Source organism: Actinomycetospora endophytica (assembly GCF_021026375.1).
Lineage (GTDB): Bacteria > Actinomycetota > Actinomycetes > Mycobacteriales > Pseudonocardiaceae > Actinomycetospora > Actinomycetospora endophytica.
In genome coordinates this window covers 114,362-170,608 of sequence record NZ_JAJNDB010000005.1, presented here as the reverse complement: position 1 = coordinate 170,608, position 56,247 = coordinate 114,362, and the positions used below count along the sequence as shown (strand labels likewise).

At 73.6% G+C, this 56,247-nt stretch carries 53 protein-coding genes (1 of these 53 running past the window's edge); 31 read left to right on the top strand and 22 right to left on the bottom strand.

The features are described 5' to 3' along the window. Nucleotide 1: 1 nt before the first annotated feature. Both LQ327_RS21795 and LQ327_RS21790 read right to left on the bottom strand, forming a co-directional pair. Nucleotides 2-1,642, bottom strand: a complete 1,641-nt coding sequence (locus LQ327_RS21795) for an acyl-CoA dehydrogenase family protein (protein WP_230737867.1) — start codon at nt 1,640-1,642, stop codon at nt 2-4. A 106-nt stretch (nt 1,643-1,748) separates the two neighbouring features. Beyond that, entirely contained in the window at nt 1,749-2,588 is an 840-nt protein-coding gene (locus LQ327_RS21790) for an aldo/keto reductase (protein ID WP_230737866.1), read from the bottom strand. A 117-nt stretch (nt 2,589-2,705) separates the two neighbouring features. Here LQ327_RS21790 and LQ327_RS21785 point away from each other — a divergent pair, with 117 nt between their 5' ends. Next, nucleotides 2,706-3,455 (top strand): 5-formyltetrahydrofolate cyclo-ligase, encoded by a 750-nt coding sequence (locus LQ327_RS21785; protein WP_230737865.1) that lies wholly within the window; start codon nt 2,706-2,708, stop codon nt 3,453-3,455. Here LQ327_RS21785 and LQ327_RS21780 read toward each other — a convergent pair whose 3' ends face one another. Both LQ327_RS21780 and LQ327_RS21775 read right to left on the bottom strand, forming a co-directional pair. Beyond that, entirely contained in the window at nt 3,456-4,130 is a 675-nt protein-coding gene (locus LQ327_RS21780; protein ID WP_230737864.1) for an antibiotic biosynthesis monooxygenase, read from the bottom strand. A 5-nt stretch (nt 4,131-4,135) separates the two neighbouring features. Next, nucleotides 4,136-4,702: a nucleoside deaminase gene (locus LQ327_RS21775; RefSeq protein WP_230737863.1), complete on the bottom strand. Its 567-nt coding sequence runs from the start codon at nt 4,700-4,702 to the stop codon at nt 4,136-4,138. Nucleotides 4,703-4,989: 287 nt separating this feature from the next. Here LQ327_RS21775 and LQ327_RS21770 point away from each other — a divergent pair, with 287 nt between their 5' ends. Together LQ327_RS21770 and LQ327_RS21765 are read left to right on the top strand one after the other, a co-directional pair. Further along, the gene (locus LQ327_RS21770; protein ID WP_230737862.1) at nt 4,990-5,955 is read left to right on the top strand and encodes a cyclase family protein; all 966 of its coding nucleotides are present in this window, start codon (nt 4,990-4,992) and stop codon (nt 5,953-5,955) included. Then, a complete protein-coding gene (locus LQ327_RS21765; protein ID WP_230737861.1) occupies nt 5,955-7,622 on the top strand; it encodes a class I adenylate-forming enzyme family protein in 1,668 nt (555 codons plus the stop codon). Before LQ327_RS21770 ends, LQ327_RS21765 begins: the two co-directional genes overlap by 1 nt. A gap of 118 nt (nt 7,623-7,740) precedes the next feature. Here LQ327_RS21765 and LQ327_RS21760 read toward each other — a convergent pair whose 3' ends face one another. Continuing rightward, nucleotides 7,741-7,974, bottom strand: a complete 234-nt coding sequence (locus LQ327_RS21760; RefSeq protein WP_230737860.1) for a hypothetical protein — start codon at nt 7,972-7,974, stop codon at nt 7,741-7,743. Between the two features lie 76 nt (nt 7,975-8,050). Then, on the bottom strand, nt 8,051-8,593 hold the full coding sequence (locus LQ327_RS21755; RefSeq protein ID WP_230737859.1) for an HdeD family acid-resistance protein: 543 nt from the start codon (nt 8,591-8,593) through the stop codon (nt 8,051-8,053). 86 nt (nt 8,594-8,679) lie between these two features. Here LQ327_RS21755 and LQ327_RS21750 point away from each other — a divergent pair, with 86 nt between their 5' ends. The 4 genes from LQ327_RS21750 to LQ327_RS21735 all read left to right on the top strand — a co-directional run bounded on the left by LQ327_RS21750 (nt 8,680) and on the right by LQ327_RS21735 (nt 15,715). After that, nucleotides 8,680-9,315 (top strand): DUF305 domain-containing protein, encoded by a 636-nt coding sequence (locus tag LQ327_RS21750; protein WP_230737858.1) that lies wholly within the window; start codon nt 8,680-8,682, stop codon nt 9,313-9,315. Nucleotides 9,316-9,365: 50 nt separating this feature from the next. Continuing rightward, the gene (locus tag LQ327_RS21745) at nt 9,366-11,282 is read left to right on the top strand and encodes a copper resistance CopC/CopD family protein (RefSeq protein ID WP_230737857.1); all 1,917 of its coding nucleotides are present in this window, start codon (nt 9,366-9,368) and stop codon (nt 11,280-11,282) included. 40 nt (nt 11,283-11,322) lie between these two features. Further along, nucleotides 11,323-12,024 (top strand): YcnI family copper-binding membrane protein, encoded by a 702-nt coding sequence (locus tag LQ327_RS21740; protein WP_230737856.1) that lies wholly within the window; start codon nt 11,323-11,325, stop codon nt 12,022-12,024. Nucleotides 12,025-12,307: 283 nt separating this feature from the next. Next, the gene (locus LQ327_RS21735) at nt 12,308-15,715 is read left to right on the top strand and encodes an arabinosyltransferase domain-containing protein (RefSeq protein WP_230737855.1); all 3,408 of its coding nucleotides are present in this window, start codon (nt 12,308-12,310) and stop codon (nt 15,713-15,715) included. Between the two features lie 4 nt (nt 15,716-15,719). On the opposite strand, the gene LQ327_RS21730 is transcribed toward LQ327_RS21735, so the two are convergent. Continuing rightward, the gene (locus tag LQ327_RS21730) at nt 15,720-16,628 is read right to left on the bottom strand and encodes an isocitrate lyase/PEP mutase family protein (protein ID WP_230737854.1); all 909 of its coding nucleotides are present in this window, start codon (nt 16,626-16,628) and stop codon (nt 15,720-15,722) included. A gap of 94 nt (nt 16,629-16,722) precedes the next feature. Here LQ327_RS21730 and LQ327_RS21725 point away from each other — a divergent pair, with 94 nt between their 5' ends. The 6 genes from LQ327_RS21725 to LQ327_RS21700 all read left to right on the top strand — a co-directional run bounded on the left by LQ327_RS21725 (nt 16,723) and on the right by LQ327_RS21700 (nt 22,942). Further along, nucleotides 16,723-17,382 carry a GntR family transcriptional regulator gene (locus LQ327_RS21725; RefSeq protein ID WP_230737853.1) on the top strand — a complete coding sequence of 220 codons (660 nt, stop codon included), beginning with the start codon at nt 16,723-16,725 and terminating at the stop codon, nt 17,380-17,382. Then, entirely contained in the window at nt 17,379-18,008 is a 630-nt protein-coding gene (locus tag LQ327_RS21720; protein ID WP_230737852.1) for an isochorismatase family protein, read from the top strand. The genes LQ327_RS21725 and LQ327_RS21720 overlap by 4 nt, the downstream gene beginning before the upstream one ends. Nucleotides 18,009-18,202: 194 nt before the next feature. Next, nucleotides 18,203-18,547: a hypothetical protein gene (locus LQ327_RS21715; protein WP_230737851.1), complete on the top strand. Its 345-nt coding sequence runs from the start codon at nt 18,203-18,205 to the stop codon at nt 18,545-18,547. A gap of 86 nt (nt 18,548-18,633) precedes the next feature. Continuing rightward, nucleotides 18,634-20,418: an acyclic terpene utilization AtuA family protein gene (locus LQ327_RS21710; protein WP_230737850.1), complete on the top strand. Its 1,785-nt coding sequence runs from the start codon at nt 18,634-18,636 to the stop codon at nt 20,416-20,418. Further along, a complete protein-coding gene (locus LQ327_RS21705) occupies nt 20,411-21,898 on the top strand; it encodes a CoA transferase (RefSeq protein ID WP_230737849.1) in 1,488 nt (495 codons plus the stop codon). The genes LQ327_RS21710 and LQ327_RS21705 overlap by 8 nt, the downstream gene beginning before the upstream one ends. Before the next feature lie 54 nt (nt 21,899-21,952). Continuing rightward, nucleotides 21,953-22,942 carry a type IV toxin-antitoxin system AbiEi family antitoxin domain-containing protein gene (locus LQ327_RS21700; protein WP_230737848.1) on the top strand — a complete coding sequence of 330 codons (990 nt, stop codon included), beginning with the start codon at nt 21,953-21,955 and terminating at the stop codon, nt 22,940-22,942. 13 nt (nt 22,943-22,955) lie between these two features. Here the strand turns inward: LQ327_RS21700 and LQ327_RS34940 are convergent, their stop codons facing one another. From LQ327_RS34940 to LQ327_RS21680, 4 genes are all read right to left on the bottom strand, one after another. Further along, nucleotides 22,956-23,402 (bottom strand): protein-tyrosine phosphatase family protein, encoded by a 447-nt coding sequence (locus LQ327_RS34940; protein ID WP_230737847.1) that lies wholly within the window; start codon nt 23,400-23,402, stop codon nt 22,956-22,958. Between the two features lie 6 nt (nt 23,403-23,408). Further along, a complete protein-coding gene (locus tag LQ327_RS21690; RefSeq protein ID WP_230737846.1) occupies nt 23,409-23,807 on the bottom strand; it encodes a VOC family protein in 399 nt (132 codons plus the stop codon). A 4-nt stretch (nt 23,808-23,811) separates the two neighbouring features. Further along, nucleotides 23,812-24,588, bottom strand: coding sequence for a phosphosulfolactate synthase (locus LQ327_RS21685; protein WP_230737845.1), 777 nt, complete (start codon nt 24,586-24,588; stop codon nt 23,812-23,814). A gap of 62 nt (nt 24,589-24,650) precedes the next feature. Beyond that, nucleotides 24,651-26,159, bottom strand: coding sequence for a class I adenylate-forming enzyme family protein (locus tag LQ327_RS21680; protein ID WP_230737844.1), 1,509 nt, complete (start codon nt 26,157-26,159; stop codon nt 24,651-24,653). A gap of 368 nt (nt 26,160-26,527) precedes the next feature. Between LQ327_RS21680 and LQ327_RS21675 the strand changes: the two genes are divergently transcribed. The 5 genes from LQ327_RS21675 to LQ327_RS21655 all read left to right on the top strand — a co-directional run bounded on the left by LQ327_RS21675 (nt 26,528) and on the right by LQ327_RS21655 (nt 31,029). Then, nucleotides 26,528-27,526 carry an IclR family transcriptional regulator gene (locus LQ327_RS21675; RefSeq protein ID WP_230737843.1) on the top strand — a complete coding sequence of 333 codons (999 nt, stop codon included), beginning with the start codon at nt 26,528-26,530 and terminating at the stop codon, nt 27,524-27,526. Continuing rightward, nucleotides 27,519-28,502: an ABC transporter ATP-binding protein gene (locus tag LQ327_RS21670; RefSeq protein ID WP_230737842.1), complete on the top strand. Its 984-nt coding sequence runs from the start codon at nt 27,519-27,521 to the stop codon at nt 28,500-28,502. Before LQ327_RS21675 ends, LQ327_RS21670 begins: the two co-directional genes overlap by 8 nt. Further along, nucleotides 28,502-29,203, top strand: a complete 702-nt coding sequence (locus LQ327_RS21665) for an ABC transporter permease (protein ID WP_230737841.1) — start codon at nt 28,502-28,504, stop codon at nt 29,201-29,203. Before LQ327_RS21670 ends, LQ327_RS21665 begins: the two co-directional genes overlap by 1 nt. 10 nt (nt 29,204-29,213) lie before the next feature. Beyond that, nucleotides 29,214-29,876, top strand: coding sequence for an ABC transporter permease (locus tag LQ327_RS21660; protein WP_230737840.1), 663 nt, complete (start codon nt 29,214-29,216; stop codon nt 29,874-29,876). An 88-nt stretch (nt 29,877-29,964) separates the two neighbouring features. Next, a complete protein-coding gene (locus LQ327_RS21655; RefSeq protein WP_230737839.1) occupies nt 29,965-31,029 on the top strand; it encodes an ABC transporter substrate-binding protein in 1,065 nt (354 codons plus the stop codon). Nucleotides 31,030-31,286: 257 nt separating this feature from the next. Here LQ327_RS21655 and LQ327_RS21650 read toward each other — a convergent pair whose 3' ends face one another. From LQ327_RS21650 to LQ327_RS21640, 3 genes are all read right to left on the bottom strand, one after another. Further along, nucleotides 31,287-34,376 carry an ABC transporter ATP-binding protein gene (locus LQ327_RS21650; RefSeq protein ID WP_230737838.1) on the bottom strand — a complete coding sequence of 1,030 codons (3,090 nt, stop codon included), beginning with the start codon at nt 34,374-34,376 and terminating at the stop codon, nt 31,287-31,289. Between the two features lie 95 nt (nt 34,377-34,471). Further along, nucleotides 34,472-34,609, bottom strand: a complete 138-nt coding sequence (locus LQ327_RS21645; RefSeq protein ID WP_230737837.1) for a hypothetical protein — start codon at nt 34,607-34,609, stop codon at nt 34,472-34,474. A 206-nt stretch (nt 34,610-34,815) separates the two neighbouring features. Beyond that, complete coding sequence (locus LQ327_RS21640) at nt 34,816-36,153, bottom strand: MFS transporter (protein ID WP_230737836.1); 1,338 nt, start codon at nt 36,151-36,153, stop codon at nt 34,816-34,818. 116 nt (nt 36,154-36,269) lie between these two features. Between LQ327_RS21640 and LQ327_RS21635 the strand changes: the two genes are divergently transcribed. Beyond that, nucleotides 36,270-36,872, top strand: coding sequence for a TetR-like C-terminal domain-containing protein (locus LQ327_RS21635; RefSeq protein WP_230737835.1), 603 nt, complete (start codon nt 36,270-36,272; stop codon nt 36,870-36,872). Here LQ327_RS21635 and LQ327_RS21630 read toward each other — a convergent pair. The 5 genes from LQ327_RS21630 to LQ327_RS21610 form a co-directional block, all read right to left on the bottom strand. Further along, nucleotides 36,848-38,032, bottom strand: coding sequence for an alkane 1-monooxygenase (locus LQ327_RS21630; RefSeq protein ID WP_230737834.1), 1,185 nt, complete (start codon nt 38,030-38,032; stop codon nt 36,848-36,850). The two genes, LQ327_RS21635 and LQ327_RS21630, sit on opposite strands and share 25 nt — an antisense overlap. Nucleotides 38,033-38,151: 119 nt before the next feature. After that, on the bottom strand, nt 38,152-38,751 hold the full coding sequence (locus tag LQ327_RS21625) for a TetR/AcrR family transcriptional regulator (RefSeq protein ID WP_230737833.1): 600 nt from the start codon (nt 38,749-38,751) through the stop codon (nt 38,152-38,154). Nucleotides 38,752-39,320: 569 nt separating this feature from the next. Then, nucleotides 39,321-40,580: a cytochrome P450 gene (locus LQ327_RS21620; protein WP_230737832.1), complete on the bottom strand. Its 1,260-nt coding sequence runs from the start codon at nt 40,578-40,580 to the stop codon at nt 39,321-39,323. Beyond that, the gene (locus LQ327_RS21615) at nt 40,577-41,197 is read right to left on the bottom strand and encodes a TetR/AcrR family transcriptional regulator (protein ID WP_230737831.1); all 621 of its coding nucleotides are present in this window, start codon (nt 41,195-41,197) and stop codon (nt 40,577-40,579) included. The genes LQ327_RS21620 and LQ327_RS21615 overlap by 4 nt, the downstream gene beginning before the upstream one ends. Continuing rightward, nucleotides 41,194-42,936: an FAD-dependent oxidoreductase gene (locus LQ327_RS21610; protein WP_230737830.1), complete on the bottom strand. Its 1,743-nt coding sequence runs from the start codon at nt 42,934-42,936 to the stop codon at nt 41,194-41,196. Before LQ327_RS21610 ends, LQ327_RS21615 begins: the two co-directional genes overlap by 4 nt. A 144-nt stretch (nt 42,937-43,080) precedes the next feature. Here LQ327_RS21610 and LQ327_RS21605 point away from each other — a divergent pair, with 144 nt between their 5' ends. Then, nucleotides 43,081-43,533, top strand: coding sequence for an MOSC domain-containing protein (locus LQ327_RS21605; protein WP_230737829.1), 453 nt, complete (start codon nt 43,081-43,083; stop codon nt 43,531-43,533). Between the two features lie 76 nt (nt 43,534-43,609). On the opposite strand, the gene LQ327_RS21600 is transcribed toward LQ327_RS21605, so the two are convergent. Then, nucleotides 43,610-43,993: a hypothetical protein gene (locus LQ327_RS21600; protein WP_230737828.1), complete on the bottom strand. Its 384-nt coding sequence runs from the start codon at nt 43,991-43,993 to the stop codon at nt 43,610-43,612. An 86-nt stretch (nt 43,994-44,079) separates the two neighbouring features. On the opposite strand from LQ327_RS21600, the gene LQ327_RS21595 reads away from it, so the two are divergent. From LQ327_RS21595 to metX, 6 genes are all read left to right on the top strand, one after another. Continuing rightward, complete coding sequence (locus LQ327_RS21595; protein WP_230737827.1) at nt 44,080-44,574, top strand: MarR family winged helix-turn-helix transcriptional regulator; 495 nt, start codon at nt 44,080-44,082, stop codon at nt 44,572-44,574. Between the two features lie 67 nt (nt 44,575-44,641). After that, complete coding sequence (locus LQ327_RS21590; protein WP_230737826.1) at nt 44,642-45,403, top strand: ArsR/SmtB family transcription factor; 762 nt, start codon at nt 44,642-44,644, stop codon at nt 45,401-45,403. 18 nt (nt 45,404-45,421) lie between these two features. After that, nucleotides 45,422-46,261, top strand: coding sequence for an isocitrate lyase/PEP mutase family protein (locus LQ327_RS21585; RefSeq protein WP_230737825.1), 840 nt, complete (start codon nt 45,422-45,424; stop codon nt 46,259-46,261). Nucleotides 46,262-46,374: 113 nt separating this feature from the next. After that, complete coding sequence (locus LQ327_RS21580; protein ID WP_230737824.1) at nt 46,375-47,772, top strand: MFS transporter; 1,398 nt, start codon at nt 46,375-46,377, stop codon at nt 47,770-47,772. Between the two features lie 163 nt (nt 47,773-47,935). After that, nucleotides 47,936-49,243, top strand: coding sequence for a bifunctional o-acetylhomoserine/o-acetylserine sulfhydrylase (locus LQ327_RS21575; RefSeq protein ID WP_230737823.1), 1,308 nt, complete (start codon nt 47,936-47,938; stop codon nt 49,241-49,243). 110 nt (nt 49,244-49,353) lie between these two features. After that, nucleotides 49,354-50,436: a homoserine O-acetyltransferase MetX gene (gene metX / locus LQ327_RS21570; RefSeq protein WP_230738238.1), complete on the top strand. Its 1,083-nt coding sequence runs from the start codon at nt 49,354-49,356 to the stop codon at nt 50,434-50,436. Here the strand turns inward: metX and LQ327_RS21565 are convergent. Beyond that, nucleotides 50,396-50,812: an ArsR/SmtB family transcription factor gene (locus LQ327_RS21565; protein ID WP_308286358.1), complete on the bottom strand. Its 417-nt coding sequence runs from the start codon at nt 50,810-50,812 to the stop codon at nt 50,396-50,398. The genes metX and LQ327_RS21565 overlap by 41 nt on opposite strands. Nucleotides 50,813-50,916: 104 nt before the next feature. Between LQ327_RS21565 and LQ327_RS21560 the strand changes: the two genes are divergently transcribed. Further along, nucleotides 50,917-51,822: an oxidoreductase gene (locus LQ327_RS21560; RefSeq protein WP_230737822.1), complete on the top strand. Its 906-nt coding sequence runs from the start codon at nt 50,917-50,919 to the stop codon at nt 51,820-51,822. A 125-nt stretch (nt 51,823-51,947) separates the two neighbouring features. Next, on the top strand, nt 51,948-52,751 hold the full coding sequence (locus tag LQ327_RS21555) for a PaaI family thioesterase (RefSeq protein WP_230737821.1): 804 nt from the start codon (nt 51,948-51,950) through the stop codon (nt 52,749-52,751). Nucleotides 52,752-52,813: 62 nt separating this feature from the next. On the opposite strand, the gene LQ327_RS21550 is transcribed toward LQ327_RS21555, so the two are convergent. Beyond that, entirely contained in the window at nt 52,814-53,473 is a 660-nt protein-coding gene (locus tag LQ327_RS21550) for a VC0807 family protein (protein WP_230737820.1), read from the bottom strand. A gap of 37 nt (nt 53,474-53,510) precedes the next feature. Here LQ327_RS21550 and LQ327_RS21545 point away from each other — a divergent pair, with 37 nt between their 5' ends. From LQ327_RS21545 to cbiE, 3 genes are all read left to right on the top strand, one after another. Continuing rightward, nucleotides 53,511-54,491 carry a PaaX family transcriptional regulator C-terminal domain-containing protein gene (locus LQ327_RS21545; protein WP_230737819.1) on the top strand — a complete coding sequence of 327 codons (981 nt, stop codon included), beginning with the start codon at nt 53,511-53,513 and terminating at the stop codon, nt 54,489-54,491. Nucleotides 54,492-54,576: 85 nt separating this feature from the next. Further along, nucleotides 54,577-55,767, top strand: a complete 1,191-nt coding sequence (locus LQ327_RS21540; protein ID WP_230737818.1) for an LLM class flavin-dependent oxidoreductase — start codon at nt 54,577-54,579, stop codon at nt 55,765-55,767. Nucleotides 55,768-55,908: 141 nt separating this feature from the next. Continuing rightward, nucleotides 55,909-56,247, top strand: the 5' portion of a protein-coding gene (cbiE, locus tag LQ327_RS21535; protein ID WP_230737817.1) for a precorrin-6y C5,15-methyltransferase (decarboxylating) subunit CbiE. The gene runs 948 nt beyond the window's last position; only the first 339 of its 1,287 coding nucleotides appear in the window; it begins with the start codon at nt 55,909-55,911; its stop codon lies off the right edge, out of view.

The following is a 56,247-nucleotide window of genomic DNA, read 5'->3' as shown; positions in this document are numbered from 1 at the left end:
GTCAGCCCAACGGCGCCCGGGCCAGGATCCCGTCGACGTCGACCCCGCGCGGCAGGGTGCCGAACGCCGCGCCGTGCTCCCCGGCCACGCGGGACCCGACGAACGCGTCCGCCACGGCTGTCGGGGCGTGGCGCACCAGCAGCGAGCCCTGCAGCACGACGGCCATCCGCTCGGCCAGCCACCGGGCGCGCTCCTCGGCGGGGTCGCGCAGCTCGTCGAGGATCGACTTCCAGGCGGCGTCGAGCCGGTGGTCGGCGCCGGACGCGGCCTCGACCTCGGCCCGGTACGCCTCGACGGCCGCCGACTCCCGGCTCAGCACCCGCAGCAGGTCCAGCGCGTTGACGTTGCCCGAGCCCTCCCAGATCGAGTTCAGCGGCGACTCCCGGAAGAGTCGCGGCATGCCGGACTCCTCGACGAACCCGTTGCCGCCGAGGCACTCCAGCGCCTCGCCGACCACCGCCGTCTGCCGCTTGCAGATCCAGTACTTCCCGAGAGTGACCCCGATGCGGCGGAAGGCGGCCTCGTGGGGATCGTGCGGCGCACGGTCCTGAGCCCCCGCCAGCCGCACCGCGAGCGTCACCGCGGCCTCGGACTCGACGGTGAGGTCGGCGAGCACCCCGCGCATGAGCGGCTTGTCGATCAGCGCCGAGCCGAACGCGCGCCGGTGGGTCGCGTGCCAGGTCGCCCGCCGCACCGCGTCGCGCATGCCCGCCGCCGAGCCGAGCGCGTTGTCCAGGCGCGTGCACGCGACCATCTCGATGATCGTCCGCACCCCGCGGCCCTCGTCGCCGACGCGGAAGCCGATCGTGCCGTCGAACTCGGGCTCGGACGAGGCGTTGGAGCGGTTGCCGAGCTTGTCCTTCAGCCGCTGGATCGCGAACGGGTTGCGGGAACCGTCGGGCAGGATCCGCGGGACCAGGAAGCAGGTGACGCCCTGGGCGGTCTGCGCGAGCACCAGGAACACGTCGCACATCGGCGCCGAGGTGAACCACTTGTGCCCGGTGAGCGTGTAGCTGCCGTCGGCGTTGGCGACGGCGCTCGTGGTGTTCGTCCGGACGTCCGAGCCGCCCTGCTTCTCGGTCATCCCCATCCCGGCCAGCAGGCCGGGTTTCGACGCCGGGTCGGCGAGGCCGGGCTGATAGACGGTCGACACCAGCCCGGGTCCGTACTGCGCGAGCAGCTCGGGGGAGGCCCGGAGCGCCGGCACGACGGCGTGGCTCATCGACACCGGGCAGCCGTGACCCGCCTCGGCCTGCGACCAGACGAGGAACCCCGCGGCCCGGGCGACGTGCTGCCCCGGCCGCGGCGGGGAACCGAGCCCGTCCGCGCCGGCCCACACCGCGCCGGCGAACCCGCGCGAGACGGCCTCGCCGAGCAGGGCGTGGTAGCCGGGGTCGTAGTCCACCTCGTCGACCCGGTGGCCGACGCGGTCGAACGCGCGCAGCCGCGGCTCGTTGCGGTGGGCCGCGTCGGCCCACTCGCGGACCTGCGCCGATCCGGCGCGACGGCCGGTGTCGTGCAGCGCGTCCAGCGACCACCCCGCGCCCTCGCGCGCCACGGCCTCGAGCAGCGGCGGGTCGGCCGCGAGGTCGGTGTCGACGAGGTCGGGCACCTGGTTGGTGACGGCGTGGGTGGAGGGCATGACCCGATCCCACCACGTCGGGCTACTCACCGGTAGGTGGGCTCCGCGCTCGTGAGCACAAATCGTCGCTACAGCGTCAATTACTGCTCACGAGGCCGAAGGCCACCTACAGGATCTCCAGTGCCCGCTTGCGGTCCGGTGGCGGGAACGTGGCGTCGAGCGTGGCGTGGTCGTCCTCGGTCAGGTGCAGGTCGAGCGCGCCGCGGTTCTCGGCGACCCGGGCGGGCGTCGCCGTCTTCGGGATCGCCGCGACCCCCGGGTGCCCGAGCACCCACGCGATCGCGACCTGCGCCGGCGTGGCCCCGTGCCGGTCGGCGACGTCGCGCAGCGCGGGTTCGTCGAGCAGCCGCCCCTGCTCGACGGGGGAGTAGGCCATGAGCGGCAGCCGGTGGTCCCGGGCCCAGGGGAGGAGGTCCCACTCCGGCCCCCGACGGGTGAGGTTGTAGAGGACCTGGTCGGTCGCGACCCCGGTCCCCGCGGGGACGTCGACCAGCTCGTCGAGCTCGTCGGCGTCCAGATTGCTGACGCCCCAGGCGCGGATCTTCCCGTCGGCGCGCAGCTCCTCGAACGCCGCGACGGTCTCGGCCAGCGGATGGCGGCCGCGCCAGTGCAGCAGGTAGAGATCGATCCGGTCGGTGCGCAGCCGCCGCAGGGCCCGCTCGCACGCGGCGTGGGTGCCGCGTCGGTCGGCGTCGCCGGGGAGCACCTTGTCGACGACGAAGGCCTCGTCACGGCGGCCGTCCAGCGCCTCCCCGACGAGGTCCTCGGCGCCTCCGTCGGCGTACATCTCGGCGGTGTCGACCAGCGTCAGCCCCTCGTCGAGGGCCGCGCGCAGCGACGCGATCTCGTCGTCGCGTCGGGCCGGCTGTTCGGCGTAGCCCCAGGTCCCGACGCCGAGCGCGGGGATCGGGGTGCCGTCGGGGAGGGAGATCGTCGGGACGTCCACGACGCCCGGGTGCCCTGGCAGGCTGCGGTCGACCCACCCAGGTGCGCTCCGCGCCTGTGAGCACAAACTGACGTCATAGCGTCAATTACTGCTCACGAGCCCGGAGGGCACCTATCGATGCACGACGACGACGCCGGCGGTTCCCCCGAGATCCTCAGCGCCAAGCAGGAGCTGCGCGAACGGATCTGGGCGACGCTCTCCGAGCGCAAGCACGCCCGCTTCCCCGGCGCGCGCAACCGCATCCCGAACGTCACCGGCGCGGAGGCGGCGGCCGACCGGCTCCGCGAGACCGAGGTCTGGCAGCGCGCCCGCACCCTGAAGTGCAACCCCGACTCCGCGCAGTGGCCGGTCCGCCAGCGGGCGCTACAGGACGGCAAGACCGTCTACATGGCCGTGCCGCGCCTGGCCGAGGAGAACCCGTTCTTCCTCCTCGACCCCGACGACCTCGGCGGGCGCACCCCACGCCAGGCGTCGTCGATCAAGGGTGCGTCCGCCGCGGGCCGCACCGTCGCCGTCGCGGACCTGGAGACGGTGGACCTCGTCGTCGCCGGCTGCGTCGCCGTGAGCCCCGACGGTTCCCGGCTGGGCAAGGGCGGTGGGTTCTCCGACCTGGAGTTCGCGATCGCGTACGGCGCCGGGCTGGTCGCGGCCGACACCCCGGTGGTGACGACGGTGCACGAGGACCAGGTCGTGGCCGACGGCGAGATCCCCACCGTCGACCACGACGTCCACCTGGACCTGATCATCACCCCCGAGCGGACGATCAGCTGCACCCGGGCGCCGCGCCACCCGGCCGCCATCACCTGGGACGAGCTCACCGAGGAGAAGATCGCGGCGATCCCGCTCCTCGGCACGCTGCGGCCCTGATCAGGTGGTGAGCACCCAGAACACCGCCGCCGCGAACGCCAGGAACATCAGCGGGACGACGGTGCCGAGCACGTCCGTCCGCGGTCCGCGGGACGCGGGCTCGAGCCAGAAGCCCAGCGCCCGCGTCACCACCGGCATCACGACCCAGGTCAGCACGCTCACCGACAGCACGTTGCCGACCAGCAGGCTCGCCCACAGCGGCGCCGCGGGCCACAGCGCCGAGAGCGCCAGGGTCAGCAGCACGACGGTCGGATAGAGCCCGACCAGCACCGACAGCGCGGTCTTCCACGACGGCGGGCCGGCGTCCGGCCCCGCGTCCGGGCCGGCGAACCAGCTGCCGAACGACGGGCCGACCCGCTGGATCCGGAAGTCGCGGAAGCGCTCGCCGTCGTCGAGCACCCGTCGTCGTTCCGCCGAGGCGAGCCATGCCTCCAGCGCCGGCCCGCCGGCGAACCGCGTCACCGCCACCCATTCCTCCTGCACCCCCGGCACGGGCCGCAGCAGTTCGGAGCCGACGTGGCCGGGCGCGCCGCGCTCGGCCTCGGTCATCCGCTGCTGCCACTCGAGGAACGCGGCCTCGTCCTGCGGGGGCACCGCGTGGGCGACGACGACGGCGACGACGTCGTCGGTGGTCGGTCCGACGGGGGCGGGACCGACCGCGGAGTTGCTGCTCACCGGGCTCAGTACGCGTAGCGCTCGGGCGAGGCGACGTACTCCTCGTAGAGCGCGGCGCCGAGGTCGGGGCGGAGCTGTTCGATCTTGACCCGGCGCTCCGGGAGCGGGCGGGCGAAGTCCTCGTACTGGAACTGGTCGTCGAACCCGACGCCGCGGGTGGCGTCGAGGTCGTTGGCGAAGTAGATCGCGTCGACGCGGGCCCAGTAGAGGGCGCCCATGCACATCGGGCAGGGGATCCCGCTGGTGTAGACCTCGGTGCCCATGAACATCCGGGCGCGGGCCTCGACGACGTCGGGGGAGCCCTCCGGCCGCGGGACGAGCGCGAGGTGGCCGTCGGGGCGCTGCTCCGGCGCGATCGTGGGCGCGTTCGGGTTCAGGACCGTCGACGCCTTGCGCAGCATCTCGACCTCGGCGTGCGCAGTGACGTCGCCGGTGAGCAGCACGCGGTTCTGGCCGCGCGCGATGATCTCGCCGTCGCGGACGAGCACGGCGCCGAACGGCCCGCCCCAGCCCTTGCGCACGGTCTCGCTCGCGAGCCGGCAGGCCTCGGCCATCAGTTCGTCGTGAGTCATTCCTCGACCTCTCTTCGCGCCGGCGGGCGCGCCAGGGAACGGACCGTGGTCCGTGGGATGGGGGAGAAACCGGCGGCGCGAGCGGCGGTCCGACGGTGACGCCGGCAACGCTAGGCCGATCAAACCAAGAGATCTAGCCCGAATGGAGTAGCAACGCGATCACGGAATGCGAGCCTCCGCCGCGTCGACATGTCGTCGACATCGAAGATCGCGGACCCTTGCCGCCCACCGGTGATCCCGGGCACGGTGAGGCCCAGGTCACCCACTCGACGGCGAGGAGACAGACCATGACGGACGCACCCTCGATGGCGGAACTGCTCGGGGCGGACACCCCGAAGAACTGGGGCAAGTGGGGACCGGACGACCAGATCGGGTCGCTGAACTACCTCGACGCGGCGCAGGTGCTGCGTGGCGTCGCGAGCGTCAAGGACGGCCAGGTGTTCACGCTGCAGTGCCCGATGGGCCTGCCGCACGGCGACCCGGTGTTCCCCGGCCGCGAGGGCATCCAGCGCGAGATGGTCTGGGACCAGGACGCCTTCGCCCCCGGAGGCAACGGCCCGGCGTTCCCCGGCGGCCTCCGGGCCTCGGACGACAAGGCGACGATGTTCCTGCAGGGCTCGTCGCAGTACGACGCCCTCGGCCACGCCTGGTACGACGACCGGATCTGGAACGACGTCGACGCCGCGTCCACCAACGGCGGCGGGATGAGCTGGGCGTCGATCATGCCGATCGCCGAGCGCGGCGTCGTCGGGCACGGCGTGCTGATCGACATGGCCCGCCACCGGGGCAAGCAGTGGCTGGAGAAGGGCGAGACCTTCACCCACCGCGACCTCGAGGAGGCGGCCGCCGCGCAGGGCGTCACGATCGGGAACCGGGACGTGCTGCTGATCCGCACCGGCTGGCTGAAGTTCTTCTACGCGGTGCCCAAAGAGGAGTTCTACGACGGCTTCGTCGAGCCCGGCCTCACGTACTCCCGCGAACTGGTCGAGTGGTTCCAGGACAAGGAGATCCCGAACCTGGTCACCGACACGATCGCCAACGAGGTCACCCACGACCCGGAGAGCGGCGTGACGCTGCCGCTGCACGCGTCGCTGCTGCGCAACCTCGGCGTGAGCCTCGCCGAGATCATCTGGCTCGACGACCTCGCCGACGCGTGCGCCGCCGACGGCCGCTGGGACTTCCTCTACACCGCGGCCCCGCTGAAGATCCACGAGGCGACCGGCGCCCCGGTGAACCCGGTGGTGATCCGCTGATGGGCGGCGGCTACGCGCAGCGGCCCTGGCTGGCGCGCTACCGGGAGGACTACCCGGCCGACATCACCCCCGAGTTCCCGAGCATGCTCGCGCTCTTCGAGGCCTCGCTGGCGCGCGCGCCGCAGACCGAGATCGTCCGGTACTTCGACGGCGTGCTGACCCTGGCCGAGCTCGACCAGCTCTCCGACGCGTTCGCGGTGGCCCTGACCGACCGCAGGTTCGCCCCCGGCGACCGGCTCGCGACCTACCTCCAGAACATCCCGCAGGCGGTCGTCGCCGTCATCGGGACCTGGAAGGCCGGCGGCATCGTCGTCTCGATCAACCCGATGAGCCGCCAGCGGGAGCTGACCACGCTGCTCACCGACTGCGAGGCGACCGCGATCGTGTCCCAGGAGGATCTCTGGGACCAGGTCGCGGCGGAGGTCGTCCCGAACACGTCCGTGCGGATCGCGTGGACGACGTCGCCACTGGAGTTCCAGACCCGTCAGGACGACCGCCTGTTCAAGGGCATGGAGCGGAGCCGCCCGGACGGGACCGAGGACCTCTCCGAGGTGCTCGCCGCGACCCGCGGGCGGGAGCCGACCGCCGTCGAGCTCGGACCTGACGACGTGGCCTTCCTCGGCTACACGTCGGGGACCACCGGCCCGCCCAAGGGCGCGATGAACACCCACCGCAACGTGGTCTTCAACGCCCAGACCTACCGCGACTGGATCCAGCTCACCCCGCAGGACTCGATCCTCGGTGTCGCACCGTTGTTCCACATCACCGGCGTCGTCGGGCACCTCGCGATCGCGCTGCTGCTGCCGGCGCCGCTGGTGCTGGCCTACCGGTTCGAGCCGGCCGTCATGCTCGACGCGATCCGCGAGCACCGGCCGACGTTCTCCATCGGCTCGATCACGGTGTTCATCGCGCTGATGAACGCCGAGGGCGCGCAGCGCGAGGACATGAGCTCGATGGTCAAGCTGTACTCGGGCGGGGCGCCGATCCCGCCGAGCACCGTCAAGGCCTTCTCCGACCAGTTCGGGCACTACATCCACAACTTCTACGGGCTGACCGAGACCAACTCGCCGTCGCACGGCGTCCCGCTCGGCGGCGACGCCCCCGTCGACGAGGCCTCGGGAGCCCTCTCGGTCGGGGTGCCGGTGTTCAGCACGGTGGTGTCGATCGTGCGTGACGACGGGTCCGAGGCCGACGTCGGTGAGGTCGGGGAGATCGTCACGCGGGGCCCTCAGGTCGTGCCCGGCTACTGGAACAAGCCCGAGGAGACCGAGAACGCGCTGCGCGACGCCGAGGGGAAGGTCGCGCTCAAGACCGGCGACGTCGGGTACATGGACGCCGATGGCTGGTTCTACGTCGTCGACCGCAAGAAGGACCAGATCAACGCCGGCGGCTACAAGGTCTGGCCGCGGGAGGTCGAGGACGTCCTCTACGAGCACCCCGGGGTGCGGGAGGCAGCCGTCGTCGGGGTCCCTGACGAGTACCGCGGCGAGACCGTGAAGGCGTTCGTCTCGGTGCGGGCCGGGTCGTCGGTGACGCCCGACGAGCTCATCGCGTTCTGCAAGGAGCGGATGTCGGCCTACAAGTACCCGCGCCAGGTGGAACTGCTCGAGGAGATCCCGAAAACGGTCACCGGGAAGCTGCTGCGCCGGGAGCTCCGGGGCCGCTGAGTTGCTCCCGCCCGGGGGCGGCGCCCACTGCGGGCCGCTCCCGTCCGGGACGAACGACTCGTTCGTGGCAATAGACGCCACGAACGAGTCGTTCGTCCCGGGGAGGGGCGGACTACGACTAGGACGCGGAGGCGAGCACCTCGTCGAGCACGCCGTTCCGCGCGTCGGCGACGAGGTCGGCCAGCTGGCCGAGGCTCATCTGGATGCGCTGACCGAAGTCGTCGGTGATCACCACACGGCGCTCGTCGTCGGCGGCGGGGTCGAGGTAGAGCTCCGGGCAGCCGCAGTTGCACTGGCCGCAGAACGTCGCGACGTGCTGCAGTCCTGCGGTTCCGGTCGTGGCCGGGTCCATCGCGTCCTCCTCGTGGCGGGTGGTCCGCCGACCGTAGGCAGCCCGGACTGAATCGTGAACGACCCCGTCCGGGTGATCACTGCGAGCGACGGAGGCTCAGTGCGAGCCCGATCTCCGACGCTCCACGGAGCAGGAAGCCCAGGCCGGCGAGCAGGGCGATCGTGCCCACGGCGGCACTGAAGTTGAACAGCAGGATCACCGCGGCGAGCAGCGCGAGGACACCCATGGCGATGTTCCAGCCGCGGTGCTCGGGCGTGCGCGTGGCGACGAAGAGGTCGTTGATGCCCACGAACAGGAACCACAGCAGCAGGCCGACGACGAGGATCACGACCCCCGCGCCCGGGTGGAAGATCACGAAGATGCCGGCGAGCGCGGTGATGATCCCGAAGATCACCACCCACCACCGGCCGGGCGCACCGTGCTGGACACGTAGCGCGGTGGTGGTCTCGATGATCCCGGAGATCACGAGCCCGATCCCCAGGAAGAGCGCGAGGACGAGCACCGTGGCGCCCGGGAACACGAGTGCGACGAGGCCGACGATGACGCCGAGGATGCCGTCGGCGAGGATCCAGCCCCACCGCTTGGCGACGTCCGGGGAACCGATGGTGGACGAGGTCATGTCACGGTGAGTACACCACCGGCGGGCCGCTGACCAGGGAGATCCGGCGAACGGCGGGCAGATCCGCGGTGCGGGAAGGAGTGCTGGTGCGGCGTGTGACGCAGTGGCGACGCTGGGTGCCGATCGCGATGCTCGCGGTGGTCGTCGCCGCCGGCTCCGCGGGGTGCGCGGACGCCCCGGTGGCCCCGTCGTCGGGAGGTTCCGCAGCCCCGTCGTCGGGAGGTCCCGGGGTCCCGACGACGACCGCGCCGGCGCCTGCCGCGGTGGCCGCGCTCGACACCGGCTACGCCCGGATGATGCTCGGGCACCACGAGCAGGCGCTGGAGCTGTCCGCGCTGGTGGCCGGCCGGTCGTCGTCGCCCGACGTCGCGGATCTCGCGTTCCGGATCGACCGTGCCCAGGTCGAGGAGGTCGGCCAGCTCGAGGGGTTCCTGCGGGTGCGCGGGGCGCCGACCGGTCCGCCGCCGGGGATGGCGGGGATGGACGGGATGGCGGACGCCGCGACGCTCGCGCGGCTCCGGACGTTGCGGGGACCGGCGTTCGACCGGCTCTGGCTCCGGACGATGACCGCCCACCACGAGGGCGCCCTCACGATGGCCCGTGACCAGCTCGCGGCCACCGGGGGAGTGGCGTCGACCTCGGCGCTCGCCGAGTTCTCCCGGACGCTGCTCGTCGCCCAGCAGGCCGAGATCGATCGGATGCGTGTCCTGCTCGGGCCGTGATCGAACGAACTGCCGGGAACCGGACAGGGCCCCACAGCGACCCGATACCTGTGGAGCGGCTCGCAGGCACCCGACGGCGGATCGCGGCAGCGGTGTTCGTCGCGCTGCTCTGTGGGCTGTTCGGGTGGGTCGCGGCGGTCCCGGCCTCGGCGCACGCGATGCTCGACCGGACCTCGCCGGGTGCGGACACCGTCGTCGCGCGTGCCCCCGGGACCGTGAGCGTGACCTTCAGCGAGGCCGTGACCGTCGTACCCGGATCGGTGCGGGTGTACGACGGCGCCCTGCACGAGGTCGACACCGGCGCCGCCGCGCACGTCGACGGCGACCCGACCACGGTCGGCGTCGGGGTGGAGCCCGCCCTGGCGGCCGGCACGTACACCGTCACCTGGCGCGTGGTCTCCGCGGACTCGCACCCGGTCTCGGGCGGCTTCCGGTTCTCGGTGGGCCATCCCGGACCGACTGCCGCGCCACCGCCGCCGGAGAGCGGGGGAGGTGCGGCGGGTGCGCTGCTCGCCGTCGCGCGGTTCGTCGAGTACGTGGGACTCGCGGCGGTCGGCGGCGCTGCCGTGCTCGTGGCGCTGCGGGGTGCGGGGGCCGACGTCGAGGTCCAGCGCCGGGCCCGCCGCGGCGTGGTGGCCGGCTGGTGGGCGCTGCTCGTCGGGACCGCGCTCGCGCTGCTGCTGCAGGGGCCGGACGCCGCGGGGGTCGGGCTCGGCTCCGTGCTCGACCCGACGGTGCTGGCGACCGCGGTCGACTCCCCGACGGGCGGGCTCCTGCTCGCGCGCCTGGTGCTCGTGCTCGTCGCCGGGGCGGCGGGACGTCGGCTGGTGGCGGCGGTCCCGGTCGCCGAGGCGCCGCCGCCGGCGGGGGAGCGCGCCGTGCTCGTGACCGTGGCGCTGGTCGCGGCGGCGGCGACGTTCTCGGCCTCCGGTCACGCGGGGGTCGACGCCCCGGTGGTGCTCGGGCTGGCGGTCGACCTCGCGCACCTCACCGCGATGTCGCTGTGGATCGGCGGGCTCGTCGTGCTGCTGCTGGCGCTGCGGCGCCGGGCCGAGGCGACGATCCTCGCGCCGGTCGCGGCGGTGCTCCCGCGCTTCTCGCGGGGGGCGCAGATCGCGGTGGGGGTGATCGTCGCGACCGGGCTGTACCAGACCTGGCGCGACGTCGTCGAGCCCGGCGCCCTGGTCACGACGACCTACGGGTGGCTGCTGATCGCCAAGGTCGCCGCGGTCGTCGTCCTGCTCGTGCTGGGTGATCGCGCGCGGCGGCTGGTCGCGGGTCGGTTGGTCGCCCGGCCGGTGACGGTGCCGCGGCGGGGTACGGAGCGCGCGGCGGCTCCGGGTCGGCCGCGCAGCTTCGCGCTCTCGCTGGGCCCGGCGCCGTCGTCGTCGAACCCGGCGCCCGCGTCGTCGGAAACCGAGTCCGAACCGTCGGAACCGCCCGAACCCCCGTCGTCAGGATGGCGCCGTTCTGACGTCAGACGTCAGCAACGGACCATCGCTGACGGCCCACCACCCCCCGGCCTCGACCTCCCGTCGGCGTCGACCCTGCGCCGGGGGCTGCTGGCGGAGGCGGCGATCGCCGTCGTCGTGCTCGCGGTGACCGCCGTGCTCGTCGGCTCGCCGCAGGCCACCGAGACCTACGCCCCGGCGTTCACCAGCACCGCGACCGCCGGCGGCCTCGCGCTCACCACCGACGTCGACGCCGCCCACACCGGCTCGACGGCGGTCCACCTGACCGGGCGCGACTCCGCCGGCCGGGCCGTGCCGGTGTCCGTCGTCGAGGCGTCGCTGACGCTCCCCGCCCAGGGCATCGGGCCGCTGCCGGTCACCGCCGCGCCCGGTCCCGGCGGCCGGGTCGGCGCGCCGCTGTCGTTCGCCGTCCCGGGTGACTGGGCGCTCGACGTGACCGTCGCGAGCCCCGTCGCACCGCCCACGCTCTTCCGGGTCGTGATCCCCGTCCGCTGACCCGTCGCCGTCGTCCCCGCAGGAGAAGGAGCCCGTCGAAGTGAATCCCCGTCCCCGCCGCGCCCTGGCGCGCCTCGGCGCCGTCGTCGCCGTGGGCGCCGCGCTGCTCGCCCTCGGCGCCATCCCGGCGTCCGCCCACATCCGTGTCTCGGCCGACGGCGGCGCCGCGGCCGGCTCCTACGCCCAGCTCGCGTTCCGGGTGCCGACCGAGAAGGACACCGCGTCGACCACGGCCGTGCAGATCTTCCTGCCGGCCGACCAGCCGCTCGCGTCGGTCTCGGTCCAGCCGCACCCGGGGTGGACCGCCACGGTGAACAAGAAGACGCTCGCGCAGCCGCTGCAGACCGACGACGGCCCGGTGAACCAGGTCGTCAGCGACGTCGTGTTCACCGCCCAGAGCCCGACGACGGCGATCGCGCCGGGCCAGTTCGACGAGTTCTCGCTGCTGGTCGGGCCGCTGCCGAACGCGCCCTCGCTCGCGTTCCCGGCGAACCAGACCTACAGCGACGGGTCGGTCGTCGCGTGGAACGAGTCGGCCGCGCCGGGTGCTCCGGAGCCGGAGCACCCGTCCCCGTCGCTGACGATCGGGGCCGCCGGGTCCGACGAGGGGGCCGCGGCGACCACGTCCGACAGCGGCTCGTCGTCCACGCCCGCGCTGGTCATCGGGATCATCGCGCTGGTGCTCTCCGTCGTCGCGATCGTGCTGCTCGGGGTGGCGCTGCTGCGGGGGCGGCGAACCTAGGTGGCCTTCGGCCTGGTGAGCAGTAAGTGACGCCATAGCGTCACTTACTGCTCACGGGCGCGGAGCGCACCTCCGAGCGAACCGAACCGTTGGGCCAGACGGACACCGGACGACAACGTCGCCGTCCCCACCGTCCGCATCGGAGAGTTCGCTGACCTTCACCGCGCCGACCGAGGCGATCCGGCCGCAGCCGCCGGAAGCTCCCGGAACGGCGACCGGGGCCGCAGGGGGACGGGGTGCCGCCGAGCGGGCCCGAGCCCGGCGTATCGCCCGGCTCGTCGTCGTGCTGGCCGCACTCGTCACGGGGATCGCCGCGGCTGTGGTGGCCGCGCAGGTCCCGGGGGCGCCCGTCGAGTCGTCGACCTCGACGGTGACCTGGCCGCGCGAGGGCCAGGCCCCGAAGCCGACGACGATGTTCCTGGTCCCGTACCGCCCGGCGTCGCTCGACGCCACGGTCCCGTGCTCGGACATCCGCGCGGCGAAGGGCCGGCCCGCCGCGACCACGATGCTGGCGACCGTGATCGGCGCCCCGGCCGACGGCCTCGTCGTCCGGACCCGACCGGCCTCGGGCACGGACCCGGCGGCCGTGGAGGTGATCGCGAGCGGGCGGGTCGTGCCGGTGGACGTGCCGGCCGACCGCTGCGATCTGCGGATCCACGCCGACTCGGCGGGTCTCACCGTGACCGTCGGGAACCAGGCCCGCCCGGCTGTGACCCTCCCCGGGGACCCGGTCCCCCAGGTGTTCGCCGCCACCACGGATCTCACCGGTGCCGACGCGACCGGGCTCGCGCTCACCGCACGGACCCCGTCGTGGTTCGACAACGCCCCCACCCCGCAGAAGACCGGTCTCATCGCCGCCCAGTACGAGCTGGCCGCCGTCGCGCTGCTGCTCGTGGTGCTGGCACGTCTCCTGACGCCCACCGAGCCTCCGGGTCGGACGTTCGCCGAGCTGCGGGCGGGGCGGGGGCTCGCGATCGTCCGGACCCGGGCGCGCCGGACGGCCCGCCGGCTGGGGGCCGGTCTGCGCAGACCGGTGGTGGCGGCCCGGCTCGCGGTCGACGCCGGGGTCGCCCTGACCCTCGCGTGGTGGTCGATCGTCGGGCCGCTCACCGACGACGACGGGTTCGCGTCGGTGATCGCCCGGCAGATCGGCGACGGCGACGTCGCCAACTACTACCGGTGGTTCGACGCCTCCGAGCAACCGTTCGCGTCCGGCCAACGGGTGCTGTCGCTGTTCACCGACCAGGGAATCGCCCCGATCGCGCTGCGCACCCCGAGCGTGCTCGCGGGCTTCGCGCTGTGGCTGGTGCTGACCCGCGGGGTGCTGCGCCCGCTGCTCGGCGCGGCGGGCCGCTCGGTCGCGGTGCGGGTGCTCGCCGCCCTGGCCCTCGGCGTCTGGTGGCTGCCCTACGACCTGGGGACCCGGCCGGAAGCGCTGGTGGCGCTCGGGACCACCGTGGTCGCCGCGCTCGTGCTGCGGGCCGCCGACGGCGTCGACCGGCCCCGCGCCCACCCGGTCGCGCTGATCGCGGGGGCGGTGCTGGTCGCCGGACTGACGGTGACCGTCGCACCCTCGGGGCTGCTCGCGGCGGCTCCGTTCGTGCTGTGCCTGCCCCGCCTCCTGCGGGCGCTGACCGACCCGGCGTCGCCGCGCGAGGAGGGACGCGTCGCGCGGGTGACGCGCGTCCTGCTGCCGGTGGCGCACCTCGCCGTGATCGCGGGGCTCGCGACCGTCGCGGTCGTCGTCGTGTTCGCCCACCAGTCCTGGCACGGCGTCCAGGTCGCGACCGACATCCACCAGCAGATCGGCCCGAACCAGCCCTGGTACGCCGAGTGGTTGCGCTACGGCTACCTGTTCGGCGAGGACTCCTGGGGCGCGGCGGCGAAGCGGGTGCCGGTGATCGTCGGGCTGGTGCTGGCCGGGACCGGTCTCGTCCTGCTCGCACGCGGGTCGGGTCGGGACGGGGTCCTCGGGCGGGGGTCCGTGCTCCTGCTGGGTCTGCTCCCGGTCGGGTTCGGGCTGCTCGCCGTGACCCCCTCGAAGTGGTCCCACCACTTCGGCGCGCTGGCGGGGTACGGCGCGATCGGCGTCGTGGCCGTCCTGGTCGCGCTGTGGCGGGCCGCGCGGGAGCGTGACCCCGTCGTCGCCGCGACGGGTGGCGCCGCCACGCTGGCGCTCGCCCTCGGAGCGGCGTTCGCGTTCGCCGGGCCCAACGCCTGGTGGGGCTACTCGGGGTTCGGGATGCCGGGCGCGACGGGGCCGCAGCGCCCGTTCGACTCGCCGGTCCTGTGGCTCGCCCTCGCCGTCGGGGTCGCGGCGGCGGCCGTCGTCGTCCGGTGGCTCCGCCCGGGCCGGGACGTTCCCGACGACGGCGGGACGGACGACGGCGTTCCCGACGACCGCGGGGCGGGCCGGGTCCCGGTCCTGCGGTCCGCCGCCCTCGCGGCCGCGCCGCTGGTTCCCGCGATGACCGCCGTCGCGGTGGCCCTGACGTCGGTGCTGCTGCTCGTCTCGTCGTTCTCGACCGCCGCCGACCGGGGCGGGCGGTACTCGCTCGGCGAGCAGAACCGGGCCGCGGTCGCCGATCCGACGAGCCCGGCGGCCTGCGGTCTGCAGGACCGCGTGCAGGTCCTGCAGACCGCTCCCGGCGGTCCGCTGACCCCGGCCGGCGACTCGAAGGCCACCATGACGGGGTTCGTCGCCGACGGGGGAGCGATCGACCCGCCGCCGCGGCGCCCGGACCAGACCGACGGGAGCGACGGCACCGCCGACACCCGCGACGCCCGCTACAGCTGGGGCAGCCACGCCGACGGCGACGGCACCGTCGGGACCCTCACCACCCCCTGGTTCGGCCTGCCCCGTCCCCGTGCCGGCCAGGAGCTCGGCGTCGACGTCGCCGGTCGGACGTCCGACGGTGAGTCGCTGACCTGGGAGTTCCAGCGGGGGGACCGCCTGCTGGGCAGCCGTCCCGTCACCGAGCCCGCGGAGCCCGACCGCGGCTACCGCGGGTACGCCGCGGACGCGCGGCAGGCCGGGCTGCAGGACCGATCCCAGGAGCAGGAGCGCTGGCGCACGGTCACCCTCACCCCCGACGAGATCCCCGACGGGGCCGACCAGGTCCGGCTGCACGCCGTCGACGACCGCACCGACAGCGGCGGCTGGGTCGCGCTGACGGGACCGCGGATCATCGACGTCGTGCCGTTGGATCGGTGGCTGGCCCGGCGGGCCCCGGTCCTCGTGGACTGGGCGGTCGCGTTCGCCTGGCCGTGCGCGGGGGCGCTGCCGCGGGTCGGGGACGGGGTCGCGCAGACCCCGGGAGCGTTCATCACCGCCCCGACCGCACCCGACGACCCGCTCCCGGGCGAGCGGACCACGAACACGAGCCCGCCCGGCGACATCGTCCCCGAGCGCTGGACCCTCGGTCCGGACAGCCTCGCCACCGGGAAGGACTCCGGCGGGAGCTTCGCGGGCCTCGCCGTCGACGGCTCCCTGCGGGAGCTCGACACCCGGCTGCCGGACGAACCCGGCCGCCGGTGGGGCCGGGTCCTTGTCCCGGACTTCGAGGACCTCGGGACCGACGGGTACGACGTCGCGCGGGACACCCGGACGACGCCGGGCACCACCGGCGACCCGTCCCCGGTCGTGGATCCGGAGTCCGACTCCGCGCCCACGCAGTCGACCCTCAGGTAGCGGGCTAGCGGTATCGATGCTCCAGCTCCCGGATCTCGTCGATCCCCACGACCTGCGTGAACGCGTCCAGCCCACCGATCCCGCCCGACGCGGCGGTCAGGTCGCCCAGGGCGATGCTCGGCGACCCGTCCTCGTGCAGCCGCTGCAGCATCCCGCGCACCCCGGACGCCGCCGCGAGCAGCGTCGACACCGGGTAGAGCACCAGCGCGAAGCCCAGGTCGCGCAGCCGCTGCAAGGGGGGCAGCGGGGTGCGGCCCCCCTCGGCACCGTTGAACACCAGCCGGTGCCCCGACAGCGCGGTCGCCACCTTCTCGAGCGCCTCGTCCGAGGTGGGCGCCTCGACGAAGAGCAGGTCGGCGCCCGCGTCGGCGAAGGCCCGCGCCCGGTCGATCGCGGCGTCGACGCCGTGCTGCTGGGCGGCGTCGGTGCGGGCGATGAGGACCAGGTCGGGGTCGGTGCGGGCGTCGACCGCCGCGCGGATCTTGGCCACCATCTCGGGCAGCGGCACGACCTCCTTGCCCGCGAGGTGCCCGCACTTCTTCGGCATCACCTGGTCCTCGAGGTGCAGCCCCGCGACCCCGGCCTGCTCGTACTCCCGGATCGTGCGGATGACGTTGATCGGGTTGCCGTAGCCGGTGTCCGCGTCGGCGATCAGCGGGACGTCGACCACCCCGGCCATCCGCCGCGCGTTGTCGACCATCTCCGCCTGGCCGAGCAGCCCGACGTCGGGCCGGCCGAGCAACGACGCGGTGGTCCCGAAGCCCGTCATGTAGACGACGTCGAACCCCGCCTGCTCGACGAGCCGAGCGGTGAGCGCGTCGTAGGCCCCGGGGGCGACGACGGGTCGTTCCCCGTCGAGCAGGGCCCGGAGGCGGGCGCGCCGGTCGCGGGGGTGACTGAGCAGGTCGGCCATGACCTCGTCCCTTCGTTGTGTACAACGGGCGGCGTATGCCTTGTTGTCGACGTGTTAGCACCCTAGTTTGCGTACAACCCACCGGGGAGGTGCGATGACGACGACGGCGGGCGCGTCCCGCGCCTCCGAGCGCGCGCAGGCCGCCCTGCGCGAGGCGATCCTCGGCGGCGAACTGGCCCCGGGCGCGCACCTCGGCGAGGTCGAGCTGGCCGAGCGGCTCGGGGTGTCCCGCACGCCGGTGCGCGAGGCGCTCGCGCGGCTGGCGGCCGAGGGGCTGGTCGAGGCGCACGCCCACCGTGGCGCGCGGGTGGTGTCGTTCTCACCCGAGGACCTCGACGGCATCTTCGACGTCCGGCTCGCGCTGGAGCCGCGGGCCACCGGCCGGGCGGCCGCCCGCGCCACCGCCGCGGACCTCGATGCGCTCGACGACCTCGCCGCCCGGATGCTCGCCGTCGGAACCCGCGGCCCGGCGCAGGACCTCGACGCGCTCGTCGGGCTCAACCGCGAGTTCCACGCCCGCCTGCTCGACGTCGCCGCCGCGCCCGCGCTCTCCGCCGCGCTCGGGAACGTCGTGCACGCCCCCGTCGTGCTCCGGACCTTCCACACCTACGACCCGGCCTCCCTCGCGCGCAGCCTCGCCCACCACGCCGAGATCGTCGCGGCGCTGCGCGCGGGAGATGCGGACTGGGCGTCGTCGGTGATGCGCAGCCACCTGGGCAACGCCCGTGCGGTGATGGTGGGGTCACGGTCATGAGCGCGAATCCGCACGGCGGCTCGTTCGCCGGCCGCGTCGGCTGGGGAGCGCGCCCCGCCGTCGTCGTCGTAGATCTCGTCCGGGCCTACGTCGAGGACGGCGGACCGTTCTTCCTCGGCGGGGAGGACCCGACGACGCCGGGTCGGGTCGTCGACGCGTGCGGCGCGCTGGTCGACGTCGCCCGGTCCGCCGGTGTCCCCGTCGTGTGGACCGTCGTGCGCTACGCCCCGGACCTCGCCGACGCCGGGTTCTTCGCGGTCAAGGTGCCCGCCCTCGCCTGCTTCGCCGAGGGTGCCGACGGCGGGTGGGGCGAGCTCGCGCTGGCGCCCGCGGCGGACGAGTCGGTGCTGGTCAAGCAGCACGCGTCGTCGTTCGCGGGCACCTCGTTGGCGGCGACGCTGCGCGCGCGGAGCGTGGACACGGTCGTGGTCGCGGGTGTCTCGACGTCGGGCTGTGTGCGGGCCACCGGGACGGATGCGCTCGCGGCCGGGTTCCGCCCGATCGTCGTCGAGGAGGCCTGCGGGGACCGGACCGCGGCCCTGCACCGCCAGAACCTCGCCGATCTCGACGCGAAGTACGCCGACGTCGTCGATCTCGCGAGCGCTCTCGAGGCGCTCGGCCGGTAGGCCGCGCCAAGGCGGGCCCCGGGGCTCCGGATGAGGTCACCGTGAGCCCGGAACGGGACGTTTGCTGATCATGAGGCCTATTCGGACGCCGCTGCTCGACGCACTCGGCGCAACGGTGTACTCCGGAGAGGAACGACGCGCCTGGGGGCCGACGCGCCGCCGCACCATCTTCAGCACCGAGGAGCGTGATGGCGATGACCGACCGTCCCATGACCGACCGCCGACACCTGGTGAGCGACCCGCCGTCGCACTGCTGGGAGGTGCGCGGGTGGATGCCGCCGCCGGGGGCCGCGGACGACCGCGAGGGGTGGCGCACGGTCGCGTTCACGGCGACCCACGACGACGCGGTGGTGGTGGCGAACGCCCTGGTCGCGGGTGGCGCGCACCCGTACGCGTACGTGGAGGTCTGGGGTCCGCCCGAGATCGACGGCGGCCGGTCGCACGTCTGCGACCGGTTCCCGGAACCGTCGAGCGCCGAGCGCCGCGAGATGTGGCTGCAGGCCGCGTCGGCGACGTACACCGCCGACACGCGCCAGTAGGTGCGACTCCGTCGCCTGTGAGCACTAAGTGACGCCATAGCGTCACTTAGTGCTCACGAGCGCGCAGCGCACCTAGGATGCGGATCATGACGGCCGTTCGCATCGCCAACTGTGCCGGCTGGCTCTGGGACCGGTTCTCGGGGCTGCGTGACGCGCTCGCGGGGCCGGTCGACGTCGTCACCGGGGACTACCTCGCCGAGCCGACGCTGCGCCAGCTCGCCCTGGAGAAGCAGAAGGATCCGTCCCGTGGGTACGCGCGCAGCTTCCTCGCGCAGTTCACCGACGCCGTGGACCTGCTCGTCGAGCGCCGCGCACGCCTCGTCGTCGACGCCGGCGGGCTGAACCCGGCGGGTCTCGCCGCGGAGTGCCGCCGGGTCGTCGCGGAGGCGGGGCACGCCCTCGTCGTCGCGCACGTCGAGGGCGACGACGTCCTGACCGGCGTGGCCGAGGGCGCGTTCGGCGCGCTGGAGAACCTCGACGACGGCCGGCCGCTCGCCGATTGGGGCCACGAGCCCGGCACCGCCAACGCCTACCTCGGCGGCTGGGGGATCACCGCCGCGCTGGCGGCGGGCGCCGACGTCGTCGTCACCGGCCGGGTCACCGACGCGTCGCTGACGTCGGGTGTGGCCGCCTGGTGGCACGGCTGGTCGGTCGAGGACACCTCGCCGGAGGCGTGGGACCGGCTGGCCGGCGCGGTCGCGGCCGCGCACATCATCGAGTGCGGCCCGCAGGCCACCGGCGGCAACTTCTCCGGGTTCACGACGGTGCCGCGGGTCGAGGACCTCGGCTACCCGATCGCCGAGATCGCTGCCGACGGCACCGCGGTGATCACCAAGCACGACGTCGCGGGCGGGATGGTCACCACCGACACCGTCACCGCACAGCTGCTCTACGAGATCCAGGGCCCGACCTACCTCAACCCGGACGTCACGGTGGACCTGTCCGACGTCGTCGTCGAGCAGGACGGCCCGGACCGGGTGTCGCTCACCGGGGTCCGTGGCTCGCCGCCCTCGCCGACGACGAAGCTCGCGATCACCGCGCCGGGCGGGTTCGAGTCGAGCGTGTCCTTCTACGCGACCGGGCTCGACCTGGAGGCCAAGGCCGACCTGCTGCGCACGCACGTGGAGCGGATCACGGCGCCGTTGGAGCTTTCCCTGCTGCGGTTCGACCGCATCGGTGTCCCCGTCGAGGACCCGTCCGACCAGTGGGCGGCCGCCCAGCAGATCCTGGTCACGGCGCAGGCGGCCGATCGCTCGCAGGTCGGCGCGGAGGGCTTCATCGCTCCGCTGACGGGCATGTTCCTGCCGGGCTATCCGGGGCTGTACGTGAATCCGTTGCGGGTCGCGACCCCGGTGGTCGAGTACTGGCCGACGCTGGTGCCGACCGACGCGCTGGCCCACGAGGTGGTGCCGGCCGACGGTGCCCGGGTGCCGGTGAAGGACACGCCGGTGCGCTCGCCGTTCGGTGGGCAGCCGGCCTCGGTGCCCGCGCCCGCCGTCGTCGGGACCCTGCCGGAGACGCGACGCGCGCCGCTCGGGTACGTCGCCCACGGCCGGTGCGGCGACAAGGGCGGCAACTCCAACGTCGGGTTCTGGCCGATCGGCTCCTCCGACGAGGCGTGGGAATGGCTGCGCTCGACGGTGTCCGTCGAGCGGATCCGCGCGCTCTACCCGGAGGCCGCCGACGCCGTCGTCGAACGGCACGAGTTCCCCGGGCTGCGGGCGGTGCACCTGGTGATCCACGGGGTGCTGGGGAAGGGGGCGTCGTCGAACGGGCGGCCCGACATCGCCGGCAAGGCGGTGGCGGAGTTCCTGCGCGCGCGGCACGTCGACGTGCCGGTGTCGCTGTTGGCGGAGGTCGGGCATGAGTGAGCTGACGACGCGGCTCGAGACGGCCTGGGCGGATCCGGTCACCGCCGAGGAACCGTTCGACCTGCGTGGTGAGCTCGAGTCGGTGCTCGGCGGGGTCGGGCTGGCCGTCGACGACGCCGGGGGAGAGGTCACGACGACGGGTGCGGACCCGGTCGTGCCCTCACCGATCCGGATCGGCGGCGCGGCGACGATCGGCCTGCTGACGAAGTCGATCGCCGCGGCGGCCGTGCACCGGTGGCGGGGCGGGCCGGGTCAGGACATCCACGTCGACCTCCGCCGCTCGCCCCATCGGCTCTGCCCGTTCTACGACCGCCGGTGGGAGTTCCTCGGGCGCTACCCGGTGTCCTCGTCGTTGGAGCGGGGCAACGCGATGGCGTTCTCGTTCTTCCGGTGCGCCGACGGGCGGTGGGTGCTGCCGCAGAACATGTACGCCGGGCTGCGGCAGCGGGCCGAGGGGCTGCTCGGGGTCCCGCTGTCGAAGGAGCGGGTGGCCGCGGCGATCGCCGAGTGGGAGGCCCCGACGCTCGAGGAGGCGGCGGCCGAGGCGGGGTGCGTCATGCCGATGGCGCGCTCGGTGCCGGAGTTCCTCGCCGAGCCGCAGTACCGCGACGTCCTGGCCGATCTCCCCCTGATCGAGCTGACCCGCGTGGGCGATGCACCGCCGACGCCGCTCCCGCCGGCCGGGGAGGCGCCGTTCTCCGGGCTGCGCGCGCTCGGCATGGGGCACGTCATTGCGGGCGCCGGGTTCGGCCGGTCGTTCGCGCTGCACGGGGCGGACGTGCTCAACCTGTGGCGCCCCGCCGAGGGTGAGCACGAGACGATGCACGCGTCGGCGGACGTCGGGATGCGCTCGGCGTGGCTCGACCCGCGGGCCGACCGGTCGGTGCTCTCCGAGCTGGTCTCGGACGCCGACGTCTTCTTCCACAACCGCCGCCCCGCGTTCCCGTCCGAGATCGGGTTCACGCCCGAGGAGGCCTGCGCGGAGAAGCCCGGGTTGATCTACGTGACGGTGTCGCTGCACGGGCTGGCCGGGCCGTGGGCGGGACGTCCGGGGTTCGACCAGTCGGCGGGCTCCGTCGCCGGGATGATGCTGCTCGAGGGCTCGGCGGAGCGGCCGCGGCTGCCGCCGATCGTCGTCGTGAACGACTACATCGTGCCGTGGCTCGCGCAGGCCGGGGTGGCGGCGGCGCTGCGCCGGCGGGCCGAGGAGGGCGGGTCGTGGCACGTGCACGTGTCGCTGACCCGCGTGGCGCTGTGGATCCTCTCGCTGGGGATCTTCGACAAGCAGTGGGCGCACTCGGTGGCCGGGACGCCGGGGAGCCACGAGTACCTCGACCCGGAGACGTTCACCGCGGCGACCCCGCTGGGCGAGTACCGGGGCGTGGCCGACCAGGTGTCGATGTCGGCCACTCCCGGCCGCTACGACCCGGTGCTGGAACCGAGGGGCTCCGCCCCATGTGAATGGATTTGGTCGTCATAGCAGCAAAATCTGTTCACATGGGAGCCGAAGGCTCCCACGTTCCGTCGAAGAGACATGATCTCGACGACGCCGTTCCCGATCCCCGTCGCTCCCAGGGACCACGAGGAATGGGTGCGGCTCCTCATACGACAGCACGGCGTCGTCTCGAGGCGCCAGCTGCTGCTTCACGGCTTCACACCAGCTGCCATCAGGGCGAACGTCCGCGCGGGGCGGTGGACCCACGTCCATGACGGCGTGTACGCGGTCTTCACCGGCGTCCTGAGCAGCAATGCGCGGCGCGCCGCCGCTGTGCTCGCCAAGTGGCCGGCGGCACTCAGCCATGACACGGCCGGCGAGATCTGGAACTTCCGCAAGCCGGACCCCGAGCGCCCGGTCCATGTGACCGTGTCCTACGCGGCCTCCGGCGCGCCGAGAGCCGGTCTGGTGGTACATCGTTCGCGGGCGTTCGCTTACACGGTCGTCGAAGGCCTGGATCAGCCGGTCGTCGCGGCATCGCATACCGCGGTCGATCTCGCCGTCGCCGAGCCGACGGCCCGTCACGCCATGGCGACGATGCTGCACTGCCTCACGGTGAGCAGCCTCCGGCCCGAGGCGGTCCGGGCATCGATCGACCTCCGTCGGCCCCGTCGCTATCGCGATGCCCTGCTCGGAGCCCTTGGCTACGCCGCGGACGGGGTGCGGTCGAAGTTGGAGGCGATCTACGCGCTGGAGGTCGAGGAAGCCCATGGTCTGCCACGCGGCGAGCGTCAGTTGCCGGTCGAGGTGGACGGTGTGACGCGGTACGAGGACATCGCCTACCGCGTCGGCGCCGAGGTCGTGATCGTGCGGCTCGACGGTCACCGGTACCACGCGGACCGTGCCACCGGCCTCGTCGACAGACGTCGTGACCTGGCTGCGGAGCTGGCCGGGCGAGGACGCATCGTCTTCGGCTTCGAGGAGACGGCAGCGGATCCGTGTGAGCGCGCACGGGAGGTCGCTGCGGTGTTGCGCCGTCGCGGCTGGACCGGAGCGCTGCGCGCATGTGAACGCTGTTGGTCGCTATGACGACCAAATTCGTTCACATGGCACGTAGTGCCTGAATGAACTCCGGGTTGTTCAGCGCCCCGGCGCGGGCCTCGCGCACCGTCTCGATCGCGTCGTCCGGCTCGTACCCCTCACGGATCAGCGACGCCGCCGCCAGCAGCCCGGACCGGTTGATCCCGGCCGCGCAGTGCACCAGCACCCGTTTCCCGGCCGCGCGCATCGAGCGCACCAGGTCGGCCAGCGCGACCAACGTCGAGTGATCCGGCGCCGGCCCGTCCTCGATCAGCCAGTGCACGTAGAACTCGACGTCGTCCAGCGGGGGCTCGGACCCGCTGAGGTCGAACACCGCGTCCCAGTGCTCACCGGGCTCCGGGTGCCCGGACTGCCACAGGCCGGGCACGATCTCGTCGGCCGGCCAGGGTGGCGGTTCGTCGAACAGGTCGTCGCGCAGGTGGGCGGGGATGTACCCGTCGGGGCTCACGGCTCGTCAGTACATCATCCGCGGGTCGTCGTAGTGCTTGAACTCGAGCAGGTTGTTCGACGGGTCGCGCAGCACGAAGGTGCTGTGCTTCTCGACCTTGTCGGCGAACCGCTCGGACGGCTCGGCGAACACGCACAGCTTCCGCTGGTGCACGAGCGCCAGCAGCCGGTCCCAGTCGTCGCGCTCGCGGAACGTCACCCCGAAGTGGCGCGGGTAGAGCTCCGGCTCGCGCTCCCAGGCGTCGGAGAGGTGGCAGACGACCTGGTCGCCGAAGAAGTCCAGGGTGATCCGGTCGTCGTAGCGGCGGGCGAGCTTGCACCCGAGGCCCTCGACGTAGAACTCGTACGCCTCGTCGAGGTCGCGCGCCGGGATCGCGAGGTGGAACGCGTCCGTGGTGGTCCGCACCTGCTCACACCCCGCCGAAGGTGTCCGCGCGCAGCCCGAGCCGCAGGGTCTCGAGGCCGACGACGTCGGTGAGGGCGACGTTGCCGAGGTTCACGCCCGCACCGTAACGGCGCAGCAGGGTGACCTGGAGATCCCGGGTGGGCGCCTCGAACAGCAGCCGGTCACGGTCGATCCCGGACGCGTCCAGCGCCCCGAGGACGTCCTCGCGGGCCTCGCCGCCCGGCGTGCAGAACCCGCTGCGCCCGCTCTCGCGCGCCTCGAGGGTGACCGTCCCCGCGCCGGCCTCGAGGTCGAGGCGGACGGCGTCGACCCACTCGTCGGCCGTGAGCGCCATCGACCGCCCGCCGTCCTTGAACCCGACCTCGCTGATGACGGCGAACTCGCGCGCCATCTCGGCGACCCAGCCGGCCTTCTCGACGTTCGACATCACGACGGTGCCGTGCGAGATCTCCACGGTGGTACAGCCGGTGGCGCGACAGAGCTCCCGCCAGGTGTCGACGGCGCCGGCCGCCGCGTAGCGCTCGAAGAGCGTCCCGCCGAAGTAGGCCTCGATCCCGGCCGCGTGGCAGACGTCGATCTTCGTCTTGATGTCCCGGGTGACGAGGCACGTGCCCCACCCGAACTTCACCGCGTCGATCAGGTCGGCGTGGCTCTCGACGACGTCCTCGAACCAGCGGGTCGGCGTGCCGGTGTCGATCATCATGGTCCGCCCGCGGGTGCGGGGCTTCGCGCCGCGGACCGGCAGGTCGAGCGGGGCGCAGAGGGACGAGTCGGTGAGCATAGGTCCTCCAGAGGAGAGATCACGGGGCTGATCGAACCGCCGGGCAGGGCGCCCGGCGAGGGTCACGAAGCGGGGGACACCAGCTCCCGCACGTCCGCCCGGCGGACCTTGCCGGTGGACCCGCGCGGCAGGTCGTCGAGCACCACCACCTGCACCGGGCACTTCCAGCGCGCGAGCTGGCTGCGGCACCGCGCGTCGAGGTCGGCGGCCATGTCCTCCTCGGACGGCCCGCCGATGGTCCGGACGCAGGCCACCGGCACCGCGCCGAGCACCTCGTGCGGGAGCCCGACGACGACCGCCTCGGCCACGCGCGGGTCCGAGAGGAGCACTTCCTCGACCTCGCGCGGGTGCAGCAGCTCGCCACCCCGGTTGATGACGTCGTCGTCGCGGCCGGCGAGGTGAAGGAACCCGGCGTCGTCGAGGTGGCCGACGTCGCCGGAGTCGAGCCACCCGTCGTCGTCGAACCGTTCCGCGGACCGGCCGCCCTCGTAGCCGGTGACCACCCCGGCCCCGCGGATCCAGACGCGTCCCCGTTCCCCGGCCGCCGCCGCGGCGCCGTTGGGACGGCGGACGGCGACGTCGGCGCCGGCGGGACGGCCCACCGACCCGTCCGGGCAGACCTCGTGCAGCGGGACCGCGGTGATCTGGCTGGCGGCCTCGGTCATCCCGTAGCTCTCCAGCACCGGGACGCCGGTGAGGGCCTGGACCGCGTCGCGCACGGCGACCGGCAGCGGCGCCGAGGCCGACCGGACGAGCCGCAGCCGCGGCGGCACCAGCGGCGGGTCCTCCTCGCGGGCGAGCACGGTGAGGATGGCGGGGACGACGTTGATCCAGGTCACGTCGTGCGCGCGGGCGCAGGCCCAGAAGTCGCTGCGGCGGAACCGGCGGTCGAGCACGAGCGAGGAGCCCGCGACGAGGGTCGCGAGCAGCCCGATGACCTGGGCGTTGACGTGGAAGAGCGGTAGCGGGGTGAGGCCGCGGTCGTCCGGGGTCAGCTCGAGGTGCTCGGCGACGGCCCGGGCCACGTGGACCAGGCGCTCCTCGTCGAGCAGCACCCCCTTCGGTTCGCCGGTGGATCCCGACGTCGAGAGCAGGGTCGCCGCCCCGTCGCCGAGGGGCGTGACCGGGCCGCCGGGCACGAGGGTCCCGCAGGAGGCGGGGACCGCGCCGGGGAGTCCGCGCCGGTCCGGCCGGGCCCGGGGCAGCTCGGGCACCCGGGCGGCCGCGTCGTCGTCGGCGACGAGCACGCCCGCCCCGCAGCGACGCAGGGCGCGGCGCAGCTCCGGGCCCGGTGCGCCCGGGTCGAGCGGGACGCTGCATCGTCCGGCGCCCATCACGGCCAGGTGCACGGCGGCGAGCACGAGCGGGTCGTCGACGACGATCGCCACCCGGCCGCCGGCCGGGACGCCCGCGCGGTCGAGGGCGGCCCGCCAGGCGTCGAGGGCGTCGCGCAGGTCGGCACGCGTCAGCGAGCCGATCCCGCGGGCCGCCAGGAACACCGTGGTCGTCGGGGCGCCCCGGGCCAGCAGGTCCGCGACGAGCCCGGGGGCGCGTTCCACGTTCGCGTTCATGGGGCCCGACGCTGATCCCGCCCGCTGTGTGTCGGCTGTGCGCGAGCTGGCGAGGTGCTGAAACGGGACGGGCGGCCGTTCGCGCCCGTCGAGCGGTCCCCGCGTGGGCGCCCGATTCGTTCCGACGCGGCACGAAAAGTGGGAATCCGGGCTCCGGAGCGTATTTCTCCCCCATACCGTCCGTTTCCGCGCCGCGCGGGCAGAATCGCGCGTCTCGCACCATCGGTGACTCTCGTGTCGATCACCGTGCTAAACGCTGCGCCCCGGGTCACGAATTGATGACGAGATTCGCCGTGGAGTCATCCCGGGTTGTCATCTTGACAACGATTTCACGGAGGCGGATCAGTATTCGCCGGAACCGTCGGAGCATGACGGTCGACCACGAGCGGAGGGCGGCCGTGACCGGTGCTGCGGCGGGAGACGAGCGTTCGGCGTCGTCGCTGCGCGCCCTCACCCTGCTCGAGGTCCTGGGGGACCCCGCGGGCGCCGGCGGCATGGGCGTCGTGGAGCTCGCCCGCCGGCTCGGGAGGGACAAGTCGCAGGTCTCGCGCATGCTGCGGGCGCTGGCGACGGCGGGCTACGTCGAGCGGGAGCCGCGCTCGGCGCGCTACCGGCTCGGGGCCCGGCTGTTCGCGCTGGCCGCCCACGCGGTCGACGAGCGTCTGCGCGGCGAGGCGGACGCGCTGGTGGAGCGCGAGTCGGTGCAGCTGGGTGAGCGCGTCGACGTCGGCGTCCGCAGCGGCGGGTTCGTCGTCACCCTCGCCAGCGCGGCCCCCGACGTCGAGCTCCGGGCCCAGGGCTGGGTCGGCCGCACGGTGCCGCTCGCGTCGGCGGCGGCGGGCCGGGCCCTCCTGTTCGACCACAGCGACGAGGCGGTGGCCCGCCTGCTCGTCCTCGGCGGGCTGGAGGGGGCCGGGCCCGCCGCGCCGCGCTCGCTCGACGACCTGCTGGTCCGCCTCCGGGAGGACCGCAGGCGCGGCTGGGTGCTCGCGAGCGAGGAGGCGGGCACCGACCTGCTCTCGCTCGGCGGGCCGGTCCGGGACGCGTCGCGACGGATCGTCGCCGCCGTCGCGGTGAGCGGTCCCGGCACCCGGCTGCAGCCCGCCCTGGCGACGGTCTCCTCGGCGGTCCTGCGCGCCACGGGCGACCTGTCCGCCGCCCTCGGTGCCGTGCCGTCCGGCCGGCGTCCCGGCGGGCGACCTCTCGTGGGCGCGGGCCGGACGGAGCTCCCCGAGCCCCGCGGGGCCCGTCCCGTCGAGACCCGACATCCCGTCGATCCCCACCGTCCCGTCGATCCCCAGTCCGACGACACCAGCCCGAGCAGTCCCTCCCGGGAGGCGGAGCCCATGAGTGAGTCCCATGAGTGAGACGACGACCGAGCGCCCCGCGGCCGACATCGTGTTCGACCACGTGACCAAGCGGTATCCGGGCCAGGAGACGCCGGCGCTCGACGACCTGTCGATGACCGTGCCCGCGGGCGAGACCTGCTGTCTGGTCGGCCCCTCCGGTGGTGGCAAGACGACCGCGATGAAGCTGGTCAACCGCCTGATCGACTTCGAGTCCGGCGACATCACGATCGGCGGGAACAGCATCCGCGCGGTCGACGTGACCACGCTGCGCCGCGACATCGGCTACGTCATCCAGCAGGTGGGCCTGTTCCCGCACATGACCATCGCGGGGAACATCGCGGTGATCCCGGGCCTGCTCGGCTGGTCGAAGGACCGTATCCGGAAGCGCACCGACGAGCTGCTCGACCTCGTGCGCCTGGACCGGAGCTTCGGTACCCGCTATCCGGCGCAGCTCTCCGGCGGCCAGCAGCAGCGCGTCGGGCTGGCCCGGGCGCTGGCCGTCGACCCGCCGGTGATGCTCATGGACGAGCCGTTCGGGGCGCTGGACCCGATCACCCGCACAGAGATCCAGGACGAGTTCCTGAACCTCGAGAGCGAGATCTCCAAGACGGTCATCTTCGTCACCCACGACATCGACGAGGCGATCAAGATGGGGGACAAGATCGCCGTGCTGCGTCAGGGCGGCGTCCTCGCCCAGTACGGCACCGCCGACGAGCTGCTCGCCCACCCGGCGGACGACTACGTCGCCGACTTCGTGGGCGCCGACCGCGGCCTCAAGCGGCTCTCGCTGCGCCGGATGCGGGAAGTGGTCAACGGGTCCGCCGCCGCGCCCGACGACGCACCCGCCGTCGACGCCGACGCCAGCCTGCGGATCGGCCTCTCGACGCTGTTCGCCTCCGGGGCCTCCGCGGTCCGGGTCACCGACGGCGGCCGGGTGCTCGGCGCGGTCACGCTCGACCAGCTCCAGAGCGCGGTCACCCGGAGCACGTCGTGATGGGCGAGCCCACCCAGGTCATCCCGGTCTTCAGCGGGCCGCAGTGCGCGCCGTCCAACCCGTTCTGCTGGGACTGGATCACCGCGAACTGGAGCTCGATCCTCGGGCCGAGCCTCGTCCAGCACATCTACATCACGTTGATCGCGGTCGTGGTCGGTCTGGTGATCTCGGTGGCGGCGGCGCTGTTCGCGTTCTCCCGCAACTGGTTCGCGGGGGGTTTCCTCGCGTTCTCCACGTTTCTCTACACGATCCCGTCGCTCGCGTTCTTCCTGATGTTCGTGCCGATCACCGGGCTCTCGCTCACCACGATCGAGATCGGGCTGACGAGCTACACGTTGCTGCTGCTCTTCCGCAACACGCTCACCGGGTTGCGCACGGTGCCACGCAGCGCGGTCGAGGCGGCCGAGGGAATGGGCCTCACCCCGCAACAGATCCTCTTCCGAATCCGGCTCCCGCTCGCGCTGCCGTCGATCATGGCCGGGGTCCGGATCGCGGCGGTCACCGTGATCTCGCTGGCGACGATCGCGGCGTCGGTCGCTCCGCTGGGGCTCGGCAAGCCGATCTTCGACGCCATCCACACGCTCTTCGACACCGAGCTCGTCGCCGCCGCCCTGCTCACGATCGCGCTCGCGCTCGTCACGGACGTGATCGTGGTCGGGCTCCAATACCTGGTCACGCCGTGGACCCGGGTCCGGCGCTGAGGAGGCCCCGATGACCGGTTATCTGTCCTTCTTCTCCGACCAGGCCGCGCTGCTGGTCCGGCTCACCGTCGGGCACATCCTGCTCTCGGTCGTGGCCGTGGTGATCTCGATCGTCATCGCCGTCCCCCTCGGGGCCTGGATCGGCCACCTGCACCGGGGGTCGTTCCTGGTGGTGAACGCCGGCAACGTGCTGCGGTCGCTGCCGACCCTGGCGATCGTCGCGATCGTCATCGCGCTGTTCGGATTCGGCTACGTGAACATCACCGTCGCGCTGGTCATCCTCGCGTTCCCGCTGGTCCTGACGAACACGTTCACCGCCGTCGAGGGCGTGGACCCGGGGACCGTCGAGGCCGCGCGGGGCATGGGCATGACCGGCTGGCAGATCCTCACGCGGGTCGAGCTGCCGTCGTCGATCCCGCTGATGATGAGCGGGATCCGCACCTCGTGGGTCTACGTCGTCGCGACCGCCTATCTGGCGACGTTCGCCGGCGCGACCGGAACCCTCGGGGACGTCATCGCCAACATCTCGGGCTACGGCCTGACCGGCGTGCTCGCCGCGGCGACCGTCTCGATCGTCCTGGCCTTCCTCGGCGACGCCCTCCTCGGCCTCGTCGAACGCGGCCTCACCCCGACCGGGCTGGCTCTGGCCCAGCGGGCCCCGGCCACCACGTGAGCCCAACCGCCACCGCTCCGGCAGTCCCGCCGGGCGGCCACCGGCCACCGCCCGACCGCGGCGGGACCGACAGATGAAGGGGGAACGAATGTCCACCACGATCAGCGGCGCGCGCCGCCGCAGGCGAATGTCGCTCGTCGGCAGTGTCGGTCTTGCCGCGGCTACCGCCCTGCTGCTCGCCGCCTGCGGGGGAGGCGGCAGCGGGGGCTCCTCGAGTACCACGAGCGCCGCCGCACCGGCCGGCGGCGCGACTGCCGTCCCGCCCGACGCGGTGTCGGTCACGGCGATGACCGGGCAGCACCCGCTGCCCGCCGGCAAGCCAGGGGTGGGCAAGCCGGTCGTCATCGTCGGCGACAAGAACTTCGCGGAGGAGTTCCTGCTCGGCCAGCTCTACACCCAGGCGCTGCAGGCCAAGGGCTACAACGTCCAGCTCAAGCCCAACATCGGCGGCTCCGAGCTGATCAACACCTCGTTCGCCTCCAACCAGATCAACATGTACCCCGAGTACCTCGGGGAGATCGTCACCAGCGTCGCCAAGCAGCCCGCCCCGACCTCGGCGTCGGCGACGTACAACGCCGCCAACCAGTTCATCCAGACCCAGCAGGGCACGCTGGCCCTGCAGACTCCGTTCCAGGACGTCGACACCATCGTCACTCCCAGCGCGTACGCCCAGCAGCACGGCCTCCAGTCGGTCGGCGACCTCGGCAAGGTCGGTCCCGGCGGGCAGGGCGTCACCGTCGCCGGTCCGGTCGAGTTCGAGACCCGCCAGACCGGTCTGGTCGGCATGAAGCAGGTCTACAACCTGCCCAACCTCGGCTTCCTGCCCGCGCAGGCCGGCTCGCAGTACCAGGCGCTGGACCAGGGATCGGCGCAGGCGGCTGACGCGTTCAGCACCGACTACCAGTTGCTGAGCAACAAGTACACGCCGCTCACCGACCCGAAGGGCGTGTTCGGGTACCAGTACGTCGCACCGGTGATCAAGCAGGCCACCGTGCAGGCCCAGGGCCCGGAGTTCGAGCAGACCCTCAACTGGGTCAGCTCGCTGCTGACCACGCAGGCCATCCAGGCCATGAACCAGCAGGTCCAGGGCAACGGCGCCGACCCGGCCGCCGTGGCCGCCCAGTTCCTCAACGCGAACGGGGTGAACAAGTAGGCCGGTCGTCGTCGTTCTGAGCGAGTGGCCCCTCCGGTCGGATAGATGGGCCGGGGCGCCCACCGCCAGAACGCCGCCAGGTTCGTTGACGTGAGCGAAGGGCCCCTTCGGTCGATGGAGTCGACCGGAGGGGCCCTTCGCTCATTCGTGTCGGGGCAGCGCCGCGGCTCTGCGGCTCGTGATCGCGGAGTGTGCGGCGGAACGCAGCAGAGTTGACGCGTTCCGCCGCACGCGTCGTGATCATGGCGGGCGCGAGGTCAGGCGCGGTGGGAGCCGATCGCGGTGCGCGGCGTCGGGGCGGGCGTCTCCCGGCGGTGTGTGGCCGGGGTCGGGGAGCGGTCGGCGTCGGCGACGAGGTCGGCCACGGTCCGGCGGGCGGGGCGCCCGTCGACCAGCGGCCGGTTCCGGCCGGTCGGGGTGGGTCCCGACGACGGGTCGCGCGGCGGCGGCACCGTGACGCCACCGGTGCCCCGGGCCGCCCCGGGCGCCGGGGTGTCACGCGCCGGCACGACGGTGGATGCGGTCGGCGACGGGCGCCGGGGTGAGGGGGTGCCGTGGGTCGGCCCGACGGCGGGCGCGGTCGGCGACGGGCGCGGGGGTGAGGGGGTGCCGTGGGTCGGCCCGACGGCGGGCGCGGTCGGCGACGGGCGCCGGGGTGCCGGCGGCTGCGGGGCGGACGTCGACGTCGTCGGGGCCGGGCGGCGCGGTCCCGTGTGGCGCGTGGCCGAGGGCGGCGTGGACGCGGCCGGTGTGGACATCGCCCTCGGTGACGGGGCCGACGGAACTCCGCGCGGCGGGGACGCCTGGGCGGGCGCGGCCGCAGACCCCGACGGGCTCGGCGCACCGGACCGCTCGGCGTGGGGCGCCGGTGGTTCCGGCCGGGAGACCGCCGCCGGTGGAGCCGGAATTTCCCGCGGCGCCGCCAGGGGCGTCGAGGGCCGGGGCGCGACAGCTGGGCGAACCGATGACGACGCAGTCGGCGCCGCCGCGGACACGGTGGACGTCACTGGCGCCGTGCCCCGTGACGCGGCCATCGGCGCCGGCGACACCGGCCTCGGTGACGCCCCAGCAGTCGGTCGACGCGGAGGCGCACCCCGCGACGGCGGCGCCGGCCGGGGCCGGATCGGAGTGGGACCCGTCGTCGTGGAGGACCGGGCGAGCAGGCGCAACGGGGCGGTGACCGGCTCGGGGGTCCGGGCCCCGCCCGGATCGAGGGCGGCCAGACCGACCGGGGTGCGCCGCCGCGGCGCCGGCGACGACGGGCGCACCGTCGCCGCCGTCGGGGCCTCCTCCTCGTGCAGGTCCACGGCCGCCCGACCGGCATTCGCCCCGTGCTGCGCCGCCCACAGCCGGGCGTACAGCCCGGACGCGGCCAGCAGCTCGTGGTGACGTCCGCGGGCGACGATGCGCCCGTCGTCGAGCACCACGACGAGATCCGCCTCGCGTGCGGGCGTGAGGTCGTGGCTGACCACGATGGTCGTCCGGCCACCGGCGAGCTTCCGCAGCGGCTCCAGCACGGCGCGTGCGGTCGGCCCGTCCAGACCCGTCGTCGGCTCGTCGAGGACCAGCACCGGCGAGGTCCGCAGCAGGGCCCGGGCGATCGCCACCCGCTGGCGCTGCCCGCCGGAGAGGGCGGCGCCGCCCTCGCCGACGGGGGTGTCGAAGCCCTGCGGCAGGTCGCGGACGAACTCGAGCGCGCCGGCCTCGGCCGCTGCCTGCTCGATCTCGTCGCGGGTGGCGTCCGGCCGGGCGTAGGCGATGTTCTCGGCGACGGTCAGGTCGAACAGCATCGGCTCCTGCGGGAGCAGGGTGATGGCCTCGCGCACCGCGGCGATCGTCCGGTCCCGGATGTCGACGCCGTCCAGGACCACCGCACCGTCCTGCGGGTCCACGAACCGCAGCAGCATCCTGGTGAGCGTCGACTTCCCGGCGCCGCTGGGCCCCGTGACCAGCACGAACTGGCCGGGCCGCACGTCGAGGGAGACGTCGTCGATCCCGGCATCCCCGGAGCCGGGGTAGACGTACCGGACCCCGCGCAGCTCGAGGTGGCCGCGCTCCACCGTCGAGCCGTCGGCGTCCGGGGCGTCGCTGACCTCGGGCTCGGTGTCGAGGATCTCGATGAGCCGCTCGCAGGACGCCGAGGCCGAGGTGACCGTCAGGTGCAGGGAGCCCAGCTGCGAGAGCGGCGGGTAGAGGTAGCCGAGGTAGGCCGCGAACCCGAACAGCCCGCCGACGGTGAGCTCGCCGGCCGCAATGAACGCCGCCCCGGCGATCAGGACGGCCAGCAGCGCGCCGCTCTGGATGAGCGTCGTGATCGGCGAGTAGATCATCTGCAGGCGGCTCTCGCGGGCCCTGGCCCGCCACCAGACCTCGCCGTGGTGGTCGAGCCGCGCGCTCTCGACGGCCTCGGTGCCGTAGGCCTGGACGAGGGGCAGGTTGGACAGCGACTGCTCGACCGAGGTGCCGACGGCGCCGGCCGCGCGGCGCTCCACCCGCGCCGCGGTCTTGGTGAACCGCCCGGTGATGCGGCTGGTCAGCCACATCAGCGGCGCGAGGGCGACGACGATGACGGCGAGCTGCCACTGGACGAGCACGGCGGCCGCGGCGTACGCGATGGCGGTGCCGACGGCGATGATCGTGCTGACGAGGCCGGAGGAGGCGAGCGCCTCGACCCCGTCCACGTCGGTGGTGAGCCGGGACATCAGGTCGCCGGTGGCGTGGGAGCCGAGGAACCGCGGGCCGAGCCGCTGCAGGTGCGCGAACACCTCGTGGCGCAGGCGGAAGACGAAGCGTTCGGCCGCGCCGACGAGCAGGAAGCCGCCGAGCACCGAGAGCAGGCCGCCGACCGCGGTCAGGACCAGCCACTCGACCGCCGACGGCCAGACCGCGTCCATCGAGTGGGCGCCGGTCGCGCCGTCCACGATCCGCGCGAACATCGTGACGACGTAGGTGTCGCAGGCCGTCGAGGCGGCCATGGCCAGGAAAGCGAGGACCAGCTTGGACCGGTCGCCCCGCGTGTAGGGCCAGAAGCGACGGAAGATCGCGCGGAGGGTCATGGCCGGTGCCTCCGGGTCGACGGCCGCGGCCGTCGACCCGGAGGCACCGTCGTCGTCCGGGGAGGTGGACACGCCGCCGTCGTGGTCGGTCAGGTCCCCGGCGGGACCTGGAGCCGCGACGCCCCCGACGCCACTGCTCTCCGCGGGGATTCCGTCCCCGTCCACCGCCGGCAGGCCGACCAGTGTCGAATGCGCGCCCACCGTCTCCCCTCGAACGTCCCCGGGCGCCGCGCCCGGGTGGCGACGGCCGACGCCGCCCGCCCCGATCTCGGGGCGGGCGGCGGCGGTCACGCCGTTGTTTGCTGAGCCGGCCCGGTCAGTGCCGGGCCGCTCGAGTGGTCCCCGGGTTCGTCGTGCCGGCCCGGGGAGCCGTCATCGCGGCGAGGTCAGTCGTCGCCGCAGGACTTCGGCTTGCAGTCCTTGGGCGGGCAGCACTCGTGCTGCGGCGGCTTGCACTCGTGGCAGCAGCAGCCACGGTGGTGGTGGTGACGGTGCCGCGGGGGGCAGAAGATCTCGAACCGCATCGTGATGTGTCCTCTCGGGGGAAGAACAGCCACTCGCCGGGCGGCGAGGCGGAGGTCACGCTGGGGTCACGACTTAAGAGCGAGCTGTGTATGAGCTGTCACCTGATCGAGTGAAACGCACATATCTGTGAATCCGGTCAAGACTTCACCAAGTTGATCTGCCCTATATCAACGGATTGCTATGGGATTCCTCTTTCATCTTCGGCTCAGGGAGCTGAGTTGACACGTTGCGTGGTGCACTCGTCCGTACGAGGAGGATTAGCAGGGCTCACGATCTCCGGAGTCTCGCTGACAGTCACAACGACGGGGGGACTGGTGACGGTGCGTCGATCTTCGGTGTCGCCCGTCGGGGTCTCCGAGACCGCCCGACGTCGGCCGTGGGCGAGGGTGAGGGCGGCCGAGCCCGCGCCGAGGACGACCACGACGGCGCCGTAGATCTCCGCCGCCGTCGCGAGCCCGACGAGGCCGCTGCCGACCCCGGCGATCACCGCGGGCACCGAGAACGCGGTGTAGGCGATCACGTAGGCGAGCGCGAAGAGGCTGCCGCGCTCGGTCGGGCCGGCGATCTCGGCGAACACCCCGAAGCAGGCGAGCGCCGCCGCGCCGAACCCGACCCCGGCGACGACCGTCCCGAGCGCCGTGAGCAGCAGCGAGGTCACGGCGAACCCGACCAGGGTCACCGCCGTCCCGCCGGCGAGCAGGCCGGCCGCGGGGGCGAGCAGCGAACGCACCGGCCGGTCGCGCAGCAGGAACGAGGTGAGCGCCCCGGTCCCGCACAGCAGCGTCACGACCAGGCCGCCGACCAGGTGCGAGGACACCCCGAGCAGCGATCCGGCGATCGACGGGCCGAGCGAGAGGTAGAGGCCGCCGAGCGCCCAGCTGGTGACGAGCACCGGGGTCACCGCGAGCACCTCTCCCCGCAGGCGCGGCGCCACCCCGACCCGGGGCACCAGCGACGCCCAGACCCCTGCTCGGCGTGCGGAGGTCTCCGGCAGGACCGCGACGACGACGGCGGACACCGCCAGGAGGGCGAGCAGGACGATCCAGACCAGCCGCGTCGGCGCGGGGGCGAGCTGGATGAGCGCGCCCGCGCCCACCGCGCCCGCGGCGAGGCCGGCCAGCGTGCCGACCCCGGTGATCATCCCGGCGCGGTGCGGCGCCTCCGGTGGGGCGAGGTCGACCATGGTCGCGCCGAGCGTCGTGATCGCCGCCCCGGTGGCGATGCCCTGGATCACCCGCGCGACCAGCAGTGCGGTCACCCCGCCCGCGCCGAGGAACACCGCGAACGAGGCGGCCTCGAGCACGAGGGCGCCGACGAGGACGGGCTTGCGCCCGACGTGGTCGGACAGCGCCCCGATGACGAGCAGCGAGGCCAGCAGGCCCACGACGTACACCGCGAAGATGACCGTGATCGTCGCGGCCGAGAAGCCGAACAGCTGCTGGTAGAGCGGGTAGAGCGGGCTCGGCACGCTCGAGGCGGCCGGGAAGAGGACGACGATGCCGCCCACGGCCGCGAACAGCCGGGCACGGGTCCTGGGGTGCATGGGGCTCCCTCGTCGAACGTGATCGCAATGATCGCTGCGTTAATGCTGCGGCGACGCTAGCACGGTTAAGGCAACGATCGCTGCGTTCATTCCGGCGACGTGGAAGACTCACGGGCGTGGCTGACGTCAGTGAGGGTGCGGGGACGCGACCGGGCGGCCGGTCGGCCCGGGTGCGCGCGGCGGTGCACCGCGCGGTGCAGGACCTGGTCGCCGAAGGCGTGCGGACCGAGGACCTGACGATCCCGGTGGTGGCCGCCCGCGCGGGCGTGCACGCGACCACGGTCTACCGGCGGTGGGGCTCACTGGCGGAGCTGCTGGCCGCGGTCGCCGAGCACCGGTTCACCGGCGACGTCGTCGTCCCCGACACCGGGGGGCTGGCCGGCGACCTCGAGCGGTGGGCCACCGACGTGGCGCGCGACCTCGCCGACCCGGACACCCTCGCGCTCATGCGCGCGTCGATCGGGGCGGGCGAGACCGCCGCGTGCGCCTGCACCGCGGACCGTCGGGCGCAGATCACCGCGATGCTCGACCACGAACGTCGTCGCGGGGGAGAGGTCCCGGACGTCGACGTCGTCGTCGACCACGTGCTGGCGCCGCTGTACTACCGGGCGCTGTTCGAGCCCGCCTCGGGGCATGACGAAGGGCCCGCCCCGGAACGCCGGGTGCGGGCCCTCGTCGAGAGCGTGCTCGCCTCTCAGGCGGTCTCGGTCAGCCCGTAGCGCGCGAGGACCTTCGCCCGCTTGCGGGGCAGGATGTTGGACTGGGTCATGTCGCCGTCGTAGTGCGCCACGACCTTGGGGTCCATCATCGCGCGCCACAGCGGCGGGAAGACCGCGACGACGATCATCGTCCCGTAGCCCGAGGGGAGCTGCGGCGACTCCTCGAAGTGGCGCAGCGTCTGGTAGCGCCGGATCGGGTTCGCGTGGTGGTCGGAGTGGCGCTGCAGTTGGTAGAGCAGCAGGTTCGACACCGTGTGGTCGGCGTTCCAGCTGTGCCGCGGGTCGACCCGCTCGTAGCGCCCGTCGTCACGCTTCCCGCGCTTGAGGCCGTAGTGCTCGAGGTAGTTGACGATCTCGAGCAGCGTGAACCCGACGACGGCCTGCACGACCAGCCACGGCAGCACGCTCACGCCGAACACCAGGCACAGGGCGGTGAACAGCACGATCGTCATCGCCCACGAGATCAGGATGTCGTTGCGCAGGCTCCACGCGCTCTTGTCGTGACGGGAGAACCGCTTCACCTCGAGGTGCCAGGAGCTGCGCAGGCTGCCCCAGACCGTGCGGGGCAGGAACTCCCAGAAGCCCTCGCCGAACCGTGAGCTCGCCGGGTCCTCCGGCGTCGCGACGCGGACGTGGTGGCCGCGGTTGTGCTCGACGTAGAAGTGCCCGTACCCGGAGCTCGCGAGCGCGATCTTGGACAGCCAGCGCTCGTTCTCCTCGCGCTTGTGCCCGAGCTCGTGCGCGGTGTTGATCGCGATGCCGGACACGACGCCCATCGTCAGCGCCAGGCCGAGCTGGTCGACGAACCCGAGGTCCTGGGTCGCCCACACCCAGCAGGTGAAGACGAGGCTCACGTACTGCACCGGCAGGAACAGGTAGGTGATCCACCGGTAGTACTTGTCGGCCTCGAGACGGGCGCGCTCGGAGTCGGGCGGGTTCTCGCTGGTCCGGCCGATCAGGATGTCGAGGGCCGGCAGCACCAGGAACAGGATGATCGGGCCGAGCCACCAGAACAGGCTCAGACCGGTGAGGTGGACCAGGCCGAAGCCCGCGATCGGCAGGGCGGGCATCACGGTGCCGAGCGGCCAGAGGTAGCGGCGCTTGTCGCGCCACGGCTCCTGCTCCTCGAGCGCCTCGTCCGGTGCCTGTTCGACGGTCATCGTCGGCCTCCTCGCGTCCTGAGTGCACGCCGTCCGTGAAGTGACTGTGACAGCGCGTCGCGATAGAAACAAGACGCAATTTCTGTCTCAGAACGGAGCAGTGCTCTCGCGACAGGGAGTCAGACCCGGGACGGATCGGCGATCAGGCAGGAGGTGAGACGGGCGAGCCGGTCGGCCGCGTCGGAGTGGCTCAGGCCGGGGGAGACGAGGTGGCTGATCGTCAGGCGGACGATGGCGTCGACGGCGTCGGCGACCGTCCGGGGCTCGACGTCGGGCCGGCGGCGCCGCATCCAGTCGCCGACGAGCGCGTTGCCGCCGGTGATGATCGCGTCCCCGCGGGTGGTGAGGAACGGCAGCAGGCTGGTGTCACCGCTGCGGCTGCCGGTGAGGATGGCCCGCAGGAGCGGGTTGCCGCCGGCCTCGTCGAGCGTGAACCGGACGGCGGCGCGTACGCCCTCGGGCGGGTCCTCGTGCTGTTCGAGCTGCTCGGCGATCCCGGTGAAGAAGCGCTCCGCCTCGCGGGCCACGAGGGCCTCGCCGACGCCGTCCTTGGTGCCGAACTCGCGGTAGAGGGTCGGGCGCGACACCCCGGACGCGACGGCGACCTCGCCGATCCGCACCCGGTCCCATCCGCGCTCCACCGTGAGCGCCGCGGCGGTGTCGAGCACCCGCTCGCGGACCTGGCGCCGGAACTCGACGCGTAGCGATTCGCCGGTCATACGTCGAGTGTCACTCATTGCGACCGAGGTGAATCCCCGGAGGACCTGAGTCACGCCCGTCCGGACCCGTTCGATGGGCTCGTTACCGTATCGTGACCCTTCGCGGTGACGCGGCGCGTTCGGATGGATGCGCACGGCCGCTCGGTCTAGCGACATTACGCCGTCTCAGTGATGGCCGTCGTGGCCCCGGATCCGCCGTAACGCGGTCGTCGTCGGGACGATGAGGTGCATGTCCGGACATCCACGGTGGACGGATTCTCGACATCCGGTGGGGGTCCTCCCCGCCGCCCGGGAGTGGACCTGCCGGGTGGTCACCGCGCCGACCACCCGGCTCTCGATGGCCGGACGCCTCCGGTCACGGTCCGGCGGCGGCCCTGCCCTGGTCGCCGCCGGATCGCGGGTCCAGCGTGGGGTACGTGTGAGCAACCGGTCCGGTCCACTCCGCGCCCCCGGCGGCAGTCACGCCCTGTACAGGGCGTCTCCGGACGGGGTTCGCATCCGCGAGCGGACCTTCGACCACCCGGCAGCAGCAAAGTTCGTCCGGGTGGTCGCTGCTGCCGGACGTGGTCTCAGGCCGCGGACGGCAGGCGCACCGGCAGGTGCTTGATCCCGTTGACGAAGATCGACGAGAGCCGGTCCGGTTCCCCGACCACCTCGAGGTCTCCCATCCCGGTGAGCAGCCGCCGGAACATCACCCCCGCCTCGCGCCGCGCCAGGTGGGCGCCGAGGCAGAAGTGCGGGCCGTGGGCACCGAACCCGTGGTGCGGGTTGGGGGAGCGGCGCAGGTCGAGCCGGTCGGGGTCGGTGAACACGGCGTCGTCCCGGTTCGCCGACCCGTAGACGAGCAGCAGCTTCTCGCCCGCGCCCACCGGGACGTCCCCGACGGTCGTGTCGGCGACGACGGTGCGGCGCATCCAGTTGATGGGCGAGGCCCACCGCACGATCTCGTCGACCGCGGTCGGGGTGACGCCCTCGATGTCGTCGATCCACGCCTGCTTCGCCGCGGGGTCCTGGTGCAGCCCCCACACGCCGTGGGTGACGGCGTTGCGGGTGGTCTCGTTCCCGGCGACGCAGAGCAGGATGAAGAAGGACGCGATCTCCTGGTGGGAGAGCCGCTCCCCGTCGACCTCGCCGTGCACCAGCGCGGACAGCACGTCGTCGCGCGGGTTCGCCTCGGCGGCCGCGGCCAGCTCGGTCATCAGCCCGGACAGGCCCGCGCCCGCGGTGAGGTAGTCCTGCAGCGGGTTCTCGGAGACGTACTCCGGGTCGTCCCCGGCGAGGATCATGTTCGACCAGGTGAAGACGTCGTCGCGGCGCGACTCCGGGATGCCCATCATGTCGCAGATCAGCAGCAGCGGGAGCGGTGCCGCGATCTCGGTGACCAGGTCGAACTCGCCGCCGTGCGCGGCGGCCGTGGCCCGGGCCCGGTCGAGCACCTCACCGGCGATGCGCTCGACGTCGTCGACGAGGCCGGTGATCCGCTTCGGGGTGAAGGCGCCCGCGGCGATCCGTCGGATCTTGGTGTGGCGCGGGGCGTCCATGCTGATCAGCGACCCGAAGAACTCGTGGGCCTCGGCAGGCAGGTCGAGGATCGACACCGCGCCGTTCCCGGAGCAGAAGCGGTCGGGGTTGCGGCTGACCTCCTCGACGTCCGCGTGCCGCGTGATCACCCGGAACCCCGGGCCGGGCTCGAACCCGGGGAACTCCGGCTCGGCGTAGGCCGGCAGACCCTCGGTGGCGCGCAGGGCGGCGAACCCGGCGTAGCGCTCGGCCCAGGGGGCGTTCCAGAACTCGCGGTTGCCGAGGTCGAGGGGTGCGGTCGAGGTCATCGGTCCTCCTGGGTGGTGAGCAGGGCGACGAGTGCGGTGACGAGGAGCTCGCGGACCCCGGCGCGGTCGAGCGAGCCGCGCACCAGCCACTCGCGGGACGCGGCGCGCACCAGGCCGAACGATGCCCGGACGCGGGCGCGCAGGGCCCCGTCGTGGGGATCCCGATCGGGGACGAGGGCGGCGAGCACCCGGTCGGCGGCGGTCTCGTCGGCCTGTTCGACGACGGCGTCCACGTCCGCGTCGCCGCCCGCCCCGCCGACCCCGACGGACAACCACAGGCCGCGGCGCGCGGCGACGGTGTCGAGGAACCAGTCGACGGCGGCGCCCGCGCGCTCGGCCGGGGTGCGTCCGGGCAGGTCGGTCGCGGCGGCCTCGGGGATCGTCAGCAGGATCCGCAGCGCCTCCAGGTAGAGCGCGCGCTTGGTGCCGAAGTAGTGGTTGAGCAGGCCGCGGGCGACGCCGGCCTCGCGGGCGATCTCCGTCGTCGACACGTCCGCGTACGGCCGCTCGGCGTAGATCCGCAGCGCCGCCTCGAGGATCTCCGCGCGCCGGGCGTCGGGCTCCAGGCGGCGGCCGGGCGACGCGGCGCGGGCCTCGACGCTCTCGGGCGCCGTCATCCCGACACCACGTGCAGCGGCAGGCGCAGCGCCCCGGGGGCGTCCTGCGGCACGGCCGGTCGGCGCGGCGCGACCGGGTCGACACGGCGGTAGGGATCGCCCGCGGCGGGGCGGGGGTCGTCGTCGCCGGCGTTGGGCCAGGTCGCCATGGCCCGCTCCGCGAGCGCGGTGATGGTCAGCGAGGGGTTCACGCCGAGGTTCGAGGGCACCGTCGACCCGTCCATGACGTGGATCCCGGGGTGGCCGTGCAGGCGGTGGTACGGGTCGACGACGCCGTCGTCGGAGGTGGTCCCGAGCACCGCGCCGCCGAGGAAGTGGCCGGTGACCGGGATGTTCGCCAGGCTCGACGCGGCGCCCACCGGCACCCCGCGGATGCGCCGGGCCACGCGACGCGCGACCTCGTGACCCGCCGGGATCCAGGGCGGGTTGCCCTCGCCGTCGGCGGGGGCGCTCGCCAGTCCGGGCAGGAACCGGCGCGGGCGCAGCGTCAGCGAGTTGTTCAGCGTCTGCATCACCAGCAGCACGATCGACTGCTCCGACCAGTGCTTGGGCCGGTGGATGAGGGCCAGTTCGCGACGACGCCGGAGCGCCGCGGACAGGACGCGGCGCAGGCCCGGGCCGTGCCGGCCGATCGTCGGGTCGTCGGCGTCGGGGGTGCCGTCGACCAGCAGCGCCGACATCAGCGCCAGCAGGTTCGAGCCGTGCCCGTAGCGGACCGGCTCGACGTGGGTGTTCTCGTCGACGTGGATCGACGAGGTGATCGAGACGCCGTCGGTGAAGTCGGCGGCCGGGTCCGGGGTGCGGGCCGCGAGGATGGCCTCGGAGTTGGTCCGCACGCGGTGCCCGAGGCGCGTGGAGATCCGCGGCAGGTGCGGGCGCTGGCGGTTCAGCAGCCGTTGGGTGCCGAGTGCCGAGGCGGCGACGACGACCTGGTCGGTGGTCATGGTCCGTCGTCGGGACCTCCGGCCGAAGCGCGGCGTCTCGCGGACCTCGACCTCGTAGCCCGATTCTCCGGTGAGGTCGCCGTGGCGCGGGCGGATCGCGGTCACCGTGGTCAGCGGGTGCACGACGGCGCCCGCGCCCTCGGCCAGGTGCAGGTAGTTCTTCGCCACCGTGTTCTTGGCGTTGTGCCGGCAGCCGGTCATGCACTCGCCGCAGTGCCGGCACGTGCGTCGCGCGGGTCCGGCGCCGCCGAAGTAGGGGTCCGGGACGTCCGTGTCCGGCTCGTCCCCGAAGAGCACCCCGACGTCGGCGCGGCGGTAGGTGTGCCCGACGCCGAGCTCGTCGGCGACGTCGCGCATCACGGCGTCCGCGGCTGAGGTGCGCGGGTAGGTGGTGACCCCGAGCATCCGCGAGGCCTGGTCGTAGTGCGGGGCGAGCTCGTCGTGCCAGTCGGCCACCTCGGGCCAGCTGCCGTCGGCGAACACCCGGGCCGGCGGTTGGTAGAGGGTGTTCGCGTAGACCAGCGACCCGCCGCCGACCCCCGCCCCGGAGAGCACCAGGACGTGGCGCAGCGGGTCGATGCGGAAGATCCCGTGGCAGCCCAGGCGCGGCGCCCAGAGGAAGTCGCGCAGGTGCCACGTGGTGCGGGCGAACTCGTGGTCGGCGAAGCGGCGCCCGGCCTCCAGGACCGCGACCCGGTAGCCCTTCTCGGCCGCGCGCAGGGCGGCGACACCGCCCCCGAAGCCGGACCCGATCACGATCACGTCGTGGTCGGTGAGCTCCTGTTCGACCGCCATGCCGATCACGGTGCGCCCGCTGTTGACAGCCTGTCAAGAGTGGTTCGCCCCACCCCGCGTGGGACGAACGACTCGTTCGTGGCGTCTACCGGCACGAACGAGTCGTTCGTCCCGAACGGGGTCGGCGCTCGTACGCTGGAGTGCGTGGAGAGCCGGGTGGCCGCGCTGCACGTGGCGCCGGAGCGCAAGGCGCCGATGGTCGCGGTCGGGGAGATCCGCGCCGAGGCCGGGCGCGGGATCGTCGGGGACCGCTACTTCGGCACCCGCCACCGGCACGTCTCCGTGCAGTCGCAGGAGGAGCTCGCCGAGGCCGCGGCCGCGCGCGGCGGGCCGGTGCCGGCCGAGGACACCCGTCGCAACATCACCCTCGACCACGGCCGGATCCCGACGACGCCGGGTGCGCGGCTGACGATCGGGGACGTCGAGCTCGAGGTCGTCCGCAAGGCAGCGCCGTGCCGGGTCATGGAGAGCTCGGTCGGGCCGGGGGCGGCGCGTGCGATGCACGAGCGCGGGGGAGCGATCTGCCGGGTGCTGAGCTCGGGGTCGATCGCGGTCGGGGATCGGGCGGTCACGGGCGCCGCGCTGATCGAGGCGTGATCACCGGGACGCCATGGTCCGGCCGGCCCGGCGTCGGGAACCGTGGGGTCCCGGTGATCGTGGTCGCCGACCTCGCTCAGGCCTCGCGCATCGCCAGCACGACGGCGGTGGCGACGGCCGCGTGCATGAGCATCAGCCCGGCGACGTTGGCCGCGGTCGCGGCCATCGTGAGCAGGAGCAGGTCGGGCACCCAGGTCACCGCGAGCACGGCGGGGACGACGATCCGCAGTGCGCCGGGCGCGTACCGCCGTACCAGAGTCCACCCCGCGGCGCCGACCGCGACCCCGACGAGCGTCGCCGGCAGGTAGTTCGCGGGCGTGAGGCCCATGCCGATCCCGCCGTCGTCGAGCGCGCCCGCGACCAGCGCGACCAGCGTGTTGACCACGGCGGCGGCGATGACGGCGACGCCCAGCCGGGCGGCGAGCGGGACGGTGCGGACGGCGGGGGCGTGAGCGGTCATGGCGGGCTCCTCGGGTTGCGTGTGCAAGTCAGTCTGCGCTGAGTTGCGTGTTGAAGTCAACGGCCGGGCGCTGCGAGGATGCGGGGGTGCCGGACGACGACCACGACGACGTGACCTGGCTCGACGACCGCGAACGGCCGGCCTGGATCCACCTCGCGAAGGTGCTGCTCACGCTGCCGGGCGCGCTGGAGAGCCAGCTGCTGCGCGACGCCGACCTCACGCTGTTCGGCTACATGATCCTGGCCCGGCTCTCGGTGTCCCCGGAGGCGACGCTGCGGATGAGCGAGATCGCCGAGATGGCTAACGGGTCGTTGCCGCGCACCTCGCACGCGGTGACCCGCCTCGAGGACCGGGGCTGGGTGCAGCGCACGGTCTGCACCGGCCAGGGGCGGCGCTTCACCGTCGCGACCCTCACCGACGCCGGCCGCGACCACCTCGCCGCCGCCGCTCCCGGCCACGTCGCGACGGTGCGCCGGCTCGTCGTCGAACCCCTCGGGGAGAACGGCCTGCCGGCGCTGGGGGACCTGTGCGAGCCGATCGTCGCCGCGCTCGGGCTGCCGACGGAGGAACTGCGTCCCTGACGGTTCGACGGTCGTCGAACCGACGCCGTCCTACCGTGGTGGCCCGACGCGACGGACGGAGGCGGGAGTGACCGAGGTCCGGCACGGCGACGTCGAGATCGCCGCCATCGGCGCCGTGCTCGCCGACCGGGCGCGGTGCCGCATCCTGCTCGCCCTCGACGACGGGCGTTCCCTGCCCGCGAGCGTGCTCGCCGACGAGGCCGACGTCTCCCGACCGACCGCGAGCAGTCACCTGGCCAAGCTCGTCGACGCCGGGCTGCTGCTCGTGGAGCAGCACGGCCGCCACCGCTACTACCGGCTCGCCGGCGCACCGGTCGGCGAGCTGCTCGAGATGATGACCCGCCTCGGGCCGACCCGACCCGTCCGCTCGCTGCGCGAGGGCAACCGCGCCGCGCAGCTGCGCACCGCCCGGACCTGCTACGACCACCTCGCGGGCCGGCTGGGCGTCGCGGTGATGGGCAGCATGATCGAGCGCGGCCACCTGTCCGGCGGCGACGGCGTGTACGACCCGGACCGCGCCGTCGAGGACACCCCCACCGGGCACGGCCGCGACCTCGACTACGAGGTCACCGACCCGGGCTGGGCGTTCCTCACCGACCTCGGGGTCGAGGTGCGGCCGGGGAAGCGGCCGCTCGTGCGCTACTGCGTGGACTGGAGCGAGCAGCGCCACCACCTGGGCGGGCGCCTCGGCCGCGACCTGCTCGGGGTGTTCCTCCACCGCGGCTGGGTGCGCCGCCGGGACGCCAACCGCAGCGTCGCGGTCACCGACGCCGGCACCGAGGCGTTCGCGCGGCACTTCGGCCTGGACCGTCGTGCCCCTGCCCTCTGAACCGGAAGGACCCCGGCCATGACCGACCACCCCGGATCGCGCGCCGCGCGCTTCCGCGCGATGCACGACGCCCTGTTCCTCATGCCGAACGCCTGGGACGCCGCGAGCGCGCGACTCCTCGCCGAGCAGGCCCCGGCGATCGGCACGTCGAGTGCCGCCGCGGCCGCGGTGCTGGGTCTGCGCGACGGCGAGCGCATCGGCCGGTCCGGTGCGCTGTCCGCCGCGGCCGCGGTCATCGCCGCCGCCGACCCGACCCCGGTCAACGTCGACCTCGAGGCCGGTTTCGGGGACACGCCCGAGGCGGTGGCCGACGTCGTCGGGGAGGCGATCGGCCTCGGCGCCGCCGGGGTGAACCTGGAGGACACCGACCCCGCGACGGGCGAGCTGCGCGATGCCGGGCTGCAGGCCGAGATCGTCGCCGCGAGCGCGGAGGCGATCGCCCGGCACGACCCCGACGTCGTGCTGAACGCCCGGACCGACGTGTTCTGGAACGGCGTCGGCGCGCCCGAGGATCGCCCGGCCCACGCCCGCGCCCGGCTCGAGGCGTACCTCGGCGCGGGTGCGACCTGCCTGTTCGTGCCGGGGTTCGTCCCGACGACGGCGGAGTCGCTCGCCGAGGTGGTGGGCGGCTGGTCGGTCCCGGTCAACCTGCTCGCCGCCGCGTCGCTCGGGTTGAGCACCGACGAGGTGGAGGGTGCGGGGGTCCGCCGGATCAGCTTCGGCTCGTCGCTCTACCGCGCGGCGCTGGCCCACGCGGCCGGTCTGGTGTCGGCGGTCGCGGACTCGGGGACGTTCGCCGCGCTGTCCTCGGCCGACGCGCTGACCTACGGGCGGCTGTCGGAGGTCGTGGCCCGGTAGGTGCGCTCCGCGCATGTGAGCAGTAATTGATGCTCTGGCGTCAATTTGCGCTCACAAGGCCGAAGGCCACCTGTTCGACCCACGTCGAACCGATCCCGGGAGACGGTCGAGGCATGACCGCGACTGCGACCTCCGCGATCCCCGTGACCACCCGGCCCCGCCTCGCCCTCGTCGCCCTGAGCCTGGCGTTCTTCGCCGTGCAGCTCGACGCGACCGTCGTCAACGTCGCCCTCGAGACCATCTCCCGCGACCTCGGCGGCGGCATCGGCGCCCAGCAGTGGGTCGTCGCCGCCTACACCGTCGCCCTCGCCGCGGGCATGCTCACCGCCGGCTCGCTCGGCGACCGCCACGGCGCGCGACGGGTCTGCGTCCTCGGCCTCGTCGTCTTCGGGCTCGCGTCGGCGGGGTGCGCGCTCGCGCCGGGCGCCGGGTGGCTCGTCGCGGCCCGCGTCGCCCAGGGTCTCGGGGCCGCCGGCCTGCTCCCGTCCTCGCTCGCGCTGATCGTCGGGCAGTTCCCCGACCCGGCGAGGCGGGCGGGCGCGCTCGGCGTGTGGGGCGGCGTGGGCAGCCTCGGCATGGCCACCGGTCCGCTGCTGGGCGGCACCCTGATCGCGGTCGCCGACTGGCGCTGGATCTTCCTGGTGAACGTCCCGGTCTGCGTCGCGACGGTCGTGCTGACCCGCCTCGCCGTCGCCGAGTCGCCCCGCCGGGAGCACGCCACCGACGTCGTCGGGCTGGTCCTCGGGGTCGTCGCGCTCGGTGCGCTGACCGGCGGGCTGATCGAGGCCGGGCAGCTCGGCTGGACCGACCCGCTGCCGCTCGGGCTCGTCGGGGCAGGGTTGCTCGGGGCGGTGCTGTTCGTCCTCGCCGAGCGGCGGCGCGCCGAGCCCATGCTGCCGATGACGATGTTCTCCGCCCGGCCGTTCTCGGGCGGGGTCGCCGCGGGCGGGATCTTCAACTTCTGTCTCTACGGGGCGCTGCTCGCGATCTCGCTGTTCCTGCAGGGCCCGCTCGGCCAGGACGCGTTCCACGCCGGGCTGCTCCTGCTGCCGCTCACCCTCGCCGTCGGGATCGGGTCGACGCTGTCGGCGCGGCTCACCGCCCGCGTCGGGTCCCGTCCCCCGATGCTCGCCGGGTACGCGATGGGCGCGCTCGGCACGGCGATCCTGGCGGTGGCGGGCCCGACGGGACCGGTCGCGCTCGTCGTCGTCGGGGCCACGGTGCTGGGCTTCTGCTCGATCGCGATGCCGGCGATGACCGCGGTGACGATGGGCGGGGTCGACCCCGCCCACACCGGGCTGGGCAGCGGGGTGCTCAACACCGCCCGGCAGGCCGGCGGTGCGCTCGGAGCGGCCGTGTGCGGGTCGCTGCTCACCGCGACCGGGATCGTCTCGCTGACCGCGCCCATGGTCGCCGCGCTGCTCGCGTACCACGTCGCGATCGGGGCCACCCTGGTCGCGACCGGGACCGGGACGGTGAAGATCGGCAAGGCCCCTCGCGCCGGGCGGTGAACCCACTAAGGTGGCGTCCGTGCTCCACACCGCCGTGCTCGAGCCCGTTCGTGACGAGTTCTGGCCCAGCCGTCGCCTCGACGCCTTCGACGAGTTCTGTCGCCCCGGCGATCGATCCGTCGACTGAGCCCCCGAACCCCCGTCACGTCAGGAGAACCAGAGCATGAGCAGCCCCGAGGCCAACTGGTCGTTCGAGACCAAGCAGGTCCACTCCGGCGCAGCGCCCGACCCGACCACGGGTGCGCGGGCCACGCCGATCTACCAGACGACGTCGTACGTCTTCCGGGACACCCAGCACGGCGCCGACCTGTTCAGCCTCGCCGAGCCGGGCAACATCTACACCCGGATCATGAACCCGACGCAGGACGTGCTCGAGCAGCGCGTCGCGGCGCTCGAGGGCGGTGTCGCGGCGCTGGCGTTCGCGTCGGGCTCGGCGGCCACCACGGCCGCGATCCTGAACATCGCCGAGGCCGGCGACCACTTCGTGTCGAGCCCGAGCCTCTACGGCGGCACGTACAACCTGTTCCACTACACGCTGCCCAAGCTCGGCATCGAGGTGTCGTTCGTCGAGGACCAGGACGACCTCGAGCAGTGGCGCAACGCGGTCCGGCCGAACACCAAGCTGTTCTTCGCCGAGACCATCGCGAACCCGGGCTCGAACGTCCTCGACGTGGCCGGGGTCGCCGGGGTCGCCCACGAGGTCGGCGTCCCGCTCGTCGTCGACAACACGGTGCCGACGCCGTTCCTGCTCCGCCCCATCGAGCACGGCGCCGACATCGTCATCCACTCGGCCACCAAGTACCTCGGCGGGCACGGCACCACCATCGCGGGCCTCGTCGTCGACGCCGGGACCTTCGACTTCGGCGCCCACGGCGACCGGTTCCCCGGCTTCACCGAGCCGGACCCGAGCTACCACGGCCTCAAGTACTGGGAGGCGCTCGGCCCGGGCGCCTACGCGGCCAAGCTGCGGGTGCAGCTGCTGCGCGACACCGGCGCCGCGATCTCGCCGTTCAACGCGTTCCTCATCATCCAGGGCATCGAGACGCTGTCGCTGCGCCTGGAGCGGCACGTGGCCAACGCGCAGGCGCTGGCCGAGTGGCTCGAGTCGCGCGACGAGGTCGAGAAGGTCTACTACGCCGGGCTCGCGTCGAGCCCCTGGTACGAGGCGGGCCGCAAGTACCTGCCCCGCGGCGTCGGCGCGATCGTGTCGTTCGACCTGCGCGGCGGGGTCGAGGCCGGCCGGGCCTTCGTCGACGGCACCAGCCTGCACTCGCAGCTGGTGAACATCGGTGACGTTCGCAGCCTGATCGCGCACCCGGCATCGACCACGCACAGCCAGCTCTCGCCCGAGGAGCAGACCGCGTCCGGCGTCACGCCCGGGCTGGTCCGCCTCGCCGTCGGGATCGAGAACGTCGAGGACCTCAAGGCGGACCTCGAGTCCGGGTTCACCGCGGCGAAGTCGGCGGTGTGACCGAACTGCTCCCCGGAGGACGTGCCGCGGGCTCGCCCGGCGCCCCGCCCGCGACCGACACCGTCCCGGTCCTCCCTCCCGCCACCGGCGCGTGGCGGGAGGGGGATCCGGTGGGCGGGCGCCACTTCGTCACCCTCCCGGACCCGCTGCCGCTCGAGGCGGGCCCGGCGCTGCCCGACGTCACCGTCGCGTACGAGACGTGGGGCGAGTTCCGCGGCGACAACGCGGTGCTCGTGCTGCACGCGCTGACCGGGGACAGCCACGTCACCGGTCCGGCCGGGCTCGGCCACCCCACGCCGGGCTGGTGGGACGGCGTCGTCGGGCCCGGTCTGGCGATCGACACCGACCGGTGGTTCGTCGTCGCCCCCAACGTCCTCGGGGGCTGCCAGGGGACGACGGGGCCCGCGTCGACCGCTCCCGACGGCCGGCCGTGGGGCTCGCGGTTCCCGGTCACGAGCGTGCGTGACCAGGTCGCGCTCGAGGTCCGGCTCTCCGACCAGCTCGGGATCGGTCGGTGGGCCGCGGTGCTCGGCGGGTCGATGGGCGGCATGCGGGCTGTCGAGTGGGCGGTGACCCACCCGGACCGGGTGGAGCGGCTGCTGCTGCTCGCGTGCTCGGCCTCGGCGTCGGCCGACCAGATCGGGTGGGCGTCGCCGCAGCTCGCGGCCATCCGCGAGGACCCCCACTGGTGCGGCGGGGACTACCACGACCGGCCGCGCGGCGAGGGCCCGCACGTCGGGCTCGGCGTCGCGCGCCGGATCGCGCACTCCACCTACCGCACCGCCGAGGAGCTCGACACCCGCTTCGGCCGGCGCCCGCAGCCGGGGGAGGACCCGTACGACGCGTCCTCACCGGGCCGGTTCGCCGTGGAGTCCTATCTCGACCACCACGCCGAGAAGCTGGTCCACCGGTTCGACGCCGGGTCCTACGTCGCCCTGACGGCCGCGATGAACGGTCACGACGTGTCCCGGGGCCGCGGCTCGATGGCCGACGCGCTGGGCCGGATCACCGCGCACACCGTCGTCGCCGGCTCGACGAGCGATCGGCTCTACCCGCTGCACCAGCAGGAGGAGCTCGCGGAGCTGATCACGACGTCGGGCCCCGTCGAGCGCATCGAGTCGCCCTACGGGCACGACTCGTTCCTCATCGAGGTCAAGCGTCTCGCGGAGATCCTCGAGAAGCTCCTGGGGTGACGGCCGCGGCGCCGAGCTCCTCGTAGGGGCCCTTGCGCATGCGGTCGAGCAGGTCGGTGACGACCGGGTCGGCCAGCCGGTAGCGCACGACCCGGCCGTCGCGGTGCGCGCTGACGAGGTTCTGGGCGCGCAGCAGCCGCAGCGCCTGGCTCGTCGTGGAGTCCTTGAGTCCGGCCGCGAGCGCGAGATCGGACACGCAGATCTCGCCGACCTCGTGGATGCAGAGCAGCAGCGTCAGCCGCGTCGGGTCGGCGAGCAGCGCGAACCGCGAGACCCAGCCGTGCATCGTCGCCCGGTCCGGCAGGGCCTCGATGGCCGCACAGACCCGGTGGTCGCCGTCGACGCCGACCGCATCCGCTTCGCCGGAGAGGTGCACACCGCCAGTATCCCACGGTCGGCCTCCGGCCTCGTGCGTGCGTTTCCGTGTCTGAGCACGGAAACACACGCACAAGGCGGAGCCGAATGGGTAACCGGCCCACCATGGCTCCCTGGACCTCTGCCGACATCCCCGACCAGACCGGCCGCACCGTCGTCGTGACCGGCGCGAACTCCGGCCTCGGCCTCGTGACGGCCCGCGAGCTCGTCGCCCACGGCGCGCGGGTGGTGCTCGCCTGCCGCAACACCGACAAGGCTGAGCAGGCGGCCGCCGAGATCACCCGTGGCGGCGCCCCGGGCACCACGGCCGTCGAGGAGCTCGACCTGTCCGACCTCGCGTCGGTGCGCCGGTTCGCCGCCCGCGTCGGCGCGGTCGACGTGCTCGTCAACAACGCCGGACTCATGGCGATCCCGCAGCAGCGCACCACCGACGGCTTCGAGATGCAGTTCGGGACGAACGTGCTCGGCCACTTCGCGCTGACCGGCCTGCTGCTCGACCGGCTCACCGACCGCGTCGTGTGGATGTCGAGCGTGATGCACCGGATCGGCTCGATCCGCCTCGACGACCTCAACTGGGAGCGCCGCCGCTACCAGCGCTGGCTCGCCTACGGGCAGTCCAAGCTCGCCGACCTCATGCTCGCCTACGAGCTGGAGCACCGCCTCGTCATCAACGGCTCCTCGCTGAGGTCGATGGCCGCGCACCCCGGGTACTCGGCCACCAACCTGCAGTCGCGCACCGAGTCGTTCCAGGACGCGCTCATGGGGCTGGGGAACCGGATTTTCGCGCAGGGGCCCGAGATGGGCGCGCTGCCGGAGCTGTACGCCGCGACGGTGCCCGACCTGCCCGGCGGGGTGTACGTCGGGCCGGACGGCCCGGGCGAGACCTGGGGCCACCCGATCCCGGTGGGGTCGACCGCCGCGTCGCACGACCGGGAGACCCAGCGGGCGCTGTTCGCCGCTTGCGAGGAGCTCACGGGCGTGACGGTGCCGGTGCCCGCCGGGGCGCGCTGAGCGAGGGCCGGGCGGTCGGCGGCGGGTCGGCGCCGGGGTCGGGCTCCGGGGTCGAGCCGGGGTCGGGCTCCGGGGATCCGCCGCCCGACCGTCGCGCCCGGGCACGGACCGGGCATGATCGCCGCGTGAGTGACGACCCGAGCCCCCTCGCGGTGCTCCGCCGGCTCACGGCGGACGGGCTGCCGCTGGCGCCGGTCCACGCCGCCACCCACGCCGAGCTGACCTCGGTCGAGCGCGGGTGCTGCGCGGCGCGGTTGCCGACCGTGACCGGCGACGGACTGCTCGAGTCGTTGCTGATCCTCGCCGATTTCACGCTCGGGGTCTCGTACTCGAGCACGCTGCGGGCGGGCGACCGGATCGTGACCGTGCGCCTGGGCGTGCAGTTGCTCGGGCGGCCGCTGGCGGGGGAGGAGCTGCGCGCCACCGCCCAGCTCGACGACGCCAGCAGCGGCGTCGGGCTGAGCTCGGCGACGGTCACCGACCGGGAGGGCCGGCCGGTGGCGCGCTGCGTGGGCCGCAACGCGGTGCTCACCGACGACCTCGCGGGGCGGTACGGGCGCATGGCCCCGACCTGGTCGACCCGCCCGACGCCGTGGCGGATGCTCATGCCCCACCGCGGCGAGGACCCCACCCGCGACGGCACGACGATGGTCGCCCACCCCGACGCGACGTCGCTGAACTCGGCGGGCGTCGTCCAGGGCGGGGCGCTCGCGGGCCTGGCGGCGCGGGGCCTCTCGCACGCCCTCGACGTCATCCCCGACGACTTCTCGATCAGCTTCATCCGGCCGGTCCGCGCCGCGGGGCAGCCGGTGATGTGCCGGGTGGTCGTCGAGCACGGCGGCCGGCGGCTGCGGGTCGGGCGCGCCGAGCTGGTCGACGAGCAGGGGCGGCTGTACGCGGTGGCGGGTGGGACGGCGTTCCGGCACTGAGGTGCGCAGCGCGCTTGTGAGCACTAATTGATGCCCTGGCATCAATTAGTGCTCACAAGCCGTCAGGCACCTACCGCGGCCTGGGTTGCCGCCGCCGCGGCGGCCCGGGCCTCCCCTGCCTTCCGGGACGCCTGGCCCCAGACGATCGTCGCCAGGATCAGCACCCCGATGACGACGGCGGGAACGACGGCGTTGACCACGACCATCGTCGCGACCGGCAGCCGGAAGGTCAGCACGATCCGGACCACGGCCTCCCCGAGCAGGCCGACGCCCCACATCGTCGTCATCAGCCGCTGGGTGCGCCGGAAGTGCGGGTACTGCCACAGGCCGTTCCACCAGGCGACGCGCTCGGGGTCGCCGTTCGTCGCGAACCGCCGACCGAACAGGAAGATCACCGGCCGGCTCGTCGGGACGCTGGCGAGGAACAGCAGCCCGAGGACCCCGGTGACGACCGACTCCTTGAGGAGCAGCAGCCGCGCGTCGGAGAACAGCAGCGAGGTCACCGCGCCGACCACGATGACGGTGAGGATGAAGGCGCTGAACTCGTCGATCCGGCCGCGCATGATCACCGAGATCACGGCGTTGACGGCCGGGCCGATCGCGCTGAGCAGCAGCGCCGGGACGTCGCCGAGACCGGCGCCGGACGCCACGTCGTAGACGACGATCGGGGCCGCGATGTCCAGGACGCCCATCAGGACCCAGGGAAGGATCTTCGCCAGCACGGCCGCTCCCGGAAATGTGACAGGATGACTCCCGATCGTGAGTAGAACCGTACAACAGGAAGCGGCCTCGCGGCAGGGCTCGCCCGCGGCGCTCGTCGCCGCCCTGTTCGGCATGTCCGGTGGTCCCTCGCTGCCCGGGCCCGCCCTCGTCGCGCTCCTCGGAGATCTCGGGCTGGCGGCCCCGGCGGCGCGCCGGGCGCTCGGCCGGATGCGCGAGCAGGGCCAGCTCACGACGACGCCGCGGGGACGGCAGGTCGACCACCACCTCGCCGGGGCGTTCCGCGCCTCCGTCGAGCGCCTGCGTGACGACCGCGGCGAGGCGCCGGCCTGGGACGGCTCGTTCCACACGCTGATGCACCAGGTCCCGGAGTCGGCGCGCCCGTACCGCGACCGGCTGCGGCGGGTGGCCGTGCTCGTCGGGTACGCGCCGTGGCAGCCGGGCGTGCTGATCAGCCCGGCGGACCGGAGCGCCGGCCTGGCCGACGTCCTCGCGGACGCGCCGGCGGGGGCGTCGGTGGTGCTCGGGCGGCTCACCGTGGACGCGGGGTTTCCCGGGGGCCGGCCAGACCATGATCACCGGAACGACGAGGATTCAGGCGCCCAGCGTCCAGATCCTCGTCATCCCGGTGATCATGGCGCGGCGGGCGGGGCGGGGGTCGGCGCGACGACGGCCGGCACGACGGGGGCAGGCGCGACGGGCACCGCGACCGCCGCCGCGATGGCCCGCCGGGCGTGGGACCTCGACACCCTCGCCGCCGATCTGCGCGCGCACCTCACGGTCCTGCGCGCCGCGCTCGAGGAACCATCGCCCGACCCGGGCCCGGACGCGCTGCGCCGGCTGGTGCACCTCACCAACGACGTCTTCGTGGATCTCCTGCGCGACCCGGGACTGCCCCGGGAGCTGCGCCCGGCCGACTGGCCCGGCGACGAGCTGCGCATCCTCATCGGCCGGATCGCCGCGCAGCTCGGGCCGGCGGCGACGGCGCACGTCGCGCACCGTCGTGACGCGGCCACCTGACGCAGTCGATTGGGTCAGACACGTCATGGACACAAGGATGTGATCCGGCTTACGTTCGGGGTGATCCCGACGTGGAGGAGGACGCGTGAGCAGGTTGCGATTCGGCACGTTCCTGGCCCCGTTCCACCGAGCAGGCGAGAACCCGACCCTGGCGTTGCAGCGCGACCTCGAGCTCATCGAGCACCTCGACGCCCTCGGGTACGACGAGGCGTGGATCGGCGAGCACCACTCGGCGGGCACCGAGATCATCGCGTCGCCCGAGATCTTCATCGCGGCGGCGGCGGAGCGGACCAAACGGATCCGCCTCGGCACCGGCGTGACCTCGGCGAGCTACCACAACCCGCTCTGGGTGGCCGACCGGATGGTGCTGCTCGACCACCTGACGCGCGGACGGTCGATGCTCGGCGTCGGGCCCGGGTCGCTGCCGAGCGACTCGTCGATGATCGGGCTGAACCCCACCGACACGCGCGAACTGCTCGACGTCAACCTCGACATCATCATGCGGCTCCTCGCGGGCGAGGTCGTCACCGAGCAGACCAAGACCCACAACCTCGTCGAGGCCCAGCTGCAGCTGCGGCCGTACACCGAGCCGTGCTTCGACGTCGCCGTCGCGGCCGTCGCCTCGCCGACCGGGCCGCGGATGGCCGGGCGGCACGGCGTCGGGCTGCTCTCGATCGGCGCGACGCTGACCCAGGACGGGTTCGACGCGCTGGCGCACCACTGGGACGTCGTGACCGAGCGCGCGGAGTACTACGGGCAGCCGGACCCGGACCGCGCGAAGTGGCGCCTGGTCGGCCTCATGCACATCGCCGAGACGCGGGAGCAGGCCTACCGGGAGGTCGAGTACGGCATCGAGTCGTGGTTCCGCTACTTCCAGAAGACCGCGGCGTTCCCGCAGATGGCCGTCGAGGGCGGCGACCTCAAGGAAATGATCAACTTCATCAACGAGGCGGGCATCGGCGCGATCGGCACGCCCGAGGACGCGCGGGCCCAGGTCCAGCGGCTCGCCGACCAGTCCGGCGGCTTCGGCGCGATGCTCCTGCTCGGGCACGAGTGGGCGAACCCGCAGGCGACGAAGCGGTCCTACGAGCTGATCGCGCAGGAGGTCATGCCCCACTTCCAGGGCACGACCTGGGGCGGGCGCTCGCACGCCGAGTCCACCCAGGCCGCCAAGGAGCGCGCGGGTCTGCGGCGGGACGAGTTCGCGGCCACCCAGCTCTCCGCCGTGGACCACATGACGAACAAGTACGCGGACGAGGTCGCGTCGAAGGACTGATCCGGGGGCGGAGGACCGGGCGAGGAGGAGGACCCGACCGGGCGAGGGGGAGGACCTCGTCACGTCCCGCGAGCAGGGACATCGGCTGGTCGAGCGCTTAGGGTGATTCGCCGTGCGTGCCAGCGATCGTCGTGACATCTGGTGAGCGTCACCGTCGTCGGCATCGGCGCCGACGGATGGCCCGGCCTCGCCCCGCCCGCCCGCACGGCGCTGGAGAAGGCGTCGGTCGTCCTCGGCGCGCCGCGTCAGCTCGAGCTGCTGCCCGACGAGGTGACCGCCGAGCGGGAGGCGTGGCCGTCACCGCTGATGCCCGCCCTGCCGGGGCTGCTCGACCGGCACGCGCGCGCCGAGCTCGTCGTGCTCGCCAGCGGCGACCCGATGTTCTTCGGGATCGGCTCGACCGTGCTGCGCCACCGGCCGGACGCCGCCGTCGTCAGCCACCCGTCGTCGTTGGCGCTGGCGGCGGGGCGGCTCGGGTGG

Bases quoted from the DNA above. Each gene is read 5' to 3' on its own strand.
- LQ327_RS21795 (WP_230737867.1), bottom strand. From the start codon at position 1,642: ATGCCCTCCACCCACGCCGTCACCAACCAGGTGCCCGACCTCGTCGAC.
- LQ327_RS21785 (WP_230737865.1), top strand. From the start codon at position 2,706: ATGCACGACGACGACGCCGGCGGTTCCCCCGAGATCCTCAGCGCCAAG.
- LQ327_RS21775 (WP_230737863.1), bottom strand. From the start codon at position 4,702: ATGACTCACGACGAACTGATGGCCGAGGCCTGCCGGCTCGCGAGCGAG.
- LQ327_RS21770 (WP_230737862.1), top strand. From the start codon at position 4,990: ATGACGGACGCACCCTCGATGGCGGAACTGCTCGGGGCGGACACCCCG.
- LQ327_RS21765 (WP_230737861.1), top strand. From the start codon at position 5,955: ATGGGCGGCGGCTACGCGCAGCGGCCCTGGCTGGCGCGCTACCGGGAG.
- LQ327_RS21760 (WP_230737860.1), bottom strand. From the start codon at position 7,974: ATGGACCCGGCCACGACCGGAACCGCAGGACTGCAGCACGTCGCGACG.
- LQ327_RS21755 (WP_230737859.1), bottom strand. From the start codon at position 8,593: ATGACCTCGTCCACCATCGGTTCCCCGGACGTCGCCAAGCGGTGGGGC.
- LQ327_RS21730 (WP_230737854.1), bottom strand. From the start codon at position 16,628: ATGGCCGACCTGCTCAGTCACCCCCGCGACCGGCGCGCCCGCCTCCGG.
- LQ327_RS21725 (WP_230737853.1), top strand. From the start codon at position 16,723: ATGACGACGACGGCGGGCGCGTCCCGCGCCTCCGAGCGCGCGCAGGCC.
- LQ327_RS21720 (WP_230737852.1), top strand. From the start codon at position 17,379: ATGAGCGCGAATCCGCACGGCGGCTCGTTCGCCGGCCGCGTCGGCTGG.
- LQ327_RS21715 (WP_230737851.1), top strand. From the start codon at position 18,203: ATGACCGACCGTCCCATGACCGACCGCCGACACCTGGTGAGCGACCCG.
- LQ327_RS21710 (WP_230737850.1), top strand. From the start codon at position 18,634: ATGACGGCCGTTCGCATCGCCAACTGTGCCGGCTGGCTCTGGGACCGG.
- LQ327_RS21705 (WP_230737849.1), top strand. From the start codon at position 20,411: ATGAGTGAGCTGACGACGCGGCTCGAGACGGCCTGGGCGGATCCGGTC.
- LQ327_RS21700 (WP_230737848.1), top strand. From the start codon at position 21,953: ATGATCTCGACGACGCCGTTCCCGATCCCCGTCGCTCCCAGGGACCAC.
- LQ327_RS21685 (WP_230737845.1), bottom strand. From the start codon at position 24,588: ATGCTCACCGACTCGTCCCTCTGCGCCCCGCTCGACCTGCCGGTCCGC.
- LQ327_RS21680 (WP_230737844.1), bottom strand. From the start codon at position 26,159: ATGAACGCGAACGTGGAACGCGCCCCCGGGCTCGTCGCGGACCTGCTG.
- LQ327_RS21675 (WP_230737843.1), top strand. From the start codon at position 26,528: ATGACGGTCGACCACGAGCGGAGGGCGGCCGTGACCGGTGCTGCGGCG.
- LQ327_RS21670 (WP_230737842.1), top strand. From the start codon at position 27,519: ATGAGTGAGACGACGACCGAGCGCCCCGCGGCCGACATCGTGTTCGAC.
- LQ327_RS21665 (WP_230737841.1), top strand. From the start codon at position 28,502: ATGGGCGAGCCCACCCAGGTCATCCCGGTCTTCAGCGGGCCGCAGTGC.
- LQ327_RS21660 (WP_230737840.1), top strand. From the start codon at position 29,214: ATGACCGGTTATCTGTCCTTCTTCTCCGACCAGGCCGCGCTGCTGGTC.
- LQ327_RS21655 (WP_230737839.1), top strand. From the start codon at position 29,965: ATGTCCACCACGATCAGCGGCGCGCGCCGCCGCAGGCGAATGTCGCTC.
- LQ327_RS21645 (WP_230737837.1), bottom strand. From the start codon at position 34,609: ATGCGGTTCGAGATCTTCTGCCCCCCGCGGCACCGTCACCACCACCAC.
- LQ327_RS21640 (WP_230737836.1), bottom strand. From the start codon at position 36,153: ATGCACCCCAGGACCCGTGCCCGGCTGTTCGCGGCCGTGGGCGGCATC.
- LQ327_RS21630 (WP_230737834.1), bottom strand. From the start codon at position 38,032: ATGACCGTCGAACAGGCACCGGACGAGGCGCTCGAGGAGCAGGAGCCG.
- LQ327_RS21625 (WP_230737833.1), bottom strand. From the start codon at position 38,751: ATGACCGGCGAATCGCTACGCGTCGAGTTCCGGCGCCAGGTCCGCGAG.
- LQ327_RS21620 (WP_230737832.1), bottom strand. From the start codon at position 40,580: ATGACCTCGACCGCACCCCTCGACCTCGGCAACCGCGAGTTCTGGAAC.
- LQ327_RS21615 (WP_230737831.1), bottom strand. From the start codon at position 41,197: ATGACGGCGCCCGAGAGCGTCGAGGCCCGCGCCGCGTCGCCCGGCCGC.
- LQ327_RS21610 (WP_230737830.1), bottom strand. From the start codon at position 42,936: ATGGCGGTCGAACAGGAGCTCACCGACCACGACGTGATCGTGATCGGG.
- LQ327_RS21600 (WP_230737828.1), bottom strand. From the start codon at position 43,993: ATGACCGCTCACGCCCCCGCCGTCCGCACCGTCCCGCTCGCCGCCCGG.
- LQ327_RS21585 (WP_230737825.1), top strand. From the start codon at position 45,422: ATGACCGACCACCCCGGATCGCGCGCCGCGCGCTTCCGCGCGATGCAC.
- LQ327_RS21580 (WP_230737824.1), top strand. From the start codon at position 46,375: ATGACCGCGACTGCGACCTCCGCGATCCCCGTGACCACCCGGCCCCGC.
- LQ327_RS21575 (WP_230737823.1), top strand. From the start codon at position 47,936: ATGAGCAGCCCCGAGGCCAACTGGTCGTTCGAGACCAAGCAGGTCCAC.
- LQ327_RS21560 (WP_230737822.1), top strand. From the start codon at position 50,917: ATGGCTCCCTGGACCTCTGCCGACATCCCCGACCAGACCGGCCGCACC.